This is a genomic window from Chromobacterium piscinae (genome assembly GCF_021129175.1).
Classification (GTDB): Bacteria; Pseudomonadota; Gammaproteobacteria; order Burkholderiales; family Chromobacteriaceae; genus Chromobacterium; species Chromobacterium piscinae.
In genome coordinates this window covers 1-54,506 of record NZ_JAJOHV010000068.1, presented here as the reverse complement: position 1 = coordinate 54,506, position 54,506 = coordinate 1, and the positions used below count along the sequence as shown (strand labels likewise).

Below are 54,506 nucleotides of genomic sequence, written 5' to 3'. Positions count from 1 at the left end.
CGCGTCTTCCTCGACGACAAACCGTCGGTGGAGTCGCCGGTGGCCGATCTGGTGCGCCGCTACCCGATCAAGTCCGAAAACGTCATCGCCCACATCCGCAAAGCCACTCAGGGCGAGATCAACCTGGCCAACACCCATCCCTTCATGCGCGAGATGTGGGGCCAGTACTGGATCTTCGCCCATAACGGCAACCTGGAAAGCTTCAACCCCAGCCCCGGCGAGCACTACCGTCCGGTGGGCACCACCGATTCCGAGCGCGCGTTCTGCCATCTGATGGAAAAGCTGCGCGTCAAATGGGCGGAGCCTCCGGAGGAAAGCGCGCTGTTCGAGGAAGTGGCGAGGCTGGCCGCGGAAATCAGCGCCAGCGGCGTGTTCAACTTCATGCTGAGCAACGGCCAGTCGCTGTTCGTCCACTGCTCCACCCATCTGCATTACATCATCCGCCGCGCGCCGTTCAACACCGCCCACCTGGTGGACGACGACGTCAGCGTGGACTTCGCCACCGTCACCACCCCGCGCGACCAGGTGGCGATGATCGCCACCCAGCCGCTGACCGACAACGAGCGCTGGACCCCGCTGTCGCCCGGCGAGCTGATCCTGTTCCGCGACGGGGCGCCGCGCCTGATCCACAAACCGGCCGGCTGACACCGGAGCGGCGATAGGCGTTATGCTGAAGGGAACCACCCGCAGCACGGACACGCCATGAGCCGCTTCGATCTCAATCACCCGCCATTCGATACCCTCGCGCCCGCGGAACGCGACGCGCTGGAAGCCCGCGCCGACATCGTCTACTTTCCCGACGACGCCCAGATCGTCGGCCCGGATCAGCCGATGGACGCGCTGTACATGGTGATCAAAGGCGTGGCGGCCGAGCTTGCCGGCGATGAAACGCTGGGCCGCTACCGCATCCACGACGTCTTCGACGCCCGCTCGCTGGTGGCCGGACGCGCGGCCAACAGCTTCGTCGCCGAGGAGGAAACCCTGCTGCTGGCCCTGCCCCGCGACGCGGTGCTGGAGCTGACCGACAGCAACCCGCGCTTCGGCGCCTATTTCTACGCCAGCGTCGCGGAAAAAATGGGCCTGCTCGCCCAGCGCGCCGGCAGCCGCGAACTCCAGACCCTGCTCTCCGCCACCGTGCGCGACGCCGGCTGCCGCCAGCCGGTTTTCGTCGACGCCGCCGCCAGCATCCGCGACGCCGCGCGCGCGATGAAGGAACAGCGCAGCAAGTCGGTGCTGGTCCGCGACGGCGAAAGGCTGGGCATTTTCACCACCACCGACTGCCGCGACGTCATTTTGGAAGGCGTGGACAGTGGCGAGCCGGTGGGCCGCCACAGCAGTTACCAGCTGTTGTGCATCGACAGGGACGACTTCCTGTTCAACGCCCTGCTGCTGATGACGCAGCGCAATCTGCGCCGGCTGGTGGTGACCGAAAACGGCCAGGCGGTCGGCATTCTGGCCCAGGTGGACGTACTGTCCTATTTCTCCAATCATTCCCACCTGATCGCCCAGCGGCTGGACCGCGCCGCCGATCTGGACGAACTGGCCAACATCGCCGGACAGATCGACCGGCTGATCCGCATCCTGTCAGGCCATGGCGTGCGCCCTCCCCAGTTGGGCCGGCTGGTGCAGGCGCTGAACGCCCGGCTGTTCGCCCGCGCCTGGCGCATGATCGCGCCGGCGAGGCTGGCGGAAAACAGCTGCCTGCTGGTGATGGGGTCGGAAGGCCGCGGCGAGCAGATACTGAAGACCGATCAGGACAACGCGCTGCTGCTGCCGAATGGAGAAGATTTCCCGGAGGCCCCAGCCTGCTGCGAGGCGTTCTCCGCCGCGCTCGCCCGCTTCGGCTACCCGCCCTGTCCCGGCGGCGTGATGGTCAGCAATCCGCATTGGCGCCTGTCCCTCAGCGACATGCGCGACCGCATCCACCATTGGCTGACCCGCCCCGACGGCGAAAGCATGCTGCAACTGGCCATTTTCTGCGACGCCGAATCCGTATGCGGCGACGAGGCCTTGCTTGCGGATTGCCGCGGCTACATGCGCGCGCGGCTGCAGGACGACGCCGGCTTCTTTTCCCGCTTCGCCCGCGCCATCGATCAATTCGACACCCCGCTCGGGCCTTTCTCGCGGCTGCGCACGCGGGAAAGCGGCGGCCGTGAGCTGCTGGACCTGAAAAAAGGCGGCATCTTTCCCCTGGTCCACGGCCTGCGCGCGCTGGCGCTGGAAAACGGCATCGACGCCGCCTCCAGCGCGGCGCGCGCCAGCTTGCTGGCGGCGGCGGGCAAGCTGGAGGCCGGGCTCGCCGACGACATCCTGGAGGCGCTGGCCTTCCTGTCCCAGCTGCGGCTTGAACGCGGCCTGCGGCGGCTGGACGCCGGCGAGAGCCCAGACAATCTGATCGAGCCGGAGGCCCTGTCCACGCTGGAGCGCGATCTGCTCAAGGACGCGCTGGCGGTGGCGAAGCGCTTCAAGACCCAGCTGCGCCACCATTACCGGCTGGGGAGTTTCTGATGCTGGAGCGGCTGCGGCGGCGCTGGCAACGCGCGCGGCTGCGCGATCCGGCCTGGAGCCTGCTGTTCGACGAGCCTGCGGACGAGATGGTCAGCCTGGACTGCGAGACCACCAGTTTGAACGCGGCCGAGGCCGAACTGCTGTCGATAGGCGCGGTCAAACTGCGCGGCAACCGCATTCTGCACAGCGAGGCGCTGTACCTGCTGGTCAAACCGGAAAATATTCCCAGCGCCGGCAATATCGCCGTGCACGGCCTGCGCCGCCGCGACCTGGCCGACGCCCTGTCTCCGCGCGAGGCGATTCTCAGGCTGCTGGCCTTCACCGGCGGACGGCCGCTGCTGGGTTACTACCTGGAATACGACGTCGCCGTGCTCAACAAATACGTGAAGCCCTGGCTGGGCATTGGCCTGCCGCAACGGCAGATCGAACTATCCGCCCGCTATTACGACTACCGCTTCCGCCAGCATCCGGACTCCCACATCGACCTCAGCCTGGACGCGCTGCACCGAGAGCTGGGCGTGCCGGACTTGCCCCGCCACGACGCGCTCAATGACGCGCTGAGCGCCGCGATGCTGTACCAGGCCCTGCGCAAGCGCGGCTTCGGCTGAGAACCGCCGACCAAGCCAGAACCGAATCGGTACGGCGGCGCTCAGATCCTCCGCGGTTTTTTCCAGCAGCGCCGATGCCGCAACATCTGTAAACATCTCCCCCGCTCGATGACGGCAATCTGGCACGCCTATTGCTGAACCAACCCACGCCAAACCATTGTTTTCGATTGGAAAATCAGAAAAACAGCCATTTCCGCGACGACAACGGCAAACATTGAACGGCAAGGCGGCAACAATTGCCGGCCGGACGGGAGTCCACGCTCCGACCGGCTGCCGCCAAGGACAGCAGCGGATCCGTGAAGCGCTGCCCGGCAACATCGTTCTCAAGGAGAAGCATCATGTCCGTCAGCAGTACCAATACCTCGAACGCCTATTGGCAACAGATGCAGGCGCAGCGCCAGCAGCGCCGTCAGGATTTCAACAGCCTGACCCAGTCGGTCCAGCAAGGCGACATCGCCGGCGCGCAGCAGGCTCTGGCCGCGCTGCAGCAGTTGAACGGCTCGAACAACAGCAATGGCGGCAACAGCGGCGGCGACTTCAGTTCCGCGCTGAACAACGCCATCAGCGCGGCGTCCTCCACCTCGCCCTCCACCTCGCCCTCCAGCTCCAGCTCGACCGATCCGTTCGCCGCGGTGAACGGCAGCCAAACCAGCAGCGGCGCGAGCAGCGCCGGGAGTTCCATCTCCTCCTTGCTGAACACGCTGGGCCAGGACCTGCAGTCCGGCAATCTGAGCCAGGCGCAGCAGGATTTCCAGCAACTGCAGCAGGGCCTGCAAGCTGATGGCACCCAGCAAGCCAGCGGCCAGCACCGCCATCACCACCATCATGGCGGCGGCGAGCAACAAAACGACAGCGGCCTGCAAAGCCTGCTGAACGCCGCCAACGGCAGCCAATCCCAATCCTCGGCAACTACTGGCTCCGCCAGCGCGGCCAACAACGTCCAGCAGTTGCAAGCAGCCCTGAGCCTGTACCAGGCGAATGCCGGCAGCAACGACATCAGCAGCCTGTTGATGTCGATGTCGGTCTGAAATGGACGCCTGGCGGGGACGGCTTGCCCTCCCCGCCGCGTTTAATGATAGGGGGCCAGCAGGCGACGCATCTCCTGATGGCCTTCCAATGATTCGCAAGCCTGCTTCAACCTGCCCATCGCATCCGCGTCGCGCGCCAGCGCGCTGGACTTCGAGACGTAAATCCTCAGCGGCTGCACGTCCAACTGCCATTCTCCCAAAGCCTTTCCGGCCAGGCCCGCCTCATCCAGCACATTACCGCAACCGGGCCGCACGCAAACAGTGGCGTCCAGCCTGCCCGCCGCCAGCATCTTCGCGCCTTGATCCATATCGCCCAGCAGCACTCTGGCATGCGGCACCGCGCGGTCGAAGGCGTCCAGCGTGTGGCTGCCTCTAAGCTCCCCGACGGCGAGGCCGGCGAAGCTGCGCTCTGATGGATGCGCGCGCCCTGGCTCCTTCAGGTAAACCAACGATACCTTGAGCGTCGCCACCTCGCAGATGGGGATGCCGTAACGCTCCCTCTCCTCGGTGGGGATGCCCAGATTGATCGCGTTGGCTCCGCTGCGCATGCCGTCTATCACCCGCAGATAGGGCCTGACCTCGGCCTTGATCGGCACGCCGGTCTGCGCCGCCAGGAAACGGACGAAATCCGGGCCGACGCCCCGGTCGCTGTCGGCCACGCCCCACGGCTCCACCGCGAGCGTGTAGGAATGGAACAACACAGGCTCCGCGGCCGCAGTTGCGGCAGCGACGGCCAAAGCCAGCCAAACAAGCCGCAGTTTCATCGTCTCTCCCTGCCTGCGCGGCGGCGGTCCGGCAACGCATCCGCGCGCTCCGGCCCTCCGCTCGGGCCACTTTCGTCAGTGTAGCCCAGCTGCCGTCCTCCACGATGCAGCCTCTCCTAACCAATCAATTCCAAAGGCATTATTTCTATTTGAATATTCATTTACGAAAGAAAAATATTCATCAAAAGATGTTGCCCGCATATAAAAGCGGCGTAAAATGCGGTAAAGTTCACTCTCAAACAAAAAGGCGTTCGATCATGAAACCCGGTAATGCCGACGCGGGCAGCCCCAGTCCCCGCAATCTGCTGCAATACTGGCTGCGCAAGCTCAACGGCTCCCGCCTGAGCGCACATGACAAACTGCATTTCGAACCGCTGCAGGAGGAACTCCTGCTCAATCTAATGGTGGCGGCCTGCATCCTGATGCTGGCGCTGTACGCCTACTTCGCCCGTTAAGACCCGCCAACAAAACCCCTGATCCTGCGTTGCGCCTCCTTGTCGCACGATTGGCACTGCCTGCGTCGGCGCGCCTTGGCTCAGGTTCTCTGCGAGGTTTTGTTAGCGGCTATGAGCGGCCCTGGCTCTTCCCGCGCGACAAGCGCTCCGCTTCGAACTATCCTGTCTGCGGCATGTCACCGTACTGAAGCCAAAACAGAGGAAACGATGATGAGACTGTCCGCACTAACTCTATTCTGCGTCCTTGGACTGAGTCTGCCCGCCTGGGCCGACAACGCCGACAACCTGTTCACCGTGCCGCTGGATGCTTTCCAGCCCGGCAAGATGGTGCCCGGCCAGCGCGTGTACCAAAAACCCGGCGTGGATCTGAAGGCTTACCATTCGGTGTTGCTGGAACCCTTGCTGTTCCTGCGGCAGGCGGATGACGGCAGCTGGGAATTGCTGCAGGCGGGAGAGGAAAACGCGATTGCCGGCTATTTCCACGACCGGATGCAGGCGGAACTGAAAGCCGCCGGCGTTGAGGAAGCGCTGCAGCCGGCGACGGGCGTCGCCCGGTTGCGGGTGGCCGTCACCGGCGTGAGCCAGGACAGGCCGGGCGTCAACGCCATCGACCTACTGCCGGTGAAAGCCGTGTTCAATCTGGCGCGCCTGGCCACCGGCAAAGAGCCCTACCTGCTGAAGATCGCGAGCATGGCGCAACTGGAGGATGCCCAGGACGGCGGCCTGCTGGCCGGCACCGTCAACCTGCGCCAGAACGAAAAGAACAAGACCAAGGAACAGCCGATGACGCTGGACCTGATCAAGCCGCTGATAGACGAATGGTGCCGCCAGAGCGCGCGCCAACTGGCAGCCCATCTGGGCAAGGCCCCATGACTCACAGCGGCTTGCGCATGAACACGCTGTGCGGGTCTTCGCGGTAATCGCCGAAAGGCGGGCAGAAATCGTAGCCGGCGCGCTGATACAAAGCGATCGCCTCATGCTGATGGATGCCCGTCTCCAGCATCACCACCGCGCAGCCCCTGGCGCGCGCCTGCTCCTCCAGGAATGACAGCACGGCCCGCGCCGCTCCCTTGCCCCGGCATTCCGGCTTGACGAATATCCGCTTGAGCTCGCCGAACTCCGCTCCGCACCATACTGCGCCGCATCCCAGCGCCGCGCCCTCCTCCCCTCGAATCACGGCGAAAGCCACCTCCGGCGCTAACAAGACCGACACATCCACTCCGTAATGGCATTCTGGCGGGTACAAAGGTTTCTGGTAGGCGTCCAGCTCGTCTATCAAGGCCAGCACTTCGGGTTGATCCGGGCGTTCCAGCCTGATCGTCCCCCCCGTCGCCTCCCTGGCCATGCCTGATCTCGTTCTTTCTTGCATACGCATCCTGTTTCCTTGGCTCGTGTTCTCAACTAAGCCCAACTCACTCCGCCATCTGGCTGCGATACTTGACGAATCCCCGCTTGGCGTCGCCGCGGAAGCCGGCGCCCAAGAAAAAACGGTGTGCATCCTCCCGGCCAATCGAGCTGAGTAGCATGATTTTGGAGCAATCTCGCGCCAGACTGCGCCGTTCGGCCTATCGCAGCAGCATCGCGCCCAGCCCACGGCCGCGCCAGCGCGCATCCACCACCACGTTCTCCAGCACGGCGAACGGCTGCTCACCGTACATGATGTCCTCGCAAAAACCGAGCCAGGCGGTGCCGGCCAGCTCGCCGCCGCATTCGCACACCAGCACCTGTGCCCGCGCGCCGTCCGCCAAGGCGTCCAGCCTCGCCGGCAACACCCGCGTTCGCGCATCGCCGGTCAACTGGCGGTATAGGGCCGCCAGCGCGTTGGCATCCGCGCCGGCGGCGAGCCTTATTTCAACCAGATGCCCTGTGTTGGTGCGCTCATGCATGCCGGAATTCTCCAATGACAAGGCCCGCCTCGCGGCGGGCCCAATGTGTCTGAAAAAGGCAATCTAGCAGAAAACAGCCGCCGCCAAACACATGACGGCGAAGAATGGCGTCAGGAAGCCTGATCCGCCAACTGTTGCCAGGTCTCGTCTTGCTGCCATCGACGGCACCACTCCATCACCTTGTCGGCCTCCATCGGCTTGGCGATGCCGAAACCCTGGGCATAACGACAGCCAAGCCGGCGCAGCAAGGCGGCGTGCTCCATCGTCTCCACGCCTTCGGCGATCGCCTTGCGGGCGAAAATGGAGGCTAGCTCGATCACGCCCTCGACGATGCGCCTGTCGTCCGGGCTATCTATCATGTCGTGCACGAAACTGTTGTCTATCTTCAGCGTATCCACCGGCAGTTGGCGCAAATGGGTCAGCGAGGCGTGCCCGGTGCCGAAATCGTCCAGCGCGAAATGCACGCCCAGTTCGCGGCAGCGCTGCAGCACTCGAATGGTTTGCTCGACATCGCCGGACGCGCTCTCCACGATCTCCAGCTCCAGATGCCAGGGCGGCACGTTGGGATAGCGCCCCAGCACGGCGGACAGTTGCTGGCCGAAATCGGCTCGCAGCAGGTAGTTGGTGCTGACATTGGTGCTGATATTGACGTGGAAGCCGGCCTCCGCCCATCGCGACACCTGACTGAGCGCGGCATCCAGCACCCACAAGCCGAAGGCTGCCTCCAGCTCGTTGCCGGACAAGTGCGGCAGGAACTCCGCCGGCGCCAGCAGCCCACGCCTGGGGTGGCGCCAGCGTATCAGCGATTCCACGCTGATGATCTCGCCGCTTTGCAGGTCCACCACCGGCTGGTAGAACAGCGTGAACTCGTCGCGGACCAGCGCCTGACGCAGCAGTTCGAGAAACTGGCGATGCTCCTGCGCCTTGCGGTCGTTTTCCGGATCGAACAGCTGGTAGCGGTTCTTGCCCGCGTCCTTGGCCAAATACATCGCCTGATCGGCGTGGCGCAACAGCGTGTCCGGATCGACATTGTCCTGCGGGTACAGGCTGACGCCTATGCTTGCCGTGACGCTGACCGCCGCGTCTCCCACCGGCATCGGCCGCGACGCGGTGGCCAGCACCCGGTCCAGCACCAGCATGCACTCCTCCGGCCCCCCCACTTCCGACAACAGCACCACAAACTCGTCGCCCCCCAGCCGCGCCAGCGTGTCGTCGCCGCGCAGGATGGCCTTGAGATTGTTGCTGACCGCCACCAGCAACTGGTCTCCCACCGCATGGCCGTATTTGTCGTTGACGCCCTTGAAGCCGTCCAGATCCAAGAAACACACCGCGCAGGACTTGCCGCTGCGGTTGGCGCGCACGATGGCCTGCCGCAGCCGGTCGGACAGCAGGCGGCGGTTGGGCACCCCGGTTAGCGGATCGTAATGCGCGACGCGGTCCAGCTCGGCCTCGTGCTGCTTGAGCTGGGTGATGTCGGAAAAAATGCCGATATAGTGCTGCACCTCCCCTTGTTCGTCGCGCACCACGGAAATCGACAGCAGCTCGGCGTAGAGCTCGCCGTTCTTGCGGCGGTTCCACAGCTCGCCGCGCCAAAAATCGTGGCCTTTGACCGAGTTCCACAGCTCCTCGTAGAAGCTGATCGGCTGCTTGCCGGAAGACAGCAGGCTGGGCTTCTGCCCTATCGCCTCTTCGGCGCTGTAGCCGGTGATGCGGGAGAAGGCGTTGTTGACTTTGGTGATCACGCCGTCCGGATTCACCATCAGAATGCCTTCATAGCTGCTGTCGAACACCGCGGCAGCTTCCTTCTGCGTCTGTTCGAACACCTTGCGCTCGGTGATGTCGGTATGGGTGCCGGACATCATCAGCGGCTCGCCCTGCTCGCTCCGCTCCACCACCCGGCCACGCGACAGGATCCAGCGCCAGTCGCCGCCTCGGGTCCGGCAGCGCACTTCCACCTCATGGCTGTTCAGTTCACCGCGCAGATTGCGCTGGATGGAGTCCCGGACCAGAGCCACGTCGTCGGGATGCAGATGCTCGTACCAGTTGTCCGCCGTGATATGCATTTCGCCGGGACCATAACCGAGCATGCTTTCCCAGCGCGGACTGACCTGGAAGCGGTTGGTTTTCAGGTTCCAGTCCCAGAAGCCCTGGTCGGAGCCGGCAATCACCCGCGCCAGCTGGCGCTCGCGGTCACGCAGCTCCTGTTCGGCGCGGTGCTGTTCTGTGAGGTCGCGGCCGAAGGCGATATAGCGGCCGTCCTTCATCTTGCCTGAAGTCAGGTCCACGCTGACCGCGCCGCCCTTCTTCAGCCGTAGCTTCCACTCGAAACGCAGAAAGGAGCCGTTGTTGATCTTGGCCAGATGTTCGGCCAACATGCCCAGACACTCGGGAGCCACCAGATCATGGATGTGCATGTCGCGCAACTCGTCCAGGCTATGCCCGGTCAGGCGGCAGCCGGCAGGATTGGCGAAGATGAAATAGCCGTCGACGTCGGTCACCCAGATCGCGTCGCCGGCTTCGTTCAACACCAGCCTCAGGTCCTCGTCGGCGCGCTTGCGTTCGGTGATGTCGGACAGATTGCCGACCAGCCGAACCGCGGCCCCGCGCTCGTCCCACTCCACCGCGCGGCCCCGCACCTGAAGCCAGCGCACGCCATCGTCCTGCTTGGCCAGCCGAAAATCGATTTCTATCTTCGGGCTCTTGCCGCGGCGATGCGCTTCTATCGCCTGCAACACATAAGGCAAATCGGCCGGATGCACCATCTGGCGGAAGAAGCGGAAATCGCCACTGTCTTCCTCCGGCTGGGTGCCGGTCACCTCGTAGTAGCGGGAAGAACGGTACACCTTGCCGCTGCGCAGATCCCAATCCCAGAAGCCGTCGCTGGTAGCCTCGGCCACCAGCTGCAGGCGGGACTCACTGGCCTTGACCTGCATGGCCATCTGCTTGCGTTCAGTAATGTCCTGCATGGTGCCGTACAGCCCGACAATGGTGTTCTCATCGCCGCGCCGCGCCTCTCCCCTCATCGTCAGCCAGCGGCTTTCGCCATCCGCGCGCAGCAATTCCACGTCGCACTCGTATCCCATGCCCACCAGCTTGCAGCGTTCTATCGCCTCCGACAGCTGCTCCCAGCCCTCGTCGCTGAAAAATCGCCGCATCGCCGGATAACCGGGCGGCCCGAAACGTTCGGCCAAGCCGAACAGGCGATAGGCCTCAGGCGACCAGTAATGCCGGTCTTCAGCCAAATCCCAGCTCCAGCTGCCGATGCCGGCCAACTGCTGCGCCTGCTGCAACATCGATTCGCTGTCGCGCAATAGCTGTTCGGACTGCTTTTGCCGGGTGACGTCGCGCGAGATGCCGAATAATCCGCCCAGTTGCCCTGCGCTGTTGTAGACCGGCCCCTTGGTCACCAGAAACACCATCCGCTCGCCATTTTGCAGCACCAGGTACTCCTCGTGGGTCTGCACCCGGCCGCTTTGCATGATCAGCCGATCCTGGACGATCAACTCCTTCGCGGTTTCCTCGTCGAACAGCTCCCAATCGTCCTTGCCTATCACCTCGCGGCTGGACTTGCCGACGAAGGCCAGCGCCGCGTGGTTGACCAGCAGGTAGCGCCCATGAACGTCCTTGATGAACACCGCGTCGGAGGTGCTGGTCACCACGGCGTCCAGCAGCGCCCGGTGCATGACGCCCCGCTCCAGCGCCAAGCGCAGCATTTCGCTGAGCAGGCTCACCGCCAAGCCATTCAAGATCAGAAACAACAGCTGCAGCTTGCTGTGCCACGGTGTTTGCGCGGCATGCAGATGGGGCTCGGCCACCAGGTCGACGGCCAGCACCGCCAACACGGTGGCCAGCAGACCGGGGCCAAGCCCCCCCATGCAGGCCCCCAGAATGATGGGAAGCATGAACAGGATCAACATCGGATGATCGCCCAGCTCCGGCCCCATTAAGAACTGCCGCAGCGCCAACGCGCCGCCTAGCAACACCAGCACCACCGGGTAGGCAAGCCAATTAGTCCAACGCTCCGACCGCAAACCATTGGCCAGACTACCCAACCAAAACAGTTGCAGGCCGTTATCGCTGGACGGCACCGCCCGCAATGCCAGCAACAGCAGAACGGAGGTCACCAGAACGAAGAAAATGCCCTTGGCGATGGAAAGGGAAACCACTCGGGAAATATCCAGCCCGGCCAGCAATTGGTCGGAGAAAAAGATCCAGGCCAGCGCGAACAGCGCGTAACTGGGCACCGCCAGCAAAATGAATCTGGTCCGCGCGTTGCTTGCCATAGAGAGCCCCCTGAGCCCGGCGCCGGCCGGGTCTGTCGTCCTCCGCGCCGCGATGCCGGCGGAGTCTTGTCGAACTTACGCCGAAACGGACGGCATGCCGTCCGTTTCGTTTGGATTCGTTCCTTACAGGTATAGCATTTGCCTTGCCCCCTGCCGCGGCGGCAAGACAAACAGGCATTCAAATCATCCTAGCCTGAACTATGCTGAGCGAAGAACCGTTGTCGCGAGAGGTAACCGGGGATGGAGTTTTTGTTCGATCTGGATGATCCCCTGCAGTGTCTGGAGCACATCTACCAGTTTCTCAGCCCGATGGTAGTGGCTTTTCATCCGAAAAAAAGCGCCGGCCGCACCGGCCCCTGCTTCGGCAGCGGCCTGCTGCTGAGCTACCGGGGCGAGAAGTTCATCGTCACATCCGAAGCTGTGCTGTCCGCCGCCTGCGTCAACCACGGCCAGAACGTAGTGGCCAGCAACGGCGCGCAACAATGGCCGCTGCTGCAACTGCGTTGCGCCAGTCCGCAACACCTGGACCTGGCGGCGATACATCTGCCGGCCGACTGGCTGGCGCGCCACCCGGTGGCAAACTGCTTCGAGCTGGACCACGGCACCCTGCCCGATCCGATGGCCAGCGCCTTCACCCTGTTGCTGGGCTATCCGGTCAGCAACGGCCGGCCCGCCGGCCAGCTGAATTCAGCGATAGGCGTGGTGTCGCGGCCATACAGCAGCAATACCCGCCGCAACCAAGTGGCGCAGCCCTTGTTCGTGGAATTCGACAGCCGCGACATACTCAGCCGCTGCCGGCTGGACAAGTCGACGCTGCAGGCCTTTTACCAGTTGGGCGGCGCGCCGGCCATCAGCCTGTACCACTCGTTCCAGCAGGACAGCAATCGTCTCACCGCCTACCTGCAAGGCGTGGTGGTGGAATGGGACCATGCCCGCATCGGCGCCACCGTCACCTCGTCCGCGCTGCTATCCGGCTTCTTGGATAGCTTCCTGCTGCGGCTTAGGCAGGACGGCGAGGCCGCGCCGCCGGAATTGGCCGAACTGCTCGCCCGCTTCCGCCACTAAGGCCGCAAGCGCCGTCTCGAAGCGCGCCGGCGCAGTCGCGCGCGATCGAGATTCCGCTCAATTCCGCTCAGCCGGGCATCTCGCCGGCCAGCGCCTTGGCGCGCTCATCGCCGCTGCCCGCCAGGCCCGCGCGCACGCTCAGCCGAGTCGCTCCGTCCTGGTTCTGGCTGAGCTTGTACTTGCCATCCAGCCGGCTCACCGTCAGCTCGATGCCGACGATGGCCCGCAGCATCTTGTCCAAATAGTCGGCCGGCGCGTCGGCCACTTGCCAGGGCTGCGGGAAACCAGCCTCGCGCGCGCGGGTCAGCTGGTCCAACAGGCTACGCAGCCACACCGGATCATCCACCGCTCGCAGCCGTCCCCTGGCATGCGCCACCATGTAGTTCCAGGTGGGGACCACCTTGCCATGCTCGGCCTTCGCCGGATACCAGGACGGACTGATATAGGCATCGTCGCCCTGAAATACAGCCAGCGCCTGCGGCGCATCCTCCAGTAGCCGCCACATGGGATTGGCGCGCGCCACATGGCCTCTCAGCTTCAGCGCGCCATCCTCTTCCACCGCCAGCAGCGGCAGATGGTTGGCCAGGGGGCCGTCCTCGCCGTTGATGGCCACGGTGGCCAGCGGCCGGGCCCGCATCAGGCTCAGCAGAACGGCCGGATCGGCCTCGACGAAATGGCTGGGCTGGTACATGATGGGCTCCCGGGAAAAATCACGACATTACAAGCAGACATCATCGCCCGGCAAGCGCTTCCGCCGCGATACAATGACAATAGTATTGCCAATCCATCTCGAGAAATCCATGCCCAGAAAACCGCGCGTCCGCTCCGGCAGCGGCGTCACCATGCATGACGTGGCCAAGGCGGCCGGCGTCAGCGCCATCACCGTATCCCGGGTGCTGAATCAACCGCAGCAGGTTTCCGAAGCGCTGCGCGAAAAAGTGATGCAGGCGGTCGACGCGCTGGCCTATGTGCCCAGCCGCTCCGCCAGCACGCTGGCCTCGGCGAGATCTCGGACGGTGCTTGTGCTGATTCCCTCGCTGGCCAACACCGTGTTCCTGGAGACGCTGGCCGGCATCGAAACGGTGCTGGACGCCGCCGGCTACCAGATGCTGATCGGCAACAGCCATTACGACGCCGGCCAGGAGCTGCAGCTATTGCGCGCCTATCTGCAGCACCGGCCCGACGGCGTCCTGATCACCGGCCTCAGCCACGCCGAGCCGTTCAAGCGCATTCTGAGCCAGCATGCGCTGCCGGCGGTCTACATGATGGATCTGGCCGACGATGGCCGCTGCTGCGTGGGCTTCTCGCAAGAGGAAGCCGGCGCAGCCATCACCCGCCATCTGCTGTCGCGCGGCAAACGCCGCATCGGCTTTCTCGGCGCCCAGCTGGACGAACGGGTGATGAAACGCCTGGAAGGCTACCGCGCGGCGCTGGACGCGGCCGGCTGCCGCGACGCCGGGCTGGAATGGCTGGACCCTCAACCCTCCAGCATGCAGATGGGCGCCGACATGCTGGACGCGGCGCTAGCGCAGCGCCCGGACTGCGACGCGCTGTTCTGCTGCAACGACGACCTGGCGATCGGCGCGCTGTCGCGCAGCCAGCAGCTGGGCATCGCCGTGCCGGAGCGGCTGGCCATCGCAGGCTTCAACGACCTGCAGCCGTCGGCCTGGTGCACGCCCACGCTGACCACGGTGGCCACGCCGCGCCGCGACATCGGCGTCCACGCCGCCCGCGCCCTGCTGCGGCTGATAGACGGCGAGGAGCCGGAATCGCGCCGCGCCGACCTGGGCTTCCAGCTGATGCTGCGCCGCAGCAGCTGAAATCCAGCATCCGCGCGGCCTCCCGCGTTGTTGCTCTCCCACTACAGCGCGCCGCCGACAAACGCGAAACTTGATCCAACTGCTTGTTGTGTACTTTTTGTTAGCGCTAACATCATCGTCATTCAGCCGGCGTCGAGCTGGCTATCTTTCCACATTAATTGTTAGCGCTAACATGAAAAACGGCAATATCGTGGTGATGGGCGTGGCCGGCTGCGGCAAAAGCAGCGTGGGCCGCATGCTGGCCGAGGCGATCGGCGCCAGCTTCATCGAAGGCGACAGCTTCCACCCCCCCGAGAACATCGCGCGGATGCGAGACGGCATTCCACTGAACGACGACGATCGCGCCGGCTGGCTAGCCAATCTGGCAGGCAAGCTGCGCCAGGGCCGCGAAAGCGGCGAGCCCATAGTGCTGGCCTGCTCGGCGCTGAAGCGCCGCTACCGCGACGTGCTGCGCGGCGGAGATCCCGGCCTGCGCTTCGTCCATTTGTTCGGCGACCAGGCGCTGATCGCCGAGCGCATGCGCGAGCGCAGCGGCCACTTCATGCCGGAAAGCTTGCTGGACAGCCAGTTCCGCGACCTTGAGGTCCCGGGCGCCGACGAGGCCGCGATTCCCTGCGACGTCGCCCTGCCGCCAGACGCGCTGCTGCGGCGCATCCTGGCCGAGCTGGACTGAACCCAACCGTTTCAACGCAAAGGCAGTATCAAAGAGGAGAACAACAATGAACGCCCCGTCCCCGCAACAATTCAAGGTCCCTGCCCGCCGCTGGCGCATAGGCTGGCTCTTGGGCATAGGCATCCTGGTCAATTACTTCGACCGCATCAGCCTGTCGGTGGCTGCGCCGCAGTTGCAGCAGGAGTTCGGCCTCAGCAACGGCCAACTCGGCCTGTTGTTCAGCGCCTTCTTCTGGAGCTACGCGCTGCTGCAGATTCCCACCGGCGTGGTGCTGGACCGCTTCGGCACCACCCGCATCGGCCGCCTGGGCGCGCTGCTATGGGGCGTAGCCGCCACCCTCACCGCCTGCGCCGGCGGCTTCGCCGGCATCTTCGCCGCCCGCATGCTGCTGGGCGTCGCCGAAGCGCCGGGCTTCCCGGTCAGCTCCAAGGCCACCGGCTACTGGTTTCCCCGCCGCGAACGGGCGATGGCCACCGCCATCTTCGACGCCGCCGCGAAATTCTCCAATGTGATCGGCGTGCCGATGGTCGCCTTGGCGGTGGTGCACCTGGGCTGGCGCTGGGGCTTCGGCGTGTCCGCCATCCTGAGCGTGCTGTACTTCATCGCCTTCTATCTGATCTACCGCGACCCCAGCGCCGACACCAAGCTGACCGAGGCCGAGCGCCAATACATCGTCCAGGGCGGCGCAGCCGAGGAAGGCGTCAGCCAGCAGAGCTCGATGGCGATGCTGGGCTACCTGCTGCGCCAGCGCAAAGTGTGGGGGCTGTCCATCGGCTTCGCCGCCTACGGCTATGTGTTCTACCTGTTCCTCACCTGGCTGCCCGGCTATCTGGTGCAGGCGATGCACATGGACATTCTCAAATCGGCATGGTTTTCCGCCATCCCGTGGATGTTCGCCACCCTGTCCGACCTGTTCGTCGGCGGCTGGCTGATAGACAAATTGATCGCCCGCGGCCACGATGAAACCCGCGTGCGCAAGACTGTGCTGCTGTGCGGGATGACCATGGGTATGGCGGTGTTCGGCGCGACGACGACGACTGACCCCTACATCGCCATCGTCTGGATCACCATCGCGCTCAGCGGCCTGGCCGCCGCCGCGCCGGTGGGCTGGTCGCTGCCGTCCCTGATCGCGCCGCGCGGCGGCACCGGCACCGTCGGCGGCATCATGAACTTCGCCAACAATATGATGGGCGCGGTCGCCCCCATCGTCACCGGCTTCATCGTCGGCGCCACCCACTCCTTCACCAATGCCTTCCTGGTGGCCGGCTTCATGCTGGTGATCGGCATCCTGGCCTTCGTCTTCCTGCTGGGCCGCATCGAACAACTGCCCGAGCCCGGTGTCTCCCCGGACTAAGGCCGTCCCCCGCCCCGGCGCGAGCCGGGGTTTTTCATTCCATCGCGCTGCCCCGCAGCGGCCCCGCCACGCTCAACACCAGCTTCTCAATGGCTTCATTCCCCGCATTGGGTTTCAAGGCCAGTTCGAAAGCCTGCCGGCTTTCCCCGTCGTGCCGCGCCAGCCACCGCAGCGCCTTCTTCGGTCCCTCGTACCACAGCCCTCGCAGCACGAAATAGTCTTCCAGCAAAGCCATCAGCAACCAAGCGCGACGGTAATCGCCCTCGACATCCCCGCGCTGGATCCGCGCCGCCATTTTGTGCGCCCAATCCCGGCGCGCCTGCAATTCATCCTCCGGCAACGCCTCCGGCCCGGCGGCATGGAGCGCCTCCAGCCTATCCAGGAAATGGCTCGCCTCCTCGCCGCGCTGGCGCAGGATTTTCGCCCCTCGCAAAGACAGATGCGCGTCGAACGGCTCATGCAGCACGCTGTCCGGATACAGAAACAGATCCAGGTATTCGCCATCGATGCGGCGGGTATCCCGCGTCATCTGAGGCACGGTCCCAAAGGCAGCGATATCGTAATCGCTGCCCTGATTGGCGCTGCCGTCTGCCCTGGAACCATACAGGAGCACCGTGTGCAGGCGCCCGTCGCGTTCAAGCTCGGCGACGATGCGCGGCAACAGATCAGTAAATTCCATCCGCCCTCCCTCTTAGCCAAGTCTAGCGAATGAGCATACCACCAAGGCCATACACTCATAAGCAGACGTCAAACTCCGGCTCCCGGATGCGGCAAAGCCCGCCTAAGCGGGCTTTTTTCACATATCAGCATCGGCGGCTCAGGCAATCAGACCCAGCTTTTCCGGCAGCATGCGCAAGGCCTCGGCGTTGGATGGCGAGAACGCCAGCTCGGCGGCCTCACTCCACGGCAGCCAGCGGTAGCCAAGATGCTCGCGCGGCGCCAGCGCCACCTCGCAGGGTGAGGGCAGCAGCAGGCCGAACACGTGCTCGTCGTTGTGGGTGACGCCGTCCGGATAGCGGTGGCGCCAGTGCGGGTAGATTTCGTAGCGATTGACCAGATGCCAGTCGCTCAGTTCGAAACGGGACGCGTCCAAGCCGGTTTCCTCCGCCACTTCGCGGCGGGCTGTGTCGATCAGGTCTTCGCCGCCCTCGCGGCTGCCGGTCACCGACTGCCAGTAGCCGGGCTTGTCGGCCCGTTCCATCAGCAGGACCCGGCCATCGCGGCTATGGATCACCACCAGCACCGACACAGGCTGCTTGCTGCCCATTTAAAGCTTGCCTCCCTGAGCGCCGGGCGCGGCCAGCATGCCGGCCAGCTCCACCGCCGATTTGACGCCCATCTTCTCGAACACCCGCGAGCGATGGACTTCCACCGTCTTCATGCTGATGCTGAGTTCCTCGGCGATCTGCTTGTTCAGCTTGCCGGCCAGGATCAGCTGCATCACCTCGCGCTCGCGCTCGGTCAGCAGCGCCAGCGCCGCCGACACCTTGCGCTGCAGGCCGTGGCGCTGGCGATTCTGCTCGTCCAGCTCCACCGCCGCCGCCGCGCGCTCCAGCAGGCGCACGTCGTCGAACGGCTTCTCGATGAAATCGAGCGCGCCCAGCTTCAGCGCCGCCACCGCGTGCGGCACGTCACCGTGCGCGGTCAGCATGATCACCGGCGGGCAATACGGCCAGTGCGCCAGCTTCTCCAGCAACACGATGCCGCTGATGCCGGACAGCCTCAGGTCCAGGACGATACCGTTGTAGTCATGTCCGTTGCCGGCGGCCAGGAAGGCCTCGCCGCTGTCGAAGCCGTCGGCGCGGTAGCCCTGGCCATCCAGCAGCCACAGCAGCGACTGCCGCACCGCCTCGTCGTCGTCGATGATGGCCAGCCGTTTCGCGCTCATGATGCCTCCTCAGCCCTGCCCCGCCGGCTTGTCGCCGACGATGCGCACTTCCCGCTGCGGGAAGGGAATTTCGATATTGTGCTGCTTGAACAGCCGCCAGATGGCTAGGTTGATGTCCGATTTCAGGCCCATAAAGCCGTTCTCCGGATCGGCCACCCAGAAGCCCAGCTCCAGATTGATGCCGCTGTCGGCGAACAGGGTGACAAAGGCGTTGGCGCCCGGATTCTTCAGCACGCGCGGATGGTCCGACGCCTGCTTGAGCAGGCTCAGCGCCAAGTCCAGATCGGTGCCGTAGGCCACCTGCACCGGCAGGCTGGTCCACATATTCTTGTCGGAGTAGGACTGATTGATCACCGTGTTGGACATCAGCGCATCGTTGGGGATCAGCGCCTCGGTGCCGTCGGAACCCTTCAACACCACATAGCGCGAGGTCATCTTGGTCACGTAGCCGACGCGGTTGTCCACCATCAGCCGGTCGCCGATGCGGATCGAGTGGTCGAGCAGGATGATGAAGCCGGACACGAAATTGCTGGCGATCTTCTGCAAACCCAGGCCCAGGCCGATACCCACCGCGCCGCCGAATACCGACAGCACGGTCAGGTCTATCCCCATCACCGGCAGCGCCACCAGCACCGAGGCCACCACCAGGCCGGTGCGGGTAAGCTTGGCGAACACGATGCGCAGATTGGAATCGAGGTGCTTGAGCTTCATGATGCGGGCTTCGATCAGGCGGCTCGCCCACAGCGCCACCACCACGATCACCGTCACCCACAGCAGGCCATTGAGAATGGTCAGCAGGTCCAGCCGGGTCTTGCCCACGTAGAAGGAAATCGACTCCAGCCAATCCATCACCGCCACGTCGAAGCCTATGGTCCAGCTGACGAAGCCCAGCCACAAGGCCGAGGCCAGAAAGTGCTCGGAATGCCGCTCGAAGCGGCTATGCGGGAAGGCCTGGCGCACCACCGCCGTGCACAGGCGGATCACCGCCAGCCAGAACAGCAGCGCGCTCAGGATGTGCAGCACCAGCATCGGCGCGTGCTCCAGCCGGCCCCAGGTGAAGCTGGCCAGCACCACCAGCACCTGGGCCGACACCGGCAGCACCAGCCGGAAACCGGTATAGGGTAAGAACTGGTCGTAGCGCTCAGGGTTATGAGCAAACCAGTAGCGATACAGCCGGCGGGCCAGCGCATAGGCGGCGATCACGCACAGCAGGCCCAGCGCCAGCTCGATCAGGCCGTTCTTAGTCTGCAGCGCGTCAAGCAGCGCGAAAAAATTCATTTCCTTGCGGATGAACAACAATGTCCGACTCCTTGGTCAAAACGCGGCGGGCAAGCCGCCATCAGGCAGAAACGGCATCCGACGCCGCCAGCCGGCCCTCGTTCAGCCGCAGCACCCGCTGGGTGCGGCCGGCCAGTTCCAGGTCGTGGGTGACGATGATCAGGCTGGTGCCCAGCGTGCGGTTCAATTCCAGCATCAGCTCGAACACCTGGCCGGCGGTATGAACGTCCAGATTGCCGGTGGGCTCGTCGGCCAGCAGACAGGCCGGCTGCGTCACCAGCGCGCGGGCGATGGCGGCGCGTTGGCGCTCGCCGCCTGACAACTCGCCCGGCTTATGCTCCAGGCGCTTGCCCAGCCCGACCTTCTCCAGCATTTCGCCGGCGCGGCGGGCGGCTTCGGCCTTGTCCATCCGGCGGATCAACAACGGCATCATCACGTTCTCCAGCGCGGTGAATTCCGGCAGCAGGTGATGGAACTGGTAGACGAAGCCCATCGACTCGTTGCGCAGCCTGCCGCGCTCGGTTTCCGACAGCGTGGACAGGTCGCGGCCCAGCACCTCCACCGCGCCGGAAGTCGGCGTGTCCAGTCCGCCCAGCAGATGCAGCAGCGTGCTTTTGCCTGAGCCGGACGCGCCGACGATGGCCAGGTGCTCGCCCTTGCCAACATCCAGATTCACGTCTGACAGCACGTCCAGCCCCAGCTTGCCTTCCTGGTAGCGTTTGCCGAGCGAGCGGCAGCTCAATACCTTATTCATAGCGCAGGGCCTCCGCCGGTTGGGTGCGCGAGGCGCGCCAGCTGGGATACAGGGTGGCGAACAAGGCCAGCAGCAGCGAAATGATGGTGATGGTGGACACGTCGCCCCACTGCACGTCGGACGGCAGGTAGTCGATCATGTACACGTCGCTGGACAGGATCTTGGTGCCGATGATGCGTTCGATCACCGGCACGATCACGTCCAGGTTCAGCGCGATCACCACGCCGCTGGCCACCCCGGCCAGCGTGCCCAGCACCCCGGCCACCGCGCCCTGGATCACGAAGATCTTCATGATGCTGCCGGGCGACGCGCCCAGCGTGCGCAGGATGGCGATGTCGGCCTGCTTGTCGGTCACCACCATCACCAGCGTGGATACCAGGTTGAACGCCGCCACCGCGACGATCAGCGTCAGGATGATGGTCATCATCCGCTTCTCGATCTGCACCGCGCGGAAGTAATTGGCGTTGGTGTCGGTCCAGTCGGTGACCAGCAGTTGCGGCAGTCGCGGTCGCAGCTCGGCCTTCAGCTGCGGCGCCAGCATAGGGTCATCCAGCCGCAGCCGCACGCCGCTGACGGAATCGCCCATCCGCTCCAGTACCTGGGCGTCGCGCAGATTGACCATCGCCAGCGAGGCGTCGAATTCGAACATGTCCACCTTGAAGATGCCCACCACGGTGAACTGCTTGGAGCGCGGCACCATGCCGGCCGGCGTGATGTTGCCCTGCGGCGTCATCAGCGTCACCTTGTCGCCGACGCCCACGCCCAGCTGGCGCGCCAGCTCCACGCCCAGCGTCATGCCGAAGCTGCCTGGCTTCAGGTCTTCCAGCTTGCCGGACACCATGTGATGGCCCACGTCCACCACCTTGTTTTCCAGCGCGGGCTCGATGCCGCGCACCAGGCCGCCGCGCACATTGCCGTAGGCGACGAACAGGCCCTGGCTGCTGACGAAGGGCGCGGCCGCCTGCACGTGCGGCTGCTTGACCAGCATCGCCTGCGCGTCGCGCCAGCCGGCGAGGCGGCCGTCGTAGCCGCTGACTTCCAGGTGGGAGGCCACGCTGAGGATGCGGCCGCGGATTTCCTTCTGGAACCCGTTCATCACCGACAGCACGATGATCAGCGCCGCCACGCCGAGGGCGATGCCGACGATGGAAATCAGGGAAATGAAGGAGATGAATCCGTTGCGGCGCTTGGCGCGCAGATAGCGCAGCCCGATGAAGGCTTCAAAAGGCATCTCGGTTTTTCTCATTCGGAACGGTAGGGATTGTCCAGGCTCTGCATCATCGCCACCAGGAAGTCGCGCACCTGCTGCTCCTCGCAGCCCATCAGCACCGCGTCCTCGAACGCGTCCTGGGCCATCTGGGCGATTTCCTCCAGGTTTTCGCGCATCACCTTCAGCTTCTCGACGCAGGCGACGACGTTGCCCTCCGGGTCGCGCCATACCGGTATTTCGATTTTCAATGCCATATTCCTGTTCCTGAAAACACGATGCCCGCGAAAAGCGGGCATCGTCGCTCGGCCGGACCGCTCAGTGCCGGCCCTTTTTCTTCTTGCCGACCGATTTCGCCGCCTTTTGCGCCTTGGCGCCCTTCTTGCCCTTGGGCTCGGCCGCCGCCTTGCATTTCTTGCCCTTGCGGCATTTCGCCGCTTCCGGGGCCGCGGACGATTTCGCCGCGCTTTTCACGCTGACGTCATCGGAGGTATCGGCGGCCAGCAAGGCGGTGCTACGATTGACCCTGCGCGCGCCATTGTAACGCGCGGTCCAGTAGCTCTGCGACAGGTTCGACACTTCGATGTTCTTGCCCGTTCGCGGCGCGTGGATGAATTTGTTGTTGCCCATGTAGATGCCGACATGGGAGTAGCTGCGGCCCAGAGTGTTGAAGAACACCAGGTCGCCCGGCATCAGTTCGCCGCGGCCGACCGACTTGCCCACCCGGGCCATCTCGGCCGCGGTGCGCGGCAGGTTCACCCGCAGCGATTTCTGGAACACGTAACGAATGAAGCCGCTGCAGTCCAGGCCGTCGTCCGGCGTGTTGCCGCCGAAGCGATAAGCGACGCCCAGCAGGCTCATCGCTTGCAAAAGCAAGTCGCCCACCGCATCCTCTTGCGGAGCGGCGTACTTGGAGATGGGATCGTCCGATTTGTCCGTCGCCGAACTGTCGGCGGCGGCCTTCCCCTCGGTCGGGGCCTTGTCTGGCGCGGCCTGGGCAAAAACCATGAAGCCCGCCAGCGCCAGCGCTGATAAGCGGAGTTGCAATTTCATAGGCCGCACTCTATCGGACGGGACCGGTAGTGTAAAGCCAAGCGGGACGGCGAAAAGCACATGATTCGGGAAACCTTGATTGCAATGCGGGACTTACCGCGGTTAAGAGAAATCAGCGGAATTTTGATCCGTCATGGACTGGGAGAGTTCGCCCAGCGGCTGAAGTTGCCGCGCGCGATGGAAAAGGCCGGAGAATGGCTGAACCTGTCGCTGCCGGACAGCGAATCCAGCCAACCGACGGCGGTTAGGGTGAGGCTGGCGTTCGAGGAGCTGGGTCCCACCTTCATCAAGCTGGGCCAGATCCTGTCCACCCGCGTGGACGTGTTCCCCCCTGACTGGATAGACGAATTCGAGAAGCTGCAGAACCGGGTGCCGCCGCTGCCGCCGGCCATGGTGCGCAAGCTGATAGTCGACGCGCTGGGCGCCGAGGCCGACCAGCTGTTCGCCGAGTTCGACATGCAGCCGATAGGCTCCGCGTCCATCGCCCAAGTCCACCGCGCGCGGCTGAAGGACGGCAGCGAGGTGGCGGTGAAATTGCGCCGGCCCGGCATCGCCGACAAGGTGGAAGCCGACCTGCGCATACTCGCCCACCTGGCCCACCTGCTGGAGCTGGAGTTTCCCGAGCTGCGCCGCTACCAGCCATCCGGCATCGTCGCCCAGTTCTCGCGCTCGCTGCGCCGCGAGTTGGACCTGGCGATCGAGGCGCGAAATATGGAGCGTTTCGCCCGCGATTTCATCGACGACCCCTTCGTCGAAGTGCCGAGGGTGCACTGGGAATACACCAATGCCGCGGTCAACGTGCAGAGCTACGTCGACGGCGTACCGGCCAGCGATCTGGCGCGGTTGCGCGACAGCAGCCTGGACCCGGTGCTGCTGGCCCAGCGCGGCGCCGACGCGGTGCTGAAGATGATCCTGGTCAACGGCTTCTTCCACGCCGACCCCCACCCCGGCAACGTGTTCTTCCTGGCCGAGCACCGCATCGCCTTCATCGATTTCGGCATGGTCGGCCGCATCAGCCACGTGCGGCGCGACGAGATCGTCGACCTGCTGTCGGCGGTGGCCGAGCGCAACGAGCACGGCATCATCGACGTGCTGGTCGAATGGACCGGCAACACGCCGGTGGACATGCCGAAATTCGCCGACGAGGTCGGCGAATTCATGTTCCAGTACGAACACGTGCCGCTGAAGGGGCTGAACATCAGCCAGCTGATCGGCGACATCATGGCGCTGATCCGCAATCACGGCATCGTGCTGCCGCCGGACATGGCGATGCTGTTCAAGGCGCTGGTGACGCTGGAGGGCCTGGGCCGGCAGCTGAACCCTGAATTCCAGCTGGTCGCGCACATCACGCCCTTCGTCAAGGAGCTGATCGTCGCCCGCTACCATCCGGCGGCGCTGCTCAAGCGCGGCCGCCAATCGCTGTCCGAAGGACTGGAGATGATAGCCGGCCTGCCGCGCGACCTGGTCCGCATCGGCCGCGACATGCGCCACGGCAAGTTCCGCATCAACCTCGACCTGCAGCGGCTGGACAGTTTCGGCAAGCAGCTGGACCGCAGCAGCAACCGGCTGACCATGGGCATCGTCACCGGCTGCCTGATCATAGGCTCATCTATCGTGATGACCGTCAACGCCGGCCCCAAGCTGTTCGGCCTGCCCTTCTTCGGCTTCTTCGGCTTCATGCTGGCGCTGTTCAACAGCGTGTGGCTAGTCTGGTCGATATGGCGTTCCGGCAAGGACTTATAACCGCTGGTACAAGCATCGGAACCATTGGCAATACGGGGAACTGCGGCATCAAGTCGGGCGGAGACGGGTCGATAGCGAGGGGGTACACCTTAAGGGACGCCGCCATGAAAATCGCCTCCGCCACCGTCAGCCTTGGCAGCAGCTTCAGCCAGAGCCAATCCCTCAACGTCACCCAGACCCTCTCCGTGACTTCCCCGCAGCCAAGCTCCGCCGACAACGTGCAGTTGAGCAGCCAGGCGACGGAGGCCAGCCTGCTGGACCAACTGGGCTCGGACAAGGATGCGGTCTACAGCCTGATCGAGGCGATACTGGAAAAGGCTTTCGGCGTCCATTTCAAGCTGCTGCGCCTGTTCCCGCTCCGGCCTGAGAATTCGCATCTCTCCGCCATCCCCGACCCCACCGTCAGCGCACAGCAGGACATCGACTACCAGCAACAGCAGCAGCTGAGTTTCACCGCCAAAGGCCAGATCACCACCCAGGACGGCAAGCAGCTGCAATTCTCGCTGAACATGCAGATGCAGAGCAGCTACCAATACCACAGCAGCCAGAGCTACCAGTCCGGCGGTGCCGCGAGCCACGATCCGCTGATGGTCAATCTTGGCGGCGGCGCCGGCAGTCTGGACGGCGCCAGCGTCAGCTTCGATCTGCAGCACAACGGACAGATGGTGAATTTGCCCTTCTCCAGCCAGGGCGGCTGGCTGGCGCTGGACAAGAACGGCGACGGCAAGATCAATGACGGCAGCGAGTTGTTCGGCCCGCAGTCCGGCAATGGCTTCGCCGACCTGGCCAAGCTGGACAGCAACCACGACGGCGTGATCGACGAGAGCGATCCTGCCTTCGCCCAGCTCAAGATCTGGACCGGCCGCGGCAGCGACGGCAAAGATCAGCTGAGCTCGCTGAAGGACGCCAGCATCGGCGCCATCCTGCTGCCGAGCGTGGATGCGCCGCTGACCATGCGCGCCAACGCAAGCGACGCCGCCCCGCAGGCGCAGATGCGGCGCGCCGGCGTATTCGTCAAGGAGGATGGCCAGGCCGGCATGATCAGCCAGCTGGACATTTATGGCTGAGCGCAGCCGGAAGGCCCGCGCGAAAGCATCGTTCGCGGGCCAGCCGCCTACTGCGGCCGGCTGACGATGTCCGCCTTGAACCACTTGCGCGACAGCGTCTGCAAGGTGCCGTCGCGCTGCAGGTGGCCTATTGCCCGGTTCACCGCCGCCAGCAACTGAGGGCTGCCTTTGCGCAGCACCACGCAGGCGTCCTCCCGCGCCAGCATGCGGCCGGCGGGCGCCAGCTCGCCTTGCGTCTTCTGCGCCAGGTTGAAGGCCGCCAGCCGGTTGATCACGATGGCGTCCACCTCGCCGCGGCGCAGGCCGTCGTATTTCGTCGGATCGTCCGGGTAACGATGGATGTGGGCCTGCGGCGCGTTGTCGCGCAGCCACTGCTCATAATTGGTGCCCGCGCTGACCCCGACATGGGCGCCGGCCAAGTCCCCGGCGCCGTGGAAGCGCGGCAAATCCGGCTTGCGCACCACCAGCTGCAGCCCGGAGTAAGTGTAGGGAATGGAAAATTCGAAGCGCTTCCTGCGTTCCGGCGTCGCCACCACCTGGTTGATCACCACATCCATCCGGCCGGCCGCCAGATTGTCCAGCATATGATCCCAAACCATGGTCTGAAAACGCGCCTCCACCCCCATCTGCGCAGCCAGCGCCCGGCCGAAGTCCACCTCGAAGCCCTGCAACTGGCCGCTCGCCAATTGGCTATAGGGCGGGAAAGTGCCTTCCAGACCGATCTGCAACGCGCCGTCGCGCCGAATGCGCGCCCATTCTTCGCCGCCCGCTAGCGCCGGAGCCTGCGGCAATAGCAACAGCGCGCAAAGCGCCCATCCTTTCCAACCGGCCAAAGTCATATCGCCTCCCGCTCCGTCGCCGCACTGGCACTAAGGGCAAAAACCATTCCTTACACCATAGGCGATGGCCGTCCGGCGGCCAGGTCAAATCCGTGAAAAATCCTTTCCACGCAATGCTTTGCGCCACAGCCCCCACTCCAGGCATGGCCAGACGGAATCGGATCATTCGGTAGCGATGGAAAAAAGGCCTTGAAAAACAGGATTGACTCTGCAAATGATAATTATTATCATTTTCAAAAACTCACACAGGAGAACTCCACGATGAACGCCATGCTGGTTGGAGCCGACACTCTGGGCAACATCCCCGACGTGCTGCAGAACTACGGCATCACCATCCACCGCCACCTGAGCGGCCGCAACAGCTCGCATCAACGCAAGGTGGACCGCCTGCCCGCCGGCACCGATCTGCTGATCCTGTTCACCGATTTTCTCGGCCACAACGTGATGCGCCATTTCCGCGAACTGGCGGCCGAACATCAAATCCGCTTCATCGCCTGTCGGCGTTCGGTCTGCGCGCTCAAGCAATCGCTGACCGGCGCCGGCATGTGCGAGCAGCCTTGCGCCGCTTGCCCGCAACGCGGCGGCGGCGACAAGCCGCTCAAACGCAAGCGTTGAAGCGTCTGTTTCAGCAAGATTTTTCTCTAAGCTCTTACCTTTGTAGCTTCACGAGCCGGCCGCAGCCGGCTCTCTTTTTGCCCGCCGCGCGCAGTCTTCGAACCATGGACGCAGGTCGGCGTCAAATGATGCCGCCAGCGCCTGCGCCGCGTCATACGCCTCCTCCGCTTCCGCTTGGCGGCCCGCCCCCCGCAGCGCCCGCGCCCGCTCCAGCAACAGGAAGGCACGGTCCACGTCCTCTTCGCCACTGGCGGCGATCAAAGCCAGACCGGCGTCTGCGGCCGACAAGCCATCCGGCCAACGCTCGAAACGGTTCGCCGTCAACGCCAGCAGGTATTCCGCCCGCTCGTGGTTGACCCAGTTGCCCGCCCGGCCCCACAGCAGTCGGGCGATCCGCGCGCCGCTTAACAAGATTTCCGCACAGGACGGATCGCGGATGTCCAGTTCGTCGCGCTCCAACAGCGCCGAGACGATATTCGTCAACAAGGATGCCAGCGCGGCGTCCAGCTCCCCTGCCTCGCATAACTCCAGCGCGGCCAGCAAGGCTGAAAATTCCGACAACAGTCCCGGCAGCGGTGTCGAGCCCTGCGCCCCTTGCAGCACGCCCAGCCGGAGCGCCAACCGCACGCATTCCGCATTCGCTCCGCCCGCCAGCCATTGCCGCTCCAGCTGCCAGGATCCCAGCGCGTCGCCCGCCAGCGTGGCAGCTACCGCGCAATGGCGCAGCAATACCGGGCCGGCCTCGGCCAGGGGCAGCCTCTTCAGCAAAGCCCAGGCGCCGCGCCAATCCCCCTTCTTCTCGCCCAGGAGATGGTTGGCCAGCCATGCCGCCCGCGGCAGCGCGGCGGCGGAAAGATCCGGGGACGCAAGCAAACCGGGCAATTGCGCGATCGCCTCGTCCGGGCGATCGTCATGGGTTCGCATCAAGGCATCGAGAACGGCAAGGGCGGACATGAAAAAGGCCTTTCTTCAGCAAGAAAGGCCCAGTGTCGCCAGCGATGGCGAAAATGTCAAAAGCATTACCCGCCGGACGCGTCGCCTCCTCTGCCCGCCTGGCGCGCGGCATCGCGCAGCATGCCCAGCTGCTGCGAAAACTGCCTGCAGTTGCCGCACAACATCAAATGCATTTTCAGCTTGAGCAACTCCCCCATGCTCAGCGGACGGTCCAGCCCGGCGGATATCAGCCGGCTGGCAGCGCGGCAATTCAACTTCATCGCTCGTCCTCCCGGCTCCAGCGTATTGAAAAACACTCGCGCAGGCTCATGCGCGCGCGGTACAGCAGCACTGAACAGTTAGTCGCGGTGATCTCGAGATTGTTACAGATGTCGGCGATCTCCATCCCCATCACCTCGCGCATCGCGAACACCATCGCGGTGCGGCGCGGCATCACCTTGGAACATTCCTCGAACACCTGCCAGAACTGCTTGGAAACCAGCTGCGACTCCGGCCCGCTCCAGGCGCGCATCGGCTCACGCCAATGGCCGTCCTGGGTGAACAAGCCGTCGAAATCGCTGTCGTCGCACTCATCATCCAAGGATTCGAACAGTTTCTCCTTGCCCTTGCGGCGCAGGGCGTCGATCAGCTTGAAGCGCAGGATGGAAGTGAGCCAGGTGCGCAAGGTCGACTTGCCTGAGAAATTATCCCGCGACTCCAGCGCCGCCAGCAGCGTCTCCTGCACCGCCTCCTCGGCCGCGTCGCGCTCGCGCAGCTGCGCCAACGCGTAACGCAGCAGATAGGGGCGTTCCTGTTCTATCGCTTGCGGATCTACCATGCGCTTACTCCCTGCAGAATTCCACCGCCTGGTTCAGGCGATCCACGGCCAATACCTTCAGGCCCTCGATCTCCTGGCGCGGCTTATTGGCGCTAGGCACAATGGCGCGGGTGAAGCCCAGCTTGGCGGCTTCCTTCAAGCGCTCCTGGCCGCGCGTCACCGGCCGCACCTCGCCAGCCAGGCCTACTTCGCCAAACACCACCAGCTTCTCCGGCAGCGCCTTGTTGCGCAAGGACGAAACCATGGCCAGGATGATGGCCAAGTCGGCCGCCGGCTCGTTGATCTTGACGCCGCCCACCGCGTTGAGGAAGACATCCTGGTCGAAGCAGGCCACGCCGCCGTGGCGATGCAGCACCGCCAGCAGCATCGCCAGCCGGTTCTGCTCCAGGCCGACGGTGAGGCGTTTGGGCTGGAAGCCGTGGCAGTCGTCCACCAGCGCCTGGATCTCCACCAGCAACGGCCGGGTGCCTTCCTGCGTCACCAGCACGCAGGAGCCGGCGACATCGTCGCGGTAGGACGAGAGGAAGATGGCCGACGGATTGGACACGCCCTTCAGACCGCGGTCGGTCATCGCGAACACGCCCAGCTCGTTGACCGCGCCGAAGCGGTTCTTGATCGCGCGTATCATCCGGTAGCTGGAGTGGGAATCGCCCTCGAAATACAGCACGGTGTCCACCATGTGCTCCAGCACGCGCGGACCGGCCAGCGAGCCTTCCTTGGTGACGTGCCCGACCAGCAGCACGGTGATGCCGCTCTGCTTGGCCATCCGCGTCAATTGCGCCGCGCACTCGCGCACCTGCGACACCGAGCCCGGCGCCGAAGTCACCTGCTCGGTGTACAGCGTCTGGATCGAATCGATCACCACCACCTCGGGCTGTTCCCGCTTCAGCGTAGCCAAGATGTTCTCGATGCAGATTTCGGCCAACAGGTCGACGCTGCTGGTATCCAGCGCCAGTCTTGAGGCACGCAGCGCGATCTGCTGCGCGGATTCCTCGCCGGACACGTACAGCACCTTGCGGTTCTGACCGATCTGCGACAGCGCCTGCAACAGCAGCGTGGACTTGCCGATGCCGGGGTCGCCCCCGATCAGCACCACCGCGCCGCGGACGATGCCGCCGCCCAGCACACGGTCCAGTTCGTCGATCCCGGACGGATCGCGCGGGGTTTCCTCGGTCTGCACCTCGGACAGCTTCTGCACCTTGGTGACGTTGGCCGCCCACGACTGGAAGCGCGGACCGGCCGCGGCCGGCGCGGCCACCGCCTCGGTCAGCGTGTTCCAGGCATTGCAATGCGGGCATTGGCCCTGCCACTTGGGCGATTGTCCGCCGCACTCGGTGCAGCTGAACACGGTTTTGTTCTTGGCCATCAGGGAAGGATTCAGGGTGAATCAAAGGCGGAAGGATAGCAGGACGGCGCGAAACCGGCAGTCAAAAACGCTTCAACCCGGATTGCGGCCCGGGTCAGACTTGTTCAATTCCTGGATGATGTTGAGCAGACGCTTCTGGTCCTCGGGCGGCGCCGACGATGAATGCTTGGCCGGCGGCTGGCCGTTGCGTATCGCACGCATCACGGCCGCCACCTGGGGATCGTTCTTGGCGGCGCGGTCGGCCTCTTCGCTGCTCATCAGATCGGGCAGGCCGGTCTGCCCGGCCGACGAGGTGGAGCCGCTCGCCGCGCGCTTGCCGGCTACCGCCGGCGTCGGGCCGGAGGCCGGCTGCGCCGCGGCTTCGGGCAACGGCTCCATCGTTTCCAGCTTGTTCTTGGCCATATACTCGTTCATCTCGCGCCAACCGGCGTAGATGAAGGCCTTGTCCGCGCTCTGATTGCGCTGGTAGCACTCCTCAAGCGAGCGGCCGGTCTGCCGGCAGGCCGCGCCTATCGCCTTGTCGGAATCCTTGCTCAGCCCAGTCACGCTGTTCACATAGTTGCAGCCGCCCAGCAGCAGCGCGCAGGCCAACAACAGCAGTCTCTTCATGCCCTCTCCCCGTTTCAGCCGCGCGGCTTGCGCAGGTCCAGCTCCACCACTTCCCCGCTGTGGCCGCGGCTATCGCCGCCCAGCCAGTACAGGAAATGCGGCATCAGATCGGCCAAATCGGCGCGCTCGCTCTTGTCCTCGCCCGGATGGGTGCGGTTGCGCTGCGGCGAATTGACCGGCCCCGGCAGCAACAGATTGACGCGCAGATTGGGCAGCATCTCCCACTCGTCGGCCGCTACCTTGGTCAGGTACGGCAAGCCAGCGTTGGACGCGCCGAAACCGCCCCAGTAGGCCGCCGGATGCAGCGCGTGATGCTCTCCGACGAACAGCACCGACGCGTCCGGCGCGTCCTTCAGCAGCGGCAGGCAGGCGCGGGTCAGCGCGAACGGAGCCACGGTGTTGATCCGGTACTGGTTCATCCATTCTTCTATGGTCTGGTTGGTCAGCGGCGACAATGCGTAGAAATGCGAGGCGCAATGCACAATGCCGTCCAGACGATCGAATTCGCGCTTGATGGTCAGCGCCAGCTGGTTGAATTCGTTCTCGCCCGCGTTCAGCAGATCCAGCGGCACCGCCGCCGGCTCCGGCCCGCCGGCCGCCACGATTTCATCGTAGACCTTCTCCAGCCCCTTGACGCTGCGCGAGAGCAGCACCACGGTGGCGCCGTGGCGGGCAAAGGCCAGCGCGGCCTCGCGCCCCACGCCCTGGGAGGCGCCGGTGATCAGGATCACGCGCCCTGCCAGCGCGTCTTGGGCAAACTCGGTCTTCATCGTCATGGTTCTATTCCTAAGTCCTGCAATGCGGCCGCCGCCGCGGCCACGCCGCTGCGCGCCGCCCCCTCGAGCGTCGCCGGATAATCGGGATGCGCCCAATCCCCGGCCAGATAGATTCCCCTTTGCGCCGTCCGCGCCGCCGGCCGCTCCAGGCCGACCTCGCTGGCGAACGTCGCCCGCTTTTCCACGATCACGCGGCTGCGCGCCGATTCCGGCAGATGCGGCGCCAACCGGCGCGCGTCGGCCAGCGCCCTGGCGACCAGTTCCTCTGTGTCCGGCAGCGCCGTCGGCGCGCTGAGCACCGCCGCCACTAGGCCGGCCTCCCCTGCCAGCGCCTCGCGGTCGAACAGCCAGTCCATGCCGCCGCCGCTGACGCCCATCATCGGCGCCGGCAGCCGCGGCGAAACGTCGAAACGCAGGTAGACGGTGGCGATCGGCCAGTAGCGGTAGGCATCCAGCGCAGCGCGCAGGGCCGGCTCGTCCAGCAGCTCCGCCGCATGATAGGGCGCGACGGCGCTTATCACCGCATCATACCTTTCATCGTCCACTTGCGGACCATCCTGAAGCGGGGCGATCCGCCGCGCCCGGCATCCGGCGCGCAGATCCGCGCCCCTCTCCCCCAGCCAGCGCCAGGCCGGATCGGGAAACAGCGCCGACAGCCCGGCGGCCGGCAGCAGCAGGTCGCTGTCCGAGCGCCGCGCGCCCAGACTGTCGCGCAGCGTAGCGGCCAGCACGCGCATCGACGCCCGCTCCGGCGGCGTGTTCAGCGCCGACAACACCATCGGCCGCCAGAAATCATCGCGCAGCCTGCGGCTCTGGCCTTGCTCCGCCAGCCATTCGGCCACGCTGCAATCGCGCGCCAGCCGGTAGCCGCCGCGCCGCAAGCCGTCCAGCGCGCGCGCCAGCAGCCATTTATCGCGCCAGCCCAGGCCGCGCGCCGCCAGCAATCCCGCGGCCAGATGCAGCGGAGCGGGCAGGCGCGGGCAGTCCAGGCTCAGCCCCCCTTCCCTCCGCCACTGCAGCGGCTGGCGCAGCAGCAAGCGGTCGGGATCGGCGCCGACTGTCCGCATCAGGCGCAGGCATTCTGCATAAGCGCCGAGCAAAATGTGCTGACCATTGTCAAACCTGTCTTCCGCGCGCCCGATGCAGCGCGCGCGGCCGCCGGGCTCCCGCCCGGCCTCATAGACGGTGACATCTGCATGGCCGGCCAGTTCCACCGCCGCGGCGAGCCCGGCCCAGCCGGCGCCCACCACCGCCACCCTGGGTTTCACGGCTTGTAGCCGAAGGTCCAGGTTTTCCAGGCCAGCCACAGTTTGCGGCCGGTCCCCAGCGACAGGCGCTGGTTCAACACCTTGGCCGGGCCATCCTGCTGGATTTCCCGCAACGTGGCGCGGTAGATGGCCGCCATCAGCAGGCCCGGACGCTGCGATTTGCGATCCGCCGCCGGCAGCAATTCCCAGGCCTTGCGGTAATGCTCGTGCGCGCGTTCGATCTGGAATGCCATCAGCGACTTGAAGGCGTCGCTTTCCTCGTAATGCAGAATGTCCATCGCCGGGCAGTTGAAGCGCTGCAGCTCCTCCATCGGCAGATAGATGCGGTCGCGCCGCGCATCCTCGCCGACGTCGCGGATGATGTTGGTCAGCTGAAAGGCGACGCCCAGCTCGTGCGCGTACTCCAGCGTGCGCTCGTCGGTATAGCCGAAGATGCGCGCCGCCAGCTTGCCCACCACGCCTGCCACCCGGTGGCAGTACAGCAGCAGGTCCTGGAAACGCTGATAGCGCACCATGCTCAGGTCCATCTCCATGCCGTCGACGATTTCTTCCAGCTCCGACTGCGGCAGATGGAAAGCTTCAAGATGCGGCAGCAGCGCGCGCATCACCGGGTGATCCACCTCGCCGCGGTAGGCCCTCTGCACTTGGCCGCGCCACCAGGCCAGCTTGGCCTGGGCCACGCTCAGGTCGTGGCATTCGTCCACCGCGTCGTCCACCTCGCGGCAAAACGCGTACAGCGCGGTGATCGCCCGCCGCCGCGCTTCCGGCAGGAAGCGGAAGCTGTAATAGAAACTCGAACCGCTGGCCGCGGCCTTGTCTTCGCAATACTGATCGGGCGTCACGCGCCTCCCCCCTACTGTCGCCGGCCCGTCTTGGGACCGGATGCATTCCATCCATGGCGCGGCGCAGGCTCACTTGGCCCGGCACGCCCGCCACATCATATATATCCAATCGCCAGCGCCCAGCTTGGGACGCTGCCCGAACACGTCGCCTCCGGACGCGTGCAGCTTGTGCAGAATGCGGTCGCCGCCCATCACGATCAGCCTCAACTCCAGCCCCAGCCTGCCGCGCAGCGTTCTGCCCAATGGCGCTCCGGCCTGCAGCATCTTGCGAGTCCGCTCCACCTGATACAGCATCAATGCCCGCCACTTGGCGTCGAAATGGCCGGCGGCGATCTGCGCCTCGTCGACGCCGAAACGCGCCAGATCTTCCTGCGGCAGGTAAACCCTGCCCTTGCCCCAGTCCACCGCCGCATCCTGCCAGAAGTTGATCAGTTGCAAGGCGGTGCAGATGCCGTCGGCCTGAGCCAGGCTGCGCGCGTCGGACTCGCCGTACAGCGCCAGCATCAGCCGGCCGACCGGATTGGCTGAGCGGCGGCAGTAATCGACCAGCTCGGCGAAGCTCTGGTAGCGGGTCTTGACCACATCCTGGCGGAAGGCGGACAACAAATCGCGGAACGGCTGCAATGGCAAGCCATGCGTGGCGATGGCCGCCGCCAGCGACTCCATCAGTTCGATCCGGGGAGGCTCGCCCGCCGCGATGCGGTCCAGATCGGCCTCCAGACGATCCAGTTCAGCAAGGCGCTCGGCTGGACCGGCATCGCCCTCGTCGGCCACGTCGTCCGCATAGCGGGCGAAATGGTAGATGGCGTGGACCGCGCGCCGCATCTTGCGCGGCAGCAACAGCGAACCCACCGGGAAATTCTCGTAGTGGCCGACCGACATCGCGCCCTCCTGCGTATCCGGGCCGCCGATTATACCCGACGCCTCCTTGCAGCGTCCTGCCCGCTGACAATGCCATGCCCGCATGTCCTGAGCCATGCCGACAGCGCCATGGCGGCAATTTTCACTTTTTGCACGACAAGGTATTTACAAGCCAAAAAGACACGCATAGAATGCTCAGCACTGTGAACGCAGCGACGGACCACCGGGGGTATAGCTCAGCTGGGAGAGCGCTTGCATGGCATGCAAGAGGTCAGCGGTTCGATCCCGCTTATCTCCACCAACCTTCTGCTTCACAACAAAATCAGCCCGCGCATGCGGGCTTTTCTCATTCCCTTCTTGCTGCAAACTCCCTCGACGCAACTATCATAAAATAGTCCGGCCCCGCCTGCCGATATCATCCCATCGTTGCGACGACAGCCACCATGACGAGAAAGCCCTACACTTCCTCCGCCATCCGCTGGGCGGCAGTTACGCTGCTGCTGGGCCTGTCGCTGACGGCGCTCGCCTGCCTATACATTGATCAGCGCAATGCCGAAACGCTGCAGCAGGCCGCCAACCGCCAGGCCCAAAGCGCGCTTGATGAAATCGTGGAACGCTTGCAGCGCTACGAATACGGCCTGCGCGGCGCCCGCGGCGCGTTCATCGCCGCCGGCGCCGCCGGACTCAACCGGGAAATCTTTCACCGCTATGCCCAAAGCCGCGAACCGGACCGGGAATTCCCCGGCGCTCGCGGTTTCGGCATCATCCGCCGCGTGGCCGACGCCGAACTGCCGCGCTTCCTGTCCGCCATGAAAGCAGGCAGCCCCGGCTTCAAGCTGCGCCAGTTCAGCCGCTACCGCGGCGAACACGCCATCATCCAGTTCATCGAGCCGGTATCCGGCAATGGCGCAGCCATCGGCCTCGATATCAATTCCGACCCAACCCGGCGGGCCGCGGCCCAGGAAGCCGTAGACAGCGGCGGAGCCCGGTTGTCGGAACCCATCACGCTGCTGCAGGCGACTCCGCTGCGCGGCCAGGGCTTTCTGCTGCTATTGCCGATCTACCGAAGCATCGCCGCGCCGGCCGACGTGAACGAGCGCCGCCGCCAGATCTCCGGCTGGAGCTACGCGCCGCTAGCGATGCCGGAAGTTCTCGCCGGGCTGGACCTGCCGCGCCGCGAGGGCTGGATCGAGCTGAGCGATACGAGCAACCCGGCGCGTCCGTCACGCTTCTTCCGCAGCCGGAGCGGCGCCGCCCCGGCCGACGCAGCCATCGCCACCCAGAGCGCCCCGCTGTTCGGGCGCGTCTGGCGGCTAGACTTTCACGCCGGCCCCGCCTTCGCTGAAGCGCTGCGCCTCCTCAACCCCAGGCTGATCGCACTGGCCGGCCTGCTAGCCAGCCTGGCCGGCGCGGCGCTGGCCTATGCCTGGCGCAGCAATGCGTTATCGCGCCGCAAGCTGCAGGACACCCGCGAAGACTTGGCCGCCATCGTCGAAAGCTCAATCGACGCCATCATAGGCAAGAGGCTGGACGGCGTGGTCATCAGTTGGAACAAAGGCGCCCAGCAAATGTTCGGCTACGCCGCCGACGAGGCCGTGGGCCAATCGCTGCTGCGGCTGATCGTGCCCGAGGACAGGCAGGCCGAGGAACAAGACATCCTCACCCGAATCGCCCGCGGCGAGCGCATCGCCCATTTTCAGACCACTCGCCGCCGCAAGGACGGCAGCCAGCTAGAGGTGGCGGTTTCCGTAGCTCCCATTTACGGCGACGACGGCAAGGTGACCGGGGCCGCCAAAACCGTGCGCGACATCACCCGGCAAAAGGAAATGGAAGCGGAGCTGCACGCGCTGAACACCAGCCTGGAAGCACAGGTGGCGGAGCGCACCCGACAGCTGGAAACCGCGCGCCGCGACCTGCGCACTGTGCTGGACAGCGTGCCGTCGATGATAGGCTACTGGGACAAGGAGCTGATCAACCGGGTGGCCAATCACGCCTACCACACCTGGTTCCACCGGGAGCCGGACACCTTGCCCGGCACCCGACTGCCGGAACTGCTGGGAGAGGAGTCGTTCGCGATCAGCCGGCCCTATGTGGAAGCCGCGTTGGCAGGCCATCCCCAGAGCTTCGAACGCACGCTGGAAGGTCCTGACGGCGAGTTGCGCCATACACTGGTCCACTATCTGCCTGACAGGGAAAACGGCGAAGTCCGCGGTTTCTACTCGGTGGTGCACGACGTCACCGAGCTGGTGGACGGCCGCACCCGGCTCGCCGCCGCGCTGCGCGAGAACGAGGCGCTGCTGGGCATCATCAACGAACAGCTGCAGTACTCGGAAATCGATGCCGCTGGCCGCTTCCTGGAAGTGAACGAACGCTTCTGCGAAGTGAACGGCTACGCGCGCGGCGAGCTGATCGGCCGCAACCATCGCATGCTGACCGGCGATCTTCAGGACCGGTCCTTCTGGCGCGAACTGAAACAAACGCTGCGGCGCGGCGACGCCTGGCACGGAGAAATCTGCAACCGCGCCCGCGACGGCAGCCTGCGCTGGTCAGATACCGTGATCGCCCCGCTGCACGACAGCGCCGGCGCCATCGAGCGGGTGATCGCGCTGCGGATCGACACCACCCGCCGCCGGCTGGTCGACGCCGAAATCAATCGACTGAGCCTGCTGCTGTCCAATGTGCTGAGCGCGGCGTCCGAGGTCTCCATCATCGCCACCGACCACGATGGCCTGATCACCGTTTTCAACGCCGGCGCCGAACGGATGCTGGGCTATGCGCAGCAGGAAATAGTGGGCAGCTGCACGCCAGCCCGCTTCCATCTGGAAAGCGAAGTGGTGGACAGAGGCCGCGAGCTCAGCGCGCTGTTCGGCGAGGAGATCGGCGGCTTCAGGGCCTTTGTCCACATGCCGGAAATATTCGGCGCGGAAACCCGCGAATGGACTTATGTGCGCAAGGACGGCAGCCATGTGTCCGTCTCGCTGGCGGTGACCGCGATGCGCGCCGCCGGCGGCGACATCATCGGCTATGTCGGCATCGCCACCGACATCACCGAACGCCAGCGCTCGGAAACGCGGCTGCTGCAAGCCAAACAGCTGGCAGAGCAAGCCAGCCAAGCCAAGAGCCGCTTCCTCGCCAATATGAGCCATGAGATCCGCACCCCGCTGAACGCCGTGCTGGGGCTGCTGCAGCTGATGCGGCACACCGCTCTGGACGGCCGCCAGCTGGACTACGTGACCAAAACCCAGACCGCGGCCAAATCGCTGCTAGGCCTGCTCAACGACATCCTCGACTTTTCCAAGATAGAAGCCGGCAAGCTGCAGCTGGACCGCCACCCGTTCCAGCTGGACAACCTGTTGCGCGACCTGGGCATCATCCTGTCAGGCAACCGCGGCGACAAGGAAGTGGAGACGGTGTTCGAGATCGATCCGGCCCTGCCCTCCGCCATCGTCGGCGACCGGCTGCGATTGCAGCAGATACTGATCAACCTGGCCGGTAATGCGATGAAGTTCACCGAGCGCGGCCAAGTGATCGTCAGCGTCGCCCTGATCCGCGAGCTAGAACGGCATGTCGCGCTACGCTTCTCCGTCAGCGACACCGGCATCGGCATAGAGGCGGAGCAGCTGGGCCGCATCTTCGACGGCTTTACCCAGGCCGAAGCCTCCACCGCGCGCAGATTCGGCGGCACCGGGCTGGGCCTGGCCATCAGCCAGCGGCTGGTCAGGATGATGGGCGGCCAACTGACGGCGCAGAGCGAGCCCGGCCGCGGCAGCCGCTTCAGTTTCGAGATCGAACTGGAAACCGCCGATGCAGCGCCGCTGGTCGCCGCAGACGCCGCATTGCCGCAGAACCTGCGCGCGCTGATCGTGGACGACAATCCGCTGATGGGGGAAGTACTTGGCCGCACGCTGGAGACGGCCGGCTGGCGCGCCGATTACGCCGCCAGCGGCGCCGAGGCCGTGCGCATGGCAGAAGCCGGCCAGCGCTACGACGTGGCGCTGATGGACTGGAAGATGCCCGGCATGGACGGCGTGGAGGCCGCGTCGCGCATACGGGCCACCGCCTCCACGCCGCCAGTGGTGATCATGCTCACCGCTTTCGGCCGCGAGGTGCTGTCCGAGATCGCCGACAGCGGCGACCCGCCGTTCGCCGACTTTCTCACCAAGCCGGTGACGCCGCAGCAGTTGCTGGACGCGGTGCGCCGCAATCTGCTGGGAGAACGCGCCCCGCCGCCTTCGCCGGCCATCCGCCAGCGCTTGGGCGGCATGCGGCTGCTGCTGGTGGAAGACAATGCTCTGAATCGGCAGGTCGCCTCCGAACTGCTCAGCGCCGAAGGCGCCAGGGTGGAACTGGCCGAAGGCGGACTGGCCGGCGTCGAACTAGCCACCGCCGCCGACGCCGACTACGACGTGGTGATCATGGACATGCAGATGCCTGACATTGACGGCCTGGAAGCCACCCGCCGCATTCGCGCCGGCGGATGCGGCACGCCCATTCTGGCCATGACCGCCAACGCCACTCTCTCCGACCGCGCCGACTGCCTGGCCGCCGGCATGAACGACCACATCGGCAAGCCGATCGACATCGATCAGCTCGCGTCGCGGCTGCTGGCGCTGTCCGGCCGCTCGCCGGATGCCTCGCCGGCGGCGCCCGAAACCTGCCCACCTTGCGACATCGAGCCGGAAGAGCGGGTATTGCAACGCTTCGGCCAGCAGGCGGGCGCCATGCGCGCTGCGCTGCGACAGTTCCGGACGGAAGCGCATCGGCTCGCCGCCGGTTTGCGCCAGCAGCTGGAAAGCGGCGATACCGCCCAAGGCGCCGCGACGCTTCACGCGCTGAAAGGCATCGCCGCCACCGTCGGCGCGGCGGCGCTGGCCCGGCAGGCTGGCGAGCTGGAGCAACGCGCTAGGCAGTGCAATGACCGCGCACTGGACGCCGAAACCTGGCGCGCCGCCGCCGAGACTCTGCAGCGGCTGGTGACCGAAAGCGTGGCCAAACTGGACAGCCGCCTGCCGGCGGCGCCACCAGCCACACCCGGCGAGGCGCCCCCATTGACCCCGCAAGAGTGGAAAGAACGCCTACTCGAGATACTGCCTTTGCTGGAAAGCGGCAACCTCGCCGCCATCGACCTGGCCATGGCGTTGCCGCCACTGGCCGGCGGACACATTCGGCAGCAGGTGGAAAGCCTGGCGGAACAAGTGGGGCGCCTGCAATTCGCCCCCGCCGCCCAGATCGTCAAAACCCTGATCGGGAGCGAACCCTGACATGGACCTGCCGCTAAACGAACGATCCAATCCCGCTCGGCCGCGCATCCTGGTGGTGGACGACCAGACCACCAATATCCTGCTGATACGGGAGCTGTTCAAAGACGAATGCGAAGTCTTCATGGCGCTGGACGGCGAGCAGGCGATTGCCCAGTGCCTGTCGCTGAAGCCCGACCTGATCCTGCTGGACCTGGTAATGCCGGGCATCGACGGCTTCGAGGTGTGCCGCAGGCTGAAAACCGATCCGCACACCCGTTCGGTGCCGATCATATTCGTCTCGGCGCAGCGAGAGGAGGCGGATGAAGTGCGCGGCTTCGAACTAGGCGGCGTCGACTACATCGTCAAGCCGGTCAACCGAACCATATTGCGCGCCCGGGTCCAGACCCATCTGGCGCTGAAATTCCAGGCCGACCTGCTCAGCTCGATCGCGCTGCAGGACGGTCTGACCGGCGTGGCCAACCGCCGCAAGTTCGACGAAGCGCTGCAATCCGACTGGCTGCAATGCGCTCGGCAGCAGCAGCCCGTCTCCCTGCTGATGCTGGATGTCGACTATTTCAAGCGCTTCAACGACCGTTACGGCCACCAGGCCGGGGACGACTGCCTGCGCCGGGTCGCCCAGGCGATACGCTTGTCGCTGCGCAGGCCCAGGGACCTGGCGGCGCGCTACGGCGGCGAGGAGTTCGCCTGCCTGCTGCCGGAAACCGACCTCGAAGGCGCTTCCAGCCTGGCCGACGAAATCCTGCAGGCGATCAGGGCGCTGGGCATCCCTCATGAAGCCTCCGACGCGGAGCCGACAGTGACCGCCAGCATCGGCGTCGCCTCCATGATCCCAAACGGCTCGACGGCGCCGCAAACGCTGATTGAGCACGCGGACCACCAGCTCTACCAAGCCAAGCACGAAGGCCGCGCGCGCGTCAGCGCCGGCTGAGCCGACAGCCGGCGGATCAGATCTGCACCAGATCCCTGGCCCCGGCGGTCAGCGTGGACACATACTCCGCCGTGCGGGCCTCGCGCGGCGCGCCGAAAATCTGCGCGGCGGAGCCCGCCTCGACCACGCGGCCGTTTTCCAGAAACACCACATTCCGGGCGACGCTGGAAGCCAGCCTCAGATCGTGCGTGGCCATCAGCATAGTGACGCCGTCGGCGGCCAGCTGGCGCAACACCGCCACCACTTCCGCGGCCAACTCCGGGTCCAGCGCCGAGGTCGGCTCGTCGCACAGCAAGAGCTGCGGCGATGGCGCTAGCGCGCGGGCGATCGCCACCCGCTGCTGCTGGCCGCCGGACAGCGTGGACGGCCAAGCGTCGGCTTTGTGCGCCATGCCCACCTTGTCCAGCAACTCGCGCGCCCGTGCCTCAGCCTTGTCCCGCGGCCAGCGCTGAACGGTCAACAACCCTTCCATCACGTTCTGCAGCACGGTCTGATGCGGAAACAGCTGAAAGCTCTGGAACACCATGCCGGTGACGCGGCGCACGCGCAGGATGGCGTCGCGGGACAACTTCCTGCCAGGCTCGAAACGCAAGGTCTCGCCGGCCAGCTGCAGCTCGCCGGCATCCGGCGTCTCCAGCAGATTGGCGCAGCGCAGCAGCGTGCTCTTGCCGCTGCCGGACGGACCGATCAGCGCGGTGACGCCGCCCTCGGCCAGCTCCAGGCCGACATCATGCAGCACGGTTTGGCCGCCGAAGGATTTGACGATACGGCTCAGCTTGATCATGACGCGGCCCCCACCGGCGCCACGTGCCGGTCAAAACGTTTTTCCAACCGTTCCTGCAGCCAGGTCAATACGGTGCTCAACAACAGATAGATCAGCGCGGTCTCCAGATACAGCAGCAGCGGCTCGTAAGTGGTGGCCGCGATGCGCTGCGCCGCCTGGAACATTTCCGGCACCGTCAGCACCGCCGCCAGCGAAGTGTCCTTCACCAGCGAGATGAAGGAGTTGGCCAGCGGCGGCACCGCCACCCTGCCCGCCTGCGGCAGGATGGTGCGGCGCATCGCCTGCGACCAGCTCATCCCCAGCGAGTACGCTGCCTCCCATTGCGCCTTAGGCACCGACGAGATCGCCGCTCGTATCACTTCCGAGGTGTAGGCGCCGACGCTGAGCACAAAGCCGAGCAGCGCCGCCGGAAACGGATCGAACACGATGCCGACGCGCGGCAGGCCGTAGAAGATCACGAACAGCTGCACCAACAGCGGCGTGCCGCGCACCAGCCAGGAATAGCCTCGCACCAGCAAAACCAACGGGCGCGGCCCGAACAGCCGGATCAAGGCCACCGCCAGGCCCAGCGCCAGGCCGCCGGCGAAGGACAACAGCGTCAACGGCACGGTGAATACCAGGCCTGCATACAAAAGGGACGGCAGCGAATCCGCCATCAACTGCAACCACGGGGGCATTGCCGCTCCTCAGCTCAGCGCGACACGTCGGCGCCGAAATACTTGTGGGAAATTTTCTGATAAGTGCCGTCGGCCTTGATCGAGGCCAGCGCCTTGTCGATGGCGGCCTTCAGCTCCGGATTGCCCTTGCGCAGCAGCACGCCGGACGCGTCGCCGTTCGCCTCGGTGGCGGCCACCTTCAGGCGGGACTTGGGCTGCTTCTTCTTGAAGTCGAGGAAGGATAAGCTGTCGTTGATGGTGGTCTCCACCCGGCCGGACTCCAGCAGCGCGACCGACTCATTGAAGCCCTGGGTCGGCACGATCTCGGCGCCGTAGCGTTGCGCCAGCTTACCGAAGTTGCTGGTCAGAGTATTGGCCGACTTGCGGCCCTTCAGGTCCTCGAAACGCTTGATGTCGCGGTTGTCGTCGCGGACGATCAGCACCGCCTTGGACACGATGTAGGGAACGGAGAAGTCGTATTTGACCTTGCGCGCGTCGGTGATCGCCACTTCGTTGATCACCACGTCGTAGCGCTTGACGTCCAGGCCGGCGATCAGGCCGTCCCACTTGCCTTCGACGAATTGCGGCTTGACGCCCAGCTTGGCGGCGATCGCCTGGCCGATCTCCACGTCGAAGCCGGTCAGGCCGCCCGCGGCGTCATGATAGGTGAAAGGCGCGTAAGTGCCTTCGGTGCCGATCTTCAGCACGCCGGCCTTGCGGATGTCAGCCAGATCGTCGGCATGAGCCGCGGAGCCTGCCGCGGCGAGGATCAGGGCGAAAGCTGCGTTCAGTTTCTTCATTGTCCATTCTCCAGAATATCGTTCCTCCAGCCTGGATTCGGCTGGGCATGGCGACACCATAGCAGTCGAAAATTAGAACACTAAGTAATATTATTTTACTTTGTTATTCTTAAAATACATATAAATGCGCCATCAGCCTCGCCTTAGCGTACCCAGCAACAGTCATGCTAATCAAAATAGATAAATTATGCGTTTTTTCAAAATATTTTCACAAACCGCTTGCATGAGGAATTTACTGCATGTATAGTTCGCCTCCTGTCGAGACCTAACGGTCCAGCGAAAGCGAAATCGGCGGATATGTGGGGGTATAGCTCAGTTGGGAGAGCGCTTGCATGGCATGCAAGAGGTCAGCGGTTCGATCCCGCTTACCTCCACCAAAATTTAGTCCCTATCGTCTAGAGGCCTAGGACACCGCCCTTTCACGGCGGCGACCGGGGTTCGAATCCCCGTAGGGACGCCAAAGCATTATCTGGGGGTATAGCTCAGCTGGGAGAGCGCTTGCATGGCATGCAAGAGGTCAGCGGTTCGATCCCGCTTATCTCCACCAAATTACAATTAGGCATTACGTCCCTATCGTCTAGAGGCCTAGGACACTGCCCTTTCACGGCGGCAACCGGGGTTCGAATCCCCGTGGGGACGCCAAAGCATCATCTGGGGGTATAGCTCAGCTGGGAGAGCGCTTGCATGGCATGCAAGAGGTCAGCGGTTCGATCCCGCTTATCTCCACCAATTTAAAAGCCGAAATCTTACGATTTCGGCTTTTTCCTTTTTATTTTCCAAAAATCTGCATAAATGAAAATTGGCGCCCTTGGCGCCAATTTCTTTCCCCCAGGATTCAACGAATGCTCTTGCGGAACTGCCCCGCCAGACTCGCCAGTTTGCCGGCATAATCGGGATCGGTCGCATAGCCGCCGCGCGCCAAAGCCTCGGCAAAAGCCTTCGCGTCGCCGCCGACGCCCAACGCCGCGCGGTAACGCGGATTCGATGCCAAGAGATCGGCGTAATCGTCGAACGCCGCGCGATAATCGGGATAGGCGCGGAACGGCTCCACCCTGTTCTGCTTCTGGCCGTGAATGAACTCCGTGGTCAGCGCCGTCGCCACCGGCCCACCCCAACGCGCGTCAGCCTTGATGCCGAACAGGTTATGGCTGTTGCCGCCGTCGCTGCGCGTCAGCGGCTTGCGCCCCCAGCCCGACTCCAGCGCCGCGTGAGCGAGCACCAGATCCGGCGTCACGCCCAGACGCGCCGCGGCCGCCTGCGCGTGCGGCAGCATTTCCTCGACAAAACCCTGCCGATCCCGCGGCACCGCGGAAAAATCGGCCGCGCCGGCGCGCAGTTGCTGCTGAACGCGCCACGCTTCCGGCGACAACTGCTGAGCCGAGCCCGGCTCGCCGGCGGCGATGAAACGCTCCACTTCGGCGCGCACGCCGGCGAACTGCTCGGAAAAACCCGCGCCCTCCGACGGCAGGCTCAAGGGCAAGGCCACCGCGTCCGACGAAACAGCCGCGCCGGCGGCCTGCCAGGACTCACTGCGCTGCGTAAACATCGCTCTCGCCCTCCAACACGCGCTGCAACAACTGCCTGCGCTCCTGCAGCAGCTGGCCATTGCGCAGATTGCGTTCGCGGCAATCCGCGATCAGCGCGCGCAAACGCCCCCAATGCGCGTTGCCCTGCTCTCGCATGGCTTGCGGCAAAACCTTCAGCACTTCGGCCATCGACCGCTCCGCCCGCGGCGGCAGCAGCGACGCCACCAATTCCAGACGCTCGCGGCGGCTGCGCTCCAGTTTGTCGCACAATGCGGCGATTTCGCCGGCGCACTGCTCCAGCTCAGCCGCGTCATGTGCCAGCGCGGCGTGGAACTGCCGCTCCAGCAAGGCGCTCAGCCGCGGATAGTCGGCGAGGTCCTCGCCCACGGTGGCGAATAATCGACGATAGAGCTGTTTTCTATCCATCAGCGGCCGCCGTGATACTGCTCGATCAAGCCCGCCAGGCGCTGGGCATCGAAACGAACCTCGCCCCTGGCCAGCGCGGCGCGCACCGCCTCCACTTTGGACTGGTCGAGCTCGGGCATCGCTTGCAGGGAGGCCGCCAGCGGCGCCTCGGCGCTTGCAACCGACGAAATCGCGCGAGGCGCCGCGTCGACCGCCGACGCGGTTTCAGACTTGCCCGCCGCGGCTTTTTCGCCGCGCCAGGTGGAAAGAGAGGAGATCTGCATCTGTCTGCCTAGCAACTGTATGGGTGTGATACCAATACAGGGCGACCCGCGGCCGCCAAACTTAAACCTTGAAAACAAAAAACCGCGCGACTCGGTGTCGCGCGGCCTCTCCGCCTGATTAGAAATTCTCCGGCAACATCTTCAGCACCACGATGCGCCTGTTCTCCAGGCGAATGTAATGGCCGTAGACCAATTCCTTAAGAATACGCGCCACCATCTCGCGGGAGGAGCCGATCTGATCGGCGATTTCCTGCTGGGTCAATTGCTTGCGCAATATCAGCACGCCGTCCTGTTCGATCAACATCTGATTGATCAGGATGCGCACCCGGCCGTAGACATCCAGCAAGGCCAGGTTGCGCGCCAACGTGGTCATGTGGCGCACCAACGAAACCAGGTAGCGCATGATGCTGCCGCGAACCCTGTCGCAATCGGGCAAGCCATCTTCGCTGTCGAACACCTGCCTGAGCGTTTCCCGCGTGAACCGCAGCAACACGCTGTCCTCGTCCGCCACCACATTGTTGCCGCGCTCGCCGCAGTCGACAAACGACTCTATGCCCAGCAGCTGCCCCGGCATGACCATCTGCAGCACATACTTCTTGCCGTTCGACTCGGATACGTAAACCTGCATGCATCCATCCAGCAGCAACGCTACGGAGTCGGATTCATCTCCCTCCTCGTAAAGGGACTCGCCTTTCGCCAGACGCACAGCTTCGGAACATTCCACGACATGATCCAACGCCCCGTCTTCCAAATGGCCAAACAGCGGCGTCTGCCGCAACATCTGCCTAACTTGCTCTTGATTCATCTCGGTAACACGTCCCCGACTACCAGCACCCGGACCTCGAAGGCACGGACATGCCTTAGTCATTATTTATTGTTTGCGATATGAGAAGTGGCTCATATGCCTGACATTGTTATCAACACTGTGTTAATTGTAAATAATTTGATTAAAATTTATGTGAAAAACACACAATAAAAAAGCCTTGCAAAGGCAAGGCTTTTATGAGAACAAAGCATACTATCAGCAACTTATCGTATGTTTATGGTATTTTCCCGCAGGGTTTTCAAGTCCTCTGCATTTGGTAGCGCTAACGCAACACCCGGCGCATTCACAGCCTCCGTCGTCGCCGCGCCGAACATCGACACCACCGCCTGAGCCTGGCCGGAAGTCAGCACAAGAAGCTCGATCCGACGGTTCTTAGCCGCCAGCGGATGCTGCTTGTCCAGCGGCGCCCGCTCCGCCATGCCCACCACCTGCAACACCGAATCGCCGGCCAGGCCGCCCTGCATCATGTGCAGGCGCGCGGCCATCGCGCGGTTGCTGGACAGGGACCAGTTGGACATCGCGCCGAAGGCGCCGGCCCGGTGGTATTGCGCGGCATCGGTGTGGCCGACCACCAGCAGGCGATTGTCGATCTCGCCCAGCATGGCGCCGATCTGCTGCAGCAGGCCTCGGAAGCGAGGGTCGACGATGGCGCTGCCGCGCTCGAACATGCCTTGCTGATCCGTATCGTGCAGCGTCACACGCAGGCCGTAGGGCGTAATTACCGTCTGAAGATTGCTGGACAGGCCAGCCTTCTGGCTCATTTCGGACAGCTGGGCGGCCAGCTTGCGCAGATCGGCCTCGCTGTCGTAGCTGCGGCGCGGCAGCTCGGGCTGCTCGCTAGCGCGCTTGTCGCTGTCCCTCACCGCCGACTTGCTGGCCACCTGGCTGCCGGTCTGGCCCGGAATCGGATCGCGCGGAATCAGCGTGCCGGGCGGATTGCCCATGTGGTCTATCTGCCGGCCGTTGCCCTGCAGCAGCGGACTGCCGCCGGACGTGGTCAGCAATTGCTGCAGATTTTCCTGATCGCGCGCGGCCAGCACCCACAGCACCAGGAACAGGCACATCAGCGCCAGCACGAAATCGGCGAACGCCACTTTCCAGGCGCCGCCGTGCCCCTCTTCCGCATTGCGGCGGGACACTTTCTTGATCACCGCGCCTTCGTGATCGCCCTTGTTCTTCAGGCCGGCCATCGCTTAACCCAGCCCTTCCATCGCATTGATCCACGACTCCAGCTGCGAGAAGCTGGGCTTGGTGTTCAGCTGCACCAAGCGGCGGCCGGCGTCGATCGCCAGCAACGGCGGCTTGCCGGACACGTGGGTGGTCAGCACCACTTTCACCGATTCGAAATTGGACAATTCTTCCTTGACCAGCTGGTGCATCACGTTGGACAGCGGGTCCAGCACGCCGTAACAGAAGAAAATGCCGATGAAGGTGCCGACCATGGCGGCGGCCACGCTGGCCGCGATCTCGCCGGCGCTGGCGCCCTGGGCGACGGTGTTCATCGCCATCACGATGCCCAGCACCGCGGCCAGGATGCCGAAGCCCGGCATCGCCTCGGCGATCTTGTGCAGCGATTTGGAGGGCTGGATCAGTTGTTCATGGATGGCGTCCAGCTCCTGGTCCAGCACGCCCTCCAGCTCGTGGGCGTTGATCTTGCCCATCGCCATCAGCCGGAAGTTGTCGACGATGAAGGCCAGCAGCTTGCGGTTTTCCAGCACCATGGGGTAGCGGTTGAACAGCGGGCTCTGGCGCGGCGCTTCCACGTGCTGGTCCAGCGCCTTCAGGCCGCGGCTGGCGGTGATCAGCAATTCGTACATCAGCAGCAGCTGCTGGCGCTGGAATTCCGCGCCCTGCTTCTTGCGCACCACCACGCGCTTGATCTGGCCGCCCATCTCCTTCAGCACATGCGGCGGATTGCCCAGCACCACCGCGCCCAGCGCCGCGCCGCAGATGATCAACAGCTCGGTCGGCTGCCAGATGATGGACAGCACGCCGCCGTGCAGCATGAAGCCGCCGAATACGCAAACCAGCACGATCAGAATGCCAAACAATTGCTGCATGGGGTGTTTCCTTGCTTCAGGCCGCCATCAGGCAGGCCTGCATCTTTTTCAGGGCGCTCTTGTTGATCTGGCAGATGCGGGCCTCGGTCAGCTCCAGCACCGCCGCGATCTCCTTGAGACTCAGTTCGAACTCGTAATACAGCTGGATCACCTGCTGCTCGCGCTCGTTGAGCGCGGTCAGCGCGCGCGCCAACTCGCTTTGCCGCTCCAGCCTGGCTTCCGGCGAGCCTTCCGCCGCCAGCTCCATTCCGCCGGCCACTAGTTCGTCGAAGCTCGCCATCGCCTCGGCGTTTTCGGCTAGCAGCGCCTCGCGATAGGCGTCGGCGTCCAGCCCCAGCAAGGCCATCGCCTCCGCCTCGGTGGGCTCGCGCCGAAGCTTGCGCCTCAACTCGCGCAGCCCGTCGCGAACCCGGTGCGCTTCTTGCCGCACCGCGCGCGGCCGCCAGTCCAGTCGCCGCAATTCATCCAGAATAGCGCCGCGGATGCGCAGCATGGCGAAGCCCGCGAAACGCTCATCCGGCTCGCCGCCGTAGCGGCGCAGGCAGTCCAGCAGCGCCATCAGGCCGATCTGCTCCATGTCCTCGCGGTCGAACACGCCGCCCGCCTGACTGGAGAGCTGGCGCGCGGCGCGCTTGACCAGCGGCGCGTAGGTCGCCAGGTGTCGGGCCTCGTCGACGGCTTGGGACGGCTGCTCGTAGCTCTCCGCGTACATCGCGCTTACTCGATGATCAGCTTGCTGACCATCACCTCGGTGAATGGCTGTCCGCGCGCCTCCCGCGCGAAGGTGGCGCGGTAGGAGCGGTCCAGCAGCTTCTGGAAGTCGTCTATGTTCAAGGCGTTGGCGCGCTCGCGCGTCAGTTGCGACAGCGCGCGCACCGCCACGCTCTTGAGCAGCGGCAGCTGCTCCTTCACCTTGCCCTCGTTTTCCACGGTGCTGCGGAACACGAGGTCCACCGCCATGTAGCGCGCGTCGCCGCCCGAATCGCTCTTCAGCATCACGATGATCTTGTCTAAGGTGACGAAGCGGTAATCCACTGGCTGCGGCTTGGCGGGTTCGGCATGCGCCGCCTGCTGGTAGTACCACCACCCGCCGCCGCCGATGCCAGCCACGGCTGCAGCCACCAAGGCGGCCACGATCAGGGTCCTGCTATTCATCTATCGATATCCTTCGCTGTCTCAGCCCTGATCCAAATGAAACGAGCCGGCCGTCTGCCAGCCCTGTTCGCTCAGCGCCCGGCCCGGCTGCTGCTGGGCCTGCTGCTCCCGGCCCTGGCGGCCACCCTGGCCCTGCCCTGACGGCATGCCTTCGCGCACCTCCACCGCCACCTGCGTGTACTGGCGGCTGCCCAGATCCTGGCGCAGCGCGTCGCCTATGCCTTGCAGCTGGCGCACCACTTCGCCGTGCGAGGCGGTCAGCTCCACGACCAGCGCGCCGGCCTGGTGGCGCAGCGAGATTTCCAGCGTGCCCAGCGACGGCGGATCCAGCCGCAGCGTCGCGCGATCCATGTTCTGGCTGGGCATGAGCTGCACACGCTCGCCCAGCGCAGCCTGCAGCTTGCCGCTCCAGCTCTCCGGCTGCGCCGGCGGCAAGGCCAGGCTGAAGCTTTCCGCTGGTTTGGCGGCATCGGCCGGATGAGCCGGCGGCAAGGCCGCGGCGATGTTGTCCATACGCGGCGCGGCTTCCCGCGGCATGGCCAGATCCGCCGTTTGAATCTGCGGCGCCTTGTCGGCCGGCTTTGGAGACGCCGGCGCAGCATCCAAAACGGGCGCGGCAACCTTGCCCGCGTCCGCCGGCGCTTCGGCATCCGCCGTAGGGGCCGCCTGGCGCGGCATCAGCGCCTGCCAGGTTTGCGGCTGCAACGCCGGACTCAGCGCGGCCAGATCCACCGGCTTGCGCGCCTTCTCATCCTCGCCGTCGCCAACCGCGGCATTCTGATCGACAGCCGCCGGCATGGCCGGCAGGCTTTGGCGAACAGCATCCGCCAGGGAAGCCGGCTCTTGTGCCGACTCCTCCATGGCCAGCGGCTGCCGCGCGCCGGCATCGGACATCGCGTCGGCGAAGCCTGCCGCCGGATCGGCGTCCATCCACGACAGGTCATCCATCGCCTGACTGACTGCTCCGTCGCCACTCCCCGTCTGGACGGGGGAAACGGGCGCGGATTGCGGCGGCGCCACTCTGCTCATGCTTGTTCCCATTCACTGAATTGCGCGTAGGCCAGACGGCCTTCGCGCTGTTGTCCCGCCTCTGCCATCTTCGCGCTCAACGCGTCCAGCTCGGCGCCGCTCGCGGCCAGCGCGGCGCGATAGGCGGCCGACAAGGCCGCCCTGTCGTCCACGTCCAGGGTATGGCCAGGCTCGGTCAACAGCTGGCGCAACCGCGCGTCCATGGCCGTCAACGCGTCCCAATCCCGCCGCTCCGCCGCGTCGGCGATGGCCTGGCACCAGCGCTCGACCTCAGGCCGCGGCATGCTGGTCCCGCACGCCTATCCAGCCGCCCTTAAGCGTGACCAGCAGCTTTTCCGCCTCATCCAGCGCCACGGCGTCGAGCTCGACGCTGGCCTGGTACAGGCGGTGGGCGCAGTAGTCGTACAAGCGCGCCAGATTGGTCACCACCTCGCCGCCGGTTTCGAAATCCAGCGCGCTGGACAAACCGTTGAGGATGTTGATGCACTTGCTGATGCTCTCGCCCTTCTGCTCGAAGCGCTGCTGCTGCAAATGGCCGCGGGCGCGGGCGATCTCTTCCAGGAGGCCGTCGAACAGCACCAACACCAGTTCCACCTGGCTGGCGGCGCCGGTCTGGGCTTCCAGATTGACCGCGTGGTAGCTGCGATAGGCGTCGTAATCCACGATTTCGATCCTGCTTTCTTTAGATTCAGAAGTTGGAGTTGAACATGCCCATGGTCTGGGTCATCTGATCCTGCATGCTCTGCAATTTGGTGAATTGCGCCAGATAGCGGTTGTAGGTCTGCTCGAAAGTCTTTTGCAGCGCGTCTTGCCGCCGGGTCAGATCCTTCTGGCCGCGGTCTTCGCTGTCGCGGCGCTGCTTGAGCAGACCGTTGCTGCCGTTCAGCCACTTGTCCAGATAATCGGCGCTCTGCTTCAGCGCGCCGTTCTGGCCGGCGCCGTTGAAGAAGCGGTCCAGCGCGTCCGGGCTGGCCTTCAGCGTGTCGCCCAGCTTTTTGCTGTCCAGCGCCAGGGTGCCGTCGCGGCTGGCCTTGATGCCCATCTGGCCCAGCGTGACGCCGTCGAATGACTGGCGCAGGATGGCGTTGAGCTGGCTTTTCAATACGCGGATGCTGGAGTCGTCGGCGAAGGCCGCGCCCGGCTTGCCGTCTTTGCCCGGCTGGGACAGGTCGGAAATCGCCTTGTAGATCTTGTTGTACGAATCGACGAAGGACTGGACATTGGCCGTGGTATCGCTGTCGCCGCGGCTGATCGAAATCTGCAGCGGCGGATCGGTGTCCTTGCTCAGCTTGTTCACGGTGAAGCTGACGCCTTCGATATTGTCGAAGGTGTTGGAGCCTTGCTGCAGCTTGACGCCGGCGGTCTTGCCGCCCAGCCAGACGATGGCGTCCTGCGCCTTGCTCAGCTCCTTGGGCGAGGACAGGCCGTTCTTCAGGCCGGCGTCGCTCACGCCGCCCAGATCCAGGGAGATGGTGTTCTTTTCGCCACTCTTGCCGGCGGACAACACCAGCTGGCTGGCGCCGTTGTTGTTCAGCACCATGGCGTTGACCTTGCCGGCGTTGCCGCTGGCGCGGTTGATCGCCAGCGCCAGCTCGCTGGGCGACAGCTTGCCGTCCTTGTCGCGGTCGGCGCCGTCCAGCGCCACTTCGAAGCTTTCGCCGCCCGCCAGCTTGACGGTGAACTTGTCGCCGGCCTGGGCCGTGGCGCCGGCCAGATCGCCCATCAGCAATTGCTGGGAGCTGGCCAATTGCTCGACGAACACGCTGTAGTTGCCGGCTTGGGCATTGCCCTTGGCGGTGACGGTTGCCATGCCGTCCGGCGAGGCGCTGGCGTTCATCGCCACCAGGCTCTTCTTGCCGGTCAGCGTGGTCAGGCTGGTCTTGTAATCCTGAAGGGCCTTCTGCAACTGGCCCAGCGCATCTGTGCGCGCCTTGGCGTCCTTGGCCTGGGTATCCAGCTGGGCCTGCTGCTTGCCCAGTTGCTTGCGCGCCAGGTTTTCCGCCCAAGTAGAGGGCGGCACCGCGTTGAAGTCGATCGCCATCAGTATTCCTTTCGTCCGCTAACGGTATGTACCGATACAGGGCGACCGACGCCCGCGCGGACTGAAACGACGTGAATATTCACCACTAGCCGCGCCCTCTCAGCCAGGCCTGGCCGGCGGTCTCGTCGGTGCGCTTCTGCTCCGCCCGCCCTTGCTCGGTCCGCCATTCCAGCAGCCTTTCCTCGCGCAGCAGCTTGACCTGCTCTTCCCGCCGGCGCGCGTCCTGTAAGCGCGAGCGGCTGACTTCGGCATCAGCCTGGGCCAGTTGCAAGTCCTGCTGCTGCGACTGGCGCAGGCCCAGCAGATGGCTCTTGTAGCCGGCGCAGTTGAGCGCCAGCGCCGGGTGGCCGGCCGCCGCGCTCGGGCCGCTGGCCGCGCTGAGCTGGTCCAGGCGCTCGATATTGCGCCGGTAGCGCTCCTGCAGCCGCCGCTTGGCGGCCAGCTCGGTCTCCAGCCGCTCGCCGTCGCGTTCGCGCAGCCTGAGCAGCAAGTCCAGTTGTCGTATCGGCTGATTCATGCGTCGGCGAGCTCCTGCAATTGCCTGAGGGTGTCGTCATAGGGCGCGGCCTCGCCGGCGCCCTGGCACAGCAAGGCCTCGATGCGCGGCTGCAACCGCAACGCGCGGTCGGTGGCCGGATCGGCGCCGGGCACGTAAGCGCCCAGCGGCAGCAGGCCCCGCACCTCCTGGTAACGGCTCCAGGCGCCGCGCAGCTCGCGCGCGGCGGCGGCGTGCGCGCCGTCGATCAGCTGGCTCATGCAGCGGCTGACCGAACGGGAAATGTCTATCGCCGGGTAGTGGCCGCGTTCGGCCAGCTCCCGGCTCAACACGATGTGTCCGTCCAGAATGGCGCGGGCGGTGTCCACCACCGGGTCTTGCTGGTCGTCGCCCTCGGCCAGCACGGTGTAGATGGCGCTCATGCTGCCCTCGCCGCCCTCGCCATTGCCGGCGCTTTCGGCCAAGCTGGGCAGCAGGCCGAACACCGACGGCGGATAGCCGCGCGTGGCCGGCGGCTCGCCCAGCGCCAGCGCCACTTCGCGCTGCGCCATCGCGTAGCGGGTCAGGGAATCCACCAGCAGCAGCACGTTGCGGCCACGGTCGCGGTAATGGGCGGCGATGGTGTGGCACAGCTCGGTGGCCTTCAGCCGCATCAGCGGCGACTCGTCGGCCGGCGCCACCACCAGCACCGCCTTGGCCAGGCCCTCCGGCCCCAGCGCATGCTCGACGAACTCGCGCACTTCGCGGCCGCGCTCGCCGATCAGGCCGACGACCACGACCTCGGCCTCGGTGTGGCGGGTGATCATGCCCAGCAGCACGCTCTTGCCGACGCCGGAGCCGGCGAACAGCCCGACGCGCTGGCCCCGGCCCATGGTCAGCAGGCCGTTGATCGCGCGCACGCCGACGTCCAGCGGCCGGTCGACCGGTTTTTTCTTCAGCGGGTTAACCTGCGGCGGATGGGCGGCCAGCGGCGCGTCGCCGCCCATGCGGCCCTTGTCGTCCAGCGGCTCGCCCAGGCCGTTGACGATGCGGCCGAGCCAGCCGTCGCCTATCATCAGCCCGCCGTTGTCCGGCGCGGGCAGCACCCGCGCCCCGGTGGCGAGGCCGACCGGCTTTTTGAACGGCATCAGGAACGACACCTCGCGGCGGAAACCCACCACCTGCGCCTGCAGCCAGCCGCCGCCGGCGGTTTCCACCAGACAGCGCTGCCCGGTCTGCAGCGGGCAGCCCACGCTTTCCAGCAGCAGGCCGTTGACGCCCACCAGCTTGCCGCTGACGGTGGCGACCGGCGCGTCCGGTACGGAGAGCTGGCTGAGGGCCTGGCGCAGCATCGCTTAGCCCTCTTCCGCTTGCAGTTGTTCGCGCAGACTGTCCACGCAATGCTCCAGCCGCTGCTGGCAGCCGGCGTCGGCCTCGAACTCGGCGCCGCGCACCCGGCATTCGCCCGGCGCCAGCGACGGATCTGCGCTCAGCTTCCATTGCGCGGCGCGCTCCGGCGCCAGTTCGCGGATGCGCTGGCACTCTTCCGGATTGAGCAACACTTCCACCTCGCCCTGCGCATGCGCGCCCTGCGGCAGCGCCGCCAGCGTCTCTTCCACCAGGTCGAGGATCTGCACCGGCTTCAGCGCCAGCTCGCAGCGGATCACCTGGCGGGCCACTTTGGCCACCAGGTCCACCACCTCGTCGCGCTGCGCGGCCTGGTAGTCGCGGCACAGCTTGCTCAGTTGTTCGATGGCCGCCGCCAGCGGCGCGCCCAAGGTTTCCAGCCCGGCCAGCGTCTCGGCGCGCGCGGCGGCGACGCCTTCGGCGCGGCCCTGCTCCAGGCCGGCCTGGTAGCCGGCGTCGCGGCCGGCGGCCTCGCCGCTGTCGAAGCC

The 54,506-nt window shown here is 65.1% G+C and carries 56 protein-coding genes and 6 tRNA genes (1 of these 62 running past the window's edge); 21 read left to right on the top strand and 41 right to left on the bottom strand.

What is annotated here, in order from left to right:
* From LQR33_RS17405 to LQR33_RS17390, 4 genes are all read left to right on the top strand, one after another.
* A protein-coding gene (locus LQR33_RS17405) for a class II glutamine amidotransferase (RefSeq protein WP_166438256.1) crosses the window boundary here: on the top strand, positions 1-645 show its 3' portion. It extends 138 nt beyond the left edge of the window; only the last 645 of its 783 coding nucleotides appear in the window; its start codon lies beyond the left edge, outside the window; the stop codon is at positions 643-645.
* A gap of 57 nt (positions 646-702) precedes the next feature.
* Positions 703-2,508, top strand: a complete 1,806-nt coding sequence (locus tag LQR33_RS17400; RefSeq protein ID WP_231469875.1) for a putative nucleotidyltransferase substrate binding domain-containing protein — start codon at positions 703-705, stop codon at positions 2,506-2,508.
* Positions 2,508-3,116, top strand: coding sequence for a 3'-5' exonuclease (locus LQR33_RS17395; protein WP_221664749.1), 609 nt, complete (start codon positions 2,508-2,510; stop codon positions 3,114-3,116). The genes LQR33_RS17400 and LQR33_RS17395 overlap by 1 nt, the downstream gene beginning before the upstream one ends.
* A gap of 338 nt (positions 3,117-3,454) precedes the next feature.
* On the top strand, positions 3,455-4,144 hold the full coding sequence (locus LQR33_RS17390) for a hypothetical protein (protein WP_221668294.1): 690 nt from the start codon (positions 3,455-3,457) through the stop codon (positions 4,142-4,144).
* Between the two features lie 41 nt (positions 4,145-4,185).
* On the opposite strand, the gene LQR33_RS17385 is transcribed toward LQR33_RS17390, so the two are convergent.
* Positions 4,186-4,908 carry a substrate-binding periplasmic protein gene (locus LQR33_RS17385; RefSeq protein WP_221668293.1) on the bottom strand — a complete coding sequence of 241 codons (723 nt, stop codon included), beginning with the start codon at positions 4,906-4,908 and terminating at the stop codon, positions 4,186-4,188.
* A gap of 257 nt (positions 4,909-5,165) precedes the next feature.
* Here LQR33_RS17385 and LQR33_RS17380 point away from each other — a divergent pair, with 257 nt between their 5' ends.
* Both LQR33_RS17380 and LQR33_RS17375 read left to right on the top strand, forming a co-directional pair.
* Positions 5,166-5,363, top strand: coding sequence for a hypothetical protein (locus LQR33_RS17380; RefSeq protein WP_021477604.1), 198 nt, complete (start codon positions 5,166-5,168; stop codon positions 5,361-5,363).
* A 207-nt stretch (positions 5,364-5,570) separates the two neighbouring features.
* Complete coding sequence (locus LQR33_RS17375; protein WP_231469873.1) at positions 5,571-6,236, top strand: DUF3313 domain-containing protein; 666 nt, start codon at positions 5,571-5,573, stop codon at positions 6,234-6,236.
* A gap of 1 nt (position 6,237) precedes the next feature.
* Here the strand turns inward: LQR33_RS17375 and LQR33_RS17370 are convergent, their stop codons facing one another.
* From LQR33_RS17370 to LQR33_RS17360, 3 genes are all read right to left on the bottom strand, one after another.
* Positions 6,238-6,738, bottom strand: a complete 501-nt coding sequence (locus LQR33_RS17370; protein ID WP_221664752.1) for a GNAT family N-acetyltransferase — start codon at positions 6,736-6,738, stop codon at positions 6,238-6,240.
* Positions 6,739-6,928: 190 nt separating this feature from the next.
* Positions 6,929-7,249: a GNAT family N-acetyltransferase gene (locus tag LQR33_RS17365; RefSeq protein WP_221668292.1), complete on the bottom strand. Its 321-nt coding sequence runs from the start codon at positions 7,247-7,249 to the stop codon at positions 6,929-6,931.
* A gap of 110 nt (positions 7,250-7,359) precedes the next feature.
* Positions 7,360-11,532 (bottom strand): PAS domain S-box protein, encoded by a 4,173-nt coding sequence (locus LQR33_RS17360; RefSeq protein WP_231178917.1) that lies wholly within the window; start codon positions 11,530-11,532, stop codon positions 7,360-7,362.
* Between the two features lie 240 nt (positions 11,533-11,772).
* On the opposite strand from LQR33_RS17360, the gene LQR33_RS17355 reads away from it, so the two are divergent.
* Positions 11,773-12,597 (top strand): hypothetical protein, encoded by an 825-nt coding sequence (locus LQR33_RS17355; protein WP_166438248.1) that lies wholly within the window; start codon positions 11,773-11,775, stop codon positions 12,595-12,597.
* Positions 12,598-12,664: 67 nt separating this feature from the next.
* Here the strand turns inward: LQR33_RS17355 and LQR33_RS17350 are convergent, their stop codons facing one another.
* A complete protein-coding gene (locus tag LQR33_RS17350; RefSeq protein ID WP_166438247.1) occupies positions 12,665-13,288 on the bottom strand; it encodes an FMN-binding negative transcriptional regulator in 624 nt (207 codons plus the stop codon).
* 109 nt (positions 13,289-13,397) lie between these two features.
* Here LQR33_RS17350 and gntR point away from each other — a divergent pair, with 109 nt between their 5' ends.
* The 3 genes from gntR (at position 13,398) to LQR33_RS17335 (ending at position 16,444) form a co-directional block, all read left to right on the top strand.
* Positions 13,398-14,417: an HTH-type transcriptional regulator GntR gene (gntR, locus tag LQR33_RS17345; RefSeq protein WP_221668290.1), complete on the top strand. Its 1,020-nt coding sequence runs from the start codon at positions 13,398-13,400 to the stop codon at positions 14,415-14,417.
* A 172-nt stretch (positions 14,418-14,589) separates the two neighbouring features.
* Positions 14,590-15,090 carry a gluconokinase gene (locus LQR33_RS17340; protein ID WP_221668289.1) on the top strand — a complete coding sequence of 167 codons (501 nt, stop codon included), beginning with the start codon at positions 14,590-14,592 and terminating at the stop codon, positions 15,088-15,090.
* A 46-nt stretch (positions 15,091-15,136) separates the two neighbouring features.
* Positions 15,137-16,444 (top strand): MFS transporter, encoded by a 1,308-nt coding sequence (locus LQR33_RS17335; protein ID WP_221668288.1) that lies wholly within the window; start codon positions 15,137-15,139, stop codon positions 16,442-16,444.
* A gap of 34 nt (positions 16,445-16,478) precedes the next feature.
* Here LQR33_RS17335 and LQR33_RS17330 read toward each other — a convergent pair whose 3' ends face one another.
* The 8 genes from LQR33_RS17330 to LQR33_RS17295 all read right to left on the bottom strand — a co-directional run bounded on the left by LQR33_RS17330 (position 16,479) and on the right by LQR33_RS17295 (position 22,624).
* Positions 16,479-17,105, bottom strand: a complete 627-nt coding sequence (locus LQR33_RS17330) for a nucleotidyltransferase domain-containing protein (RefSeq protein ID WP_231469871.1) — start codon at positions 17,103-17,105, stop codon at positions 16,479-16,481.
* A gap of 156 nt (positions 17,106-17,261) precedes the next feature.
* Positions 17,262-17,711: a dihydroneopterin triphosphate diphosphatase gene (gene nudB, locus LQR33_RS17325; RefSeq protein WP_221668286.1), complete on the bottom strand. Its 450-nt coding sequence runs from the start codon at positions 17,709-17,711 to the stop codon at positions 17,262-17,264.
* Complete coding sequence (locus LQR33_RS17320; RefSeq protein ID WP_166438241.1) at positions 17,712-18,332, bottom strand: response regulator transcription factor; 621 nt, start codon at positions 18,330-18,332, stop codon at positions 17,712-17,714.
* A gap of 9 nt (positions 18,333-18,341) precedes the next feature.
* Positions 18,342-19,631, bottom strand: a complete 1,290-nt coding sequence (locus tag LQR33_RS17315; protein WP_021477617.1) for a mechanosensitive ion channel family protein — start codon at positions 19,629-19,631, stop codon at positions 18,342-18,344.
* 40 nt (positions 19,632-19,671) lie between these two features.
* Positions 19,672-20,364 (bottom strand): lipoprotein-releasing ABC transporter ATP-binding protein LolD, encoded by a 693-nt coding sequence (gene lolD / locus LQR33_RS17310; protein WP_070979083.1) that lies wholly within the window; start codon positions 20,362-20,364, stop codon positions 19,672-19,674.
* A complete protein-coding gene (locus LQR33_RS17305; protein WP_166438240.1) occupies positions 20,357-21,595 on the bottom strand; it encodes a lipoprotein-releasing ABC transporter permease subunit in 1,239 nt (412 codons plus the stop codon). The genes lolD and LQR33_RS17305 overlap by 8 nt, the downstream gene beginning before the upstream one ends.
* 11 nt (positions 21,596-21,606) lie before the next feature.
* A complete protein-coding gene (locus LQR33_RS17300) occupies positions 21,607-21,828 on the bottom strand; it encodes a hypothetical protein (protein ID WP_021477620.1) in 222 nt (73 codons plus the stop codon).
* A gap of 61 nt (positions 21,829-21,889) precedes the next feature.
* Positions 21,890-22,624, bottom strand: a complete 735-nt coding sequence (locus tag LQR33_RS17295) for a C40 family peptidase (RefSeq protein ID WP_231178921.1) — start codon at positions 22,622-22,624, stop codon at positions 21,890-21,892.
* A 123-nt stretch (positions 22,625-22,747) separates the two neighbouring features.
* Between LQR33_RS17295 and LQR33_RS17290 the strand changes: the two genes are divergently transcribed.
* Positions 22,748-24,367 (top strand): ABC1 kinase family protein, encoded by a 1,620-nt coding sequence (locus tag LQR33_RS17290; protein ID WP_331282868.1) that lies wholly within the window; start codon positions 22,748-22,750, stop codon positions 24,365-24,367.
* Between the two features lie 104 nt (positions 24,368-24,471).
* Entirely contained in the window at positions 24,472-25,434 is a 963-nt protein-coding gene (locus LQR33_RS17285) for a hypothetical protein (RefSeq protein ID WP_231469867.1), read from the top strand.
* A gap of 47 nt (positions 25,435-25,481) precedes the next feature.
* Here LQR33_RS17285 and LQR33_RS17280 read toward each other — a convergent pair whose 3' ends face one another.
* On the bottom strand, positions 25,482-26,273 hold the full coding sequence (locus LQR33_RS17280; protein WP_221664763.1) for a transporter substrate-binding domain-containing protein: 792 nt from the start codon (positions 26,271-26,273) through the stop codon (positions 25,482-25,484).
* 261 nt (positions 26,274-26,534) lie between these two features.
* On the opposite strand from LQR33_RS17280, the gene LQR33_RS17275 reads away from it, so the two are divergent.
* On the top strand, positions 26,535-26,888 hold the full coding sequence (locus LQR33_RS17275; RefSeq protein WP_221664764.1) for a DUF2325 domain-containing protein: 354 nt from the start codon (positions 26,535-26,537) through the stop codon (positions 26,886-26,888).
* Between the two features lie 48 nt (positions 26,889-26,936).
* Here LQR33_RS17275 and LQR33_RS17270 read toward each other — a convergent pair whose 3' ends face one another.
* The 9 genes from LQR33_RS17270 to hpnC all read right to left on the bottom strand — a co-directional run bounded on the left by LQR33_RS17270 (position 26,937) and on the right by hpnC (position 34,402).
* A complete protein-coding gene (locus LQR33_RS17270; RefSeq protein ID WP_231469865.1) occupies positions 26,937-27,812 on the bottom strand; it encodes a hypothetical protein in 876 nt (291 codons plus the stop codon).
* A gap of 95 nt (positions 27,813-27,907) precedes the next feature.
* Positions 27,908-28,102: an anti-sigma factor family protein gene (locus LQR33_RS17265; RefSeq protein WP_166438234.1), complete on the bottom strand. Its 195-nt coding sequence runs from the start codon at positions 28,100-28,102 to the stop codon at positions 27,908-27,910.
* The gene (locus LQR33_RS17260) at positions 28,099-28,659 is read right to left on the bottom strand and encodes a sigma-70 family RNA polymerase sigma factor (RefSeq protein ID WP_104947555.1); all 561 of its coding nucleotides are present in this window, start codon (positions 28,657-28,659) and stop codon (positions 28,099-28,101) included. Before LQR33_RS17260 ends, LQR33_RS17265 begins: the two co-directional genes overlap by 4 nt.
* Before the next feature lie 4 nt (positions 28,660-28,663).
* Positions 28,664-30,025 carry a DNA repair protein RadA gene (radA, locus tag LQR33_RS17255; protein WP_231469863.1) on the bottom strand — a complete coding sequence of 454 codons (1,362 nt, stop codon included), beginning with the start codon at positions 30,023-30,025 and terminating at the stop codon, positions 28,664-28,666.
* A gap of 72 nt (positions 30,026-30,097) precedes the next feature.
* Positions 30,098-30,634, bottom strand: a complete 537-nt coding sequence (locus LQR33_RS17250) for a hypothetical protein (protein WP_166438232.1) — start codon at positions 30,632-30,634, stop codon at positions 30,098-30,100.
* Positions 30,635-30,648: 14 nt separating this feature from the next.
* Positions 30,649-31,410, bottom strand: coding sequence for an SDR family oxidoreductase (locus tag LQR33_RS17245; RefSeq protein ID WP_231469861.1), 762 nt, complete (start codon positions 31,408-31,410; stop codon positions 30,649-30,651).
* Positions 31,407-32,678, bottom strand: a complete 1,272-nt coding sequence (gene hpnE, locus LQR33_RS17240) for a hydroxysqualene dehydroxylase HpnE (RefSeq protein WP_231469859.1) — start codon at positions 32,676-32,678, stop codon at positions 31,407-31,409. The genes LQR33_RS17245 and hpnE overlap by 4 nt, the downstream gene beginning before the upstream one ends.
* Positions 32,675-33,520 (bottom strand): presqualene diphosphate synthase HpnD, encoded by an 846-nt coding sequence (gene hpnD, locus LQR33_RS17235; protein WP_021475117.1) that lies wholly within the window; start codon positions 33,518-33,520, stop codon positions 32,675-32,677. Before hpnD ends, hpnE begins: the two co-directional genes overlap by 4 nt.
* A gap of 69 nt (positions 33,521-33,589) precedes the next feature.
* Positions 33,590-34,402, bottom strand: a complete 813-nt coding sequence (hpnC, locus tag LQR33_RS17230; RefSeq protein ID WP_231469857.1) for a squalene synthase HpnC — start codon at positions 34,400-34,402, stop codon at positions 33,590-33,592.
* A 204-nt stretch (positions 34,403-34,606) separates the two neighbouring features.
* Here hpnC and LQR33_RS17225 point away from each other — a divergent pair.
* The 3 genes from LQR33_RS17225 (at position 34,607) to LQR33_RS17215 (ending at position 40,570) form a co-directional block, all read left to right on the top strand.
* Positions 34,607-34,682: transfer RNA gene (locus LQR33_RS17225), tRNA-Ala, on the top strand.
* A 142-nt stretch (positions 34,683-34,824) separates the two neighbouring features.
* Positions 34,825-39,642 carry a CHASE domain-containing hybrid sensor histidine kinase/response regulator gene (locus LQR33_RS17220; RefSeq protein WP_231469855.1) on the top strand — a complete coding sequence of 1,606 codons (4,818 nt, stop codon included), beginning with the start codon at positions 34,825-34,827 and terminating at the stop codon, positions 39,640-39,642.
* A 1-nt stretch (position 39,643) separates the two neighbouring features.
* Positions 39,644-40,570, top strand: a complete 927-nt coding sequence (locus LQR33_RS17215) for a diguanylate cyclase domain-containing protein (RefSeq protein ID WP_166438227.1) — start codon at positions 39,644-39,646, stop codon at positions 40,568-40,570.
* A 16-nt stretch (positions 40,571-40,586) separates the two neighbouring features.
* Here LQR33_RS17215 and LQR33_RS17210 read toward each other — a convergent pair whose 3' ends face one another.
* From LQR33_RS17210 to LQR33_RS17200, 3 genes are read right to left on the bottom strand one after another with little or no spacing between them, the layout of a single operon-like run.
* Positions 40,587-41,354, bottom strand: a complete 768-nt coding sequence (locus tag LQR33_RS17210) for an amino acid ABC transporter ATP-binding protein (protein ID WP_166438226.1) — start codon at positions 41,352-41,354, stop codon at positions 40,587-40,589.
* Positions 41,351-42,031, bottom strand: a complete 681-nt coding sequence (locus LQR33_RS17205) for an amino acid ABC transporter permease (protein WP_046156545.1) — start codon at positions 42,029-42,031, stop codon at positions 41,351-41,353. The genes LQR33_RS17210 and LQR33_RS17205 overlap by 4 nt, the downstream gene beginning before the upstream one ends.
* A 14-nt stretch (positions 42,032-42,045) precedes the next feature.
* Entirely contained in the window at positions 42,046-42,810 is a 765-nt protein-coding gene (locus LQR33_RS17200) for an amino acid ABC transporter substrate-binding protein (protein ID WP_104947563.1), read from the bottom strand.
* 301 nt (positions 42,811-43,111) lie between these two features.
* Here LQR33_RS17200 and LQR33_RS17195 point away from each other — a divergent pair.
* The 5 genes from LQR33_RS17195 (at position 43,112) to LQR33_RS17175 (ending at position 43,539) form a co-directional block, all read left to right on the top strand.
* Positions 43,112-43,187 (top strand) — tRNA-Ala (locus LQR33_RS17195).
* A gap of 7 nt (positions 43,188-43,194) precedes the next feature.
* A tRNA-Glu gene (locus LQR33_RS17190) sits at positions 43,195-43,270 on the top strand.
* 11 nt (positions 43,271-43,281) lie between these two features.
* Positions 43,282-43,357: transfer RNA gene (locus LQR33_RS17185), tRNA-Ala, on the top strand.
* Between the two features lie 19 nt (positions 43,358-43,376).
* Positions 43,377-43,452: transfer RNA gene (locus LQR33_RS17180), tRNA-Glu, on the top strand.
* Positions 43,453-43,463: 11 nt separating this feature from the next.
* Positions 43,464-43,539, top strand: a tRNA-Ala gene (locus tag LQR33_RS17175).
* 106 nt (positions 43,540-43,645) lie between these two features.
* On the opposite strand, the gene flgJ is transcribed toward LQR33_RS17175, so the two are convergent.
* The 15 genes from flgJ to fliH form a co-directional block, all read right to left on the bottom strand.
* On the bottom strand, positions 43,646-44,356 hold the full coding sequence (flgJ, locus tag LQR33_RS17170; protein WP_231469854.1) for a flagellar assembly peptidoglycan hydrolase FlgJ: 711 nt from the start codon (positions 44,354-44,356) through the stop codon (positions 43,646-43,648).
* The gene (locus tag LQR33_RS17165) at positions 44,337-44,762 is read right to left on the bottom strand and encodes a flagellar protein FlgN (RefSeq protein WP_221664770.1); all 426 of its coding nucleotides are present in this window, start codon (positions 44,760-44,762) and stop codon (positions 44,337-44,339) included. Before LQR33_RS17165 ends, flgJ begins: the two co-directional genes overlap by 20 nt.
* Positions 44,762-45,025: a flagellar biosynthesis anti-sigma factor FlgM gene (gene flgM / locus LQR33_RS17160; RefSeq protein ID WP_231469852.1), complete on the bottom strand. Its 264-nt coding sequence runs from the start codon at positions 45,023-45,025 to the stop codon at positions 44,762-44,764. The genes LQR33_RS17165 and flgM overlap by 1 nt, the downstream gene beginning before the upstream one ends.
* A gap of 118 nt (positions 45,026-45,143) precedes the next feature.
* Entirely contained in the window at positions 45,144-45,749 is a 606-nt protein-coding gene (locus tag LQR33_RS17155; protein WP_231469849.1) for a Crp/Fnr family transcriptional regulator, read from the bottom strand.
* A 305-nt stretch (positions 45,750-46,054) separates the two neighbouring features.
* The gene (locus LQR33_RS17150; protein WP_231469847.1) at positions 46,055-47,041 is read right to left on the bottom strand and encodes a flagellar motor protein MotB; all 987 of its coding nucleotides are present in this window, start codon (positions 47,039-47,041) and stop codon (positions 46,055-46,057) included.
* Positions 47,042-47,044: 3 nt separating this feature from the next.
* Positions 47,045-47,911, bottom strand: coding sequence for a flagellar motor stator protein MotA (motA, locus tag LQR33_RS17145; protein ID WP_021475129.1), 867 nt, complete (start codon positions 47,909-47,911; stop codon positions 47,045-47,047).
* 16 nt (positions 47,912-47,927) lie between these two features.
* Entirely contained in the window at positions 47,928-48,623 is a 696-nt protein-coding gene (locus LQR33_RS17140; protein WP_166438220.1) for a FliA/WhiG family RNA polymerase sigma factor, read from the bottom strand.
* Between the two features lie 5 nt (positions 48,624-48,628).
* A complete protein-coding gene (locus LQR33_RS17135; RefSeq protein WP_231469845.1) occupies positions 48,629-49,066 on the bottom strand; it encodes a flagellar basal body-associated FliL family protein in 438 nt (145 codons plus the stop codon).
* A 21-nt stretch (positions 49,067-49,087) separates the two neighbouring features.
* The gene (locus LQR33_RS17130) at positions 49,088-50,095 is read right to left on the bottom strand and encodes a flagellar hook-length control protein FliK (RefSeq protein WP_231469843.1); all 1,008 of its coding nucleotides are present in this window, start codon (positions 50,093-50,095) and stop codon (positions 49,088-49,090) included.
* Entirely contained in the window at positions 50,092-50,379 is a 288-nt protein-coding gene (locus LQR33_RS17125) for a hypothetical protein (protein ID WP_166438217.1), read from the bottom strand. Before LQR33_RS17125 ends, LQR33_RS17130 begins: the two co-directional genes overlap by 4 nt.
* Positions 50,366-50,758, bottom strand: coding sequence for a flagellar export chaperone FliS (gene fliS / locus LQR33_RS17120; protein WP_166438216.1), 393 nt, complete (start codon positions 50,756-50,758; stop codon positions 50,366-50,368). Before fliS ends, LQR33_RS17125 begins: the two co-directional genes overlap by 14 nt.
* A 25-nt stretch (positions 50,759-50,783) precedes the next feature.
* A complete protein-coding gene (gene fliD / locus LQR33_RS17115) occupies positions 50,784-52,136 on the bottom strand; it encodes a flagellar filament capping protein FliD (protein ID WP_166438215.1) in 1,353 nt (450 codons plus the stop codon).
* 85 nt (positions 52,137-52,221) lie between these two features.
* Complete coding sequence (fliJ, locus tag LQR33_RS17110) at positions 52,222-52,653, bottom strand: flagellar export protein FliJ (RefSeq protein ID WP_166438214.1); 432 nt, start codon at positions 52,651-52,653, stop codon at positions 52,222-52,224.
* Positions 52,650-53,963, bottom strand: coding sequence for a flagellar protein export ATPase FliI (gene fliI, locus LQR33_RS17105; RefSeq protein WP_231469841.1), 1,314 nt, complete (start codon positions 53,961-53,963; stop codon positions 52,650-52,652). The genes fliJ and fliI overlap by 4 nt, the downstream gene beginning before the upstream one ends.
* Positions 53,964-53,966: 3 nt before the next feature.
* A partial coding sequence (gene fliH, locus LQR33_RS17100) for a flagellar assembly protein FliH (protein ID WP_231469839.1) occupies positions 53,967-54,506 on the bottom strand: 540 nt, incomplete at its 5' end.

What these genes read in the sequence shown, in the direction of transcription:
- LQR33_RS17350 (WP_166438247.1), bottom strand. Translation starts at nt 13,288, where the DNA reads ATGTACCAGCCCAGCCATTTCGTCGAGGCCGATCCGGCCGTTCTGCTG.
- LQR33_RS17125 (WP_166438217.1), bottom strand. Translation starts at nt 50,379, where the DNA reads ATGCCGCGGCCTGAGGTCGAGCGCTGGTGCCAGGCCATCGCCGACGCG.
- radA (WP_231469863.1), bottom strand. Translation starts at nt 30,025, where the DNA reads ATGGCCAAGAACAAAACCGTGTTCAGCTGCACCGAGTGCGGCGGACAA.
- LQR33_RS17245 (WP_231469861.1), bottom strand. Translation starts at nt 31,410, where the DNA reads ATGACGATGAAGACCGAGTTTGCCCAAGACGCGCTGGCAGGGCGCGTG.
- LQR33_RS17360 (WP_231178917.1), bottom strand. Translation starts at nt 11,532, where the DNA reads ATGGCAAGCAACGCGCGGACCAGATTCATTTTGCTGGCGGTGCCCAGT.
- flgM (WP_231469852.1), bottom strand. Translation starts at nt 45,025, where the DNA reads ATGCAGATCTCCTCTCTTTCCACCTGGCGCGGCGAAAAAGCCGCGGCG.
- LQR33_RS17400 (WP_231469875.1), top strand. Translation starts at nt 703, where the DNA reads ATGAGCCGCTTCGATCTCAATCACCCGCCATTCGATACCCTCGCGCCC.
- LQR33_RS17150 (WP_231469847.1), bottom strand. Translation starts at nt 47,041, where the DNA reads ATGGCCGGCCTGAAGAACAAGGGCGATCACGAAGGCGCGGTGATCAAG.
- lolD (WP_070979083.1), bottom strand. Translation starts at nt 20,364, where the DNA reads ATGAATAAGGTATTGAGCTGCCGCTCGCTCGGCAAACGCTACCAGGAA.
- flgJ (WP_231469854.1), bottom strand. Translation starts at nt 44,356, where the DNA reads ATGTTTACGCAGCGCAGTGAGTCCTGGCAGGCCGCCGGCGCGGCTGTT.
- LQR33_RS17215 (WP_166438227.1), top strand. Translation starts at nt 39,644, where the DNA reads ATGGACCTGCCGCTAAACGAACGATCCAATCCCGCTCGGCCGCGCATC.
- LQR33_RS17165 (WP_221664770.1), bottom strand. Translation starts at nt 44,762, where the DNA reads ATGGATAGAAAACAGCTCTATCGTCGATTATTCGCCACCGTGGGCGAG.
- LQR33_RS17220 (WP_231469855.1), top strand. Translation starts at nt 34,825, where the DNA reads ATGACGAGAAAGCCCTACACTTCCTCCGCCATCCGCTGGGCGGCAGTT.
- LQR33_RS17210 (WP_166438226.1), bottom strand. Translation starts at nt 41,354, where the DNA reads ATGATCAAGCTGAGCCGTATCGTCAAATCCTTCGGCGGCCAAACCGTG.
- LQR33_RS17250 (WP_166438232.1), bottom strand. Translation starts at nt 30,634, where the DNA reads ATGAAGAGACTGCTGTTGTTGGCCTGCGCGCTGCTGCTGGGCGGCTGC.
- gntR (WP_221668290.1), top strand. Translation starts at nt 13,398, where the DNA reads ATGCCCAGAAAACCGCGCGTCCGCTCCGGCAGCGGCGTCACCATGCAT.
- LQR33_RS17390 (WP_221668294.1), top strand. Translation starts at nt 3,455, where the DNA reads ATGTCCGTCAGCAGTACCAATACCTCGAACGCCTATTGGCAACAGATG.
- LQR33_RS17260 (WP_104947555.1), bottom strand. Translation starts at nt 28,659, where the DNA reads ATGGTAGATCCGCAAGCGATAGAACAGGAACGCCCCTATCTGCTGCGT.
- LQR33_RS17385 (WP_221668293.1), bottom strand. Translation starts at nt 4,908, where the DNA reads ATGAAACTGCGGCTTGTTTGGCTGGCTTTGGCCGTCGCTGCCGCAACT.
- hpnC (WP_231469857.1), bottom strand. Translation starts at nt 34,402, where the DNA reads ATGTCGGTCGGCCACTACGAGAATTTCCCGGTGGGTTCGCTGTTGCTG.
- nudB (WP_221668286.1), bottom strand. Translation starts at nt 17,711, where the DNA reads ATGGGCAGCAAGCAGCCTGTGTCGGTGCTGGTGGTGATCCATAGCCGC.
- LQR33_RS17355 (WP_166438248.1), top strand. Translation starts at nt 11,773, where the DNA reads ATGGAGTTTTTGTTCGATCTGGATGATCCCCTGCAGTGTCTGGAGCAC.
- LQR33_RS17285 (WP_231469867.1), top strand. Translation starts at nt 24,472, where the DNA reads ATGAAAATCGCCTCCGCCACCGTCAGCCTTGGCAGCAGCTTCAGCCAG.
- LQR33_RS17295 (WP_231178921.1), bottom strand. Translation starts at nt 22,624, where the DNA reads ATGAAATTGCAACTCCGCTTATCAGCGCTGGCGCTGGCGGGCTTCATG.
- fliJ (WP_166438214.1), bottom strand. Translation starts at nt 52,653, where the DNA reads ATGAATCAGCCGATACGACAACTGGACTTGCTGCTCAGGCTGCGCGAA.
- LQR33_RS17375 (WP_231469873.1), top strand. Translation starts at nt 5,571, where the DNA reads ATGATGAGACTGTCCGCACTAACTCTATTCTGCGTCCTTGGACTGAGT.
- motA (WP_021475129.1), bottom strand. Translation starts at nt 47,911, where the DNA reads ATGCAGCAATTGTTTGGCATTCTGATCGTGCTGGTTTGCGTATTCGGC.
- LQR33_RS17280 (WP_221664763.1), bottom strand. Translation starts at nt 26,273, where the DNA reads ATGACTTTGGCCGGTTGGAAAGGATGGGCGCTTTGCGCGCTGTTGCTA.
- fliD (WP_166438215.1), bottom strand. Translation starts at nt 52,136, where the DNA reads ATGGCGATCGACTTCAACGCGGTGCCGCCCTCTACTTGGGCGGAAAAC.
- LQR33_RS17270 (WP_231469865.1), bottom strand. Translation starts at nt 27,812, where the DNA reads ATGCGAACCCATGACGATCGCCCGGACGAGGCGATCGCGCAATTGCCC.
- LQR33_RS17135 (WP_231469845.1), bottom strand. Translation starts at nt 49,066, where the DNA reads ATGAATAGCAGGACCCTGATCGTGGCCGCCTTGGTGGCTGCAGCCGTG.
- LQR33_RS17265 (WP_166438234.1), bottom strand. Translation starts at nt 28,102, where the DNA reads ATGAAGTTGAATTGCCGCGCTGCCAGCCGGCTGATATCCGCCGGGCTG.
- LQR33_RS17320 (WP_166438241.1), bottom strand. Translation starts at nt 18,332, where the DNA reads ATGAGCGCGAAACGGCTGGCCATCATCGACGACGACGAGGCGGTGCGG.
- LQR33_RS17380 (WP_021477604.1), top strand. Translation starts at nt 5,166, where the DNA reads ATGAAACCCGGTAATGCCGACGCGGGCAGCCCCAGTCCCCGCAATCTG.
- fliI (WP_231469841.1), bottom strand. Translation starts at nt 53,963, where the DNA reads ATGCTGCGCCAGGCCCTCAGCCAGCTCTCCGTACCGGACGCGCCGGTC.
- LQR33_RS17130 (WP_231469843.1), bottom strand. Translation starts at nt 50,095, where the DNA reads ATGAGCAGAGTGGCGCCGCCGCAATCCGCGCCCGTTTCCCCCGTCCAG.
- LQR33_RS17335 (WP_221668288.1), top strand. Translation starts at nt 15,137, where the DNA reads ATGAACGCCCCGTCCCCGCAACAATTCAAGGTCCCTGCCCGCCGCTGG.
- LQR33_RS17305 (WP_166438240.1), bottom strand. Translation starts at nt 21,595, where the DNA reads ATGCCTTTTGAAGCCTTCATCGGGCTGCGCTATCTGCGCGCCAAGCGC.
- LQR33_RS17365 (WP_221668292.1), bottom strand. Translation starts at nt 7,249, where the DNA reads ATGCATGAGCGCACCAACACAGGGCATCTGGTTGAAATAAGGCTCGCC.
- LQR33_RS17140 (WP_166438220.1), bottom strand. Translation starts at nt 48,623, where the DNA reads ATGTACGCGGAGAGCTACGAGCAGCCGTCCCAAGCCGTCGACGAGGCC.
- LQR33_RS17275 (WP_221664764.1), top strand. Translation starts at nt 26,535, where the DNA reads ATGAACGCCATGCTGGTTGGAGCCGACACTCTGGGCAACATCCCCGAC.
- LQR33_RS17300 (WP_021477620.1), bottom strand. Translation starts at nt 21,828, where the DNA reads ATGGCATTGAAAATCGAAATACCGGTATGGCGCGACCCGGAGGGCAAC.
- LQR33_RS17205 (WP_046156545.1), bottom strand. Translation starts at nt 42,031, where the DNA reads ATGCCCCCGTGGTTGCAGTTGATGGCGGATTCGCTGCCGTCCCTTTTG.
- LQR33_RS17370 (WP_221664752.1), bottom strand. Translation starts at nt 6,738, where the DNA reads ATGCGTATGCAAGAAAGAACGAGATCAGGCATGGCCAGGGAGGCGACG.
- LQR33_RS17395 (WP_221664749.1), top strand. Translation starts at nt 2,508, where the DNA reads ATGCTGGAGCGGCTGCGGCGGCGCTGGCAACGCGCGCGGCTGCGCGAT.
- LQR33_RS17340 (WP_221668289.1), top strand. Translation starts at nt 14,590, where the DNA reads ATGAAAAACGGCAATATCGTGGTGATGGGCGTGGCCGGCTGCGGCAAA.
- LQR33_RS17200 (WP_104947563.1), bottom strand. Translation starts at nt 42,810, where the DNA reads ATGAAGAAACTGAACGCAGCTTTCGCCCTGATCCTCGCCGCGGCAGGC.